This window comes from Pontibacter sp. T17 (assembly GCF_057219875.1).
On record NZ_JBXVVW010000002.1, the window covers coordinates 1,088,743 to 1,146,413 of the forward strand.

At 59.5% G+C, this 57,671-nt stretch carries 51 protein-coding genes (2 of these 51 only partly in view); 12 read left to right on the top strand and 39 right to left on the bottom strand.

Features of this window, described 5'->3' with window-relative positions; all coding sequences use genetic code 11:
* From AC2D8O_RS12805 to AC2D8O_RS12825, 5 genes are all read left to right on the top strand, one after another.
* Positions 1–393, top strand: the 3' portion of a protein-coding gene (locus tag AC2D8O_RS12805; protein ID WP_484679227.1) for a hypothetical protein. Its footprint begins 84 nt before the window's first position; the window shows 393 of its 477 coding nt (coding positions 85–477); its start codon lies beyond the left edge, outside the window; it ends in the stop codon at positions 391–393.
* 49 nt (positions 394–442) lie between these two features.
* On the top strand, positions 443–754 hold the full coding sequence (locus AC2D8O_RS12810; protein WP_484679228.1) for a hypothetical protein: 312 nt from the start codon (positions 443–445) through the stop codon (positions 752–754).
* 46 nt (positions 755–800) lie between these two features.
* Positions 801–1,109 (top strand): cell division protein ZapA, encoded by a 309-nt coding sequence (locus AC2D8O_RS12815; RefSeq protein WP_484679229.1) that lies wholly within the window; start codon positions 801–803, stop codon positions 1,107–1,109.
* A 64-nt stretch (positions 1,110–1,173) separates the two neighbouring features.
* Positions 1,174–2,736 carry a ribonuclease Y gene (rny, locus tag AC2D8O_RS12820; protein WP_484679230.1) on the top strand — a complete coding sequence of 521 codons (1,563 nt, stop codon included), beginning with the start codon at positions 1,174–1,176 and terminating at the stop codon, positions 2,734–2,736.
* 116 nt (positions 2,737–2,852) lie between these two features.
* Positions 2,853–3,278: a DUF3052 domain-containing protein gene (locus tag AC2D8O_RS12825; RefSeq protein WP_484679231.1), complete on the top strand. Its 426-nt coding sequence runs from the start codon at positions 2,853–2,855 to the stop codon at positions 3,276–3,278.
* A gap of 200 nt (positions 3,279–3,478) precedes the next feature.
* Here the strand turns inward: AC2D8O_RS12825 and AC2D8O_RS12830 are convergent, their stop codons facing one another.
* From AC2D8O_RS12830 to AC2D8O_RS12840, 3 genes are read right to left on the bottom strand one after another with little or no spacing between them, the layout of a single operon-like run.
* A complete protein-coding gene (locus AC2D8O_RS12830; RefSeq protein ID WP_484679232.1) occupies positions 3,479–4,885 on the bottom strand; it encodes a TolC family protein in 1,407 nt (468 codons plus the stop codon).
* Positions 4,885–8,010: an efflux RND transporter permease subunit gene (locus AC2D8O_RS12835; protein ID WP_484679233.1), complete on the bottom strand. Its 3,126-nt coding sequence runs from the start codon at positions 8,008–8,010 to the stop codon at positions 4,885–4,887. The genes AC2D8O_RS12830 and AC2D8O_RS12835 overlap by 1 nt, the downstream gene beginning before the upstream one ends.
* A gap of 51 nt (positions 8,011–8,061) precedes the next feature.
* On the bottom strand, positions 8,062–9,144 hold the full coding sequence (locus AC2D8O_RS12840) for an efflux RND transporter periplasmic adaptor subunit (protein WP_484679234.1): 1,083 nt from the start codon (positions 9,142–9,144) through the stop codon (positions 8,062–8,064).
* A gap of 192 nt (positions 9,145–9,336) precedes the next feature.
* On the opposite strand from AC2D8O_RS12840, the gene AC2D8O_RS12845 reads away from it, so the two are divergent.
* Positions 9,337–11,148 (top strand): ABC transporter ATP-binding protein, encoded by a 1,812-nt coding sequence (locus AC2D8O_RS12845; protein ID WP_484679235.1) that lies wholly within the window; start codon positions 9,337–9,339, stop codon positions 11,146–11,148.
* A 403-nt stretch (positions 11,149–11,551) separates the two neighbouring features.
* On the opposite strand, the gene AC2D8O_RS12850 is transcribed toward AC2D8O_RS12845, so the two are convergent.
* The 14 genes from AC2D8O_RS12850 to AC2D8O_RS12915 all read right to left on the bottom strand — a co-directional run bounded on the left by AC2D8O_RS12850 (position 11,552) and on the right by AC2D8O_RS12915 (position 27,895).
* The gene (locus tag AC2D8O_RS12850) at positions 11,552–12,325 is read right to left on the bottom strand and encodes a LytR/AlgR family response regulator transcription factor (protein ID WP_484679236.1); all 774 of its coding nucleotides are present in this window, start codon (positions 12,323–12,325) and stop codon (positions 11,552–11,554) included.
* Positions 12,313–13,386: a sensor histidine kinase gene (locus AC2D8O_RS12855; protein ID WP_484679237.1), complete on the bottom strand. Its 1,074-nt coding sequence runs from the start codon at positions 13,384–13,386 to the stop codon at positions 12,313–12,315. The genes AC2D8O_RS12850 and AC2D8O_RS12855 overlap by 13 nt, the downstream gene beginning before the upstream one ends.
* A complete protein-coding gene (locus tag AC2D8O_RS12860; protein ID WP_484679238.1) occupies positions 13,376–14,098 on the bottom strand; it encodes an ABC transporter ATP-binding protein in 723 nt (240 codons plus the stop codon). The genes AC2D8O_RS12855 and AC2D8O_RS12860 overlap by 11 nt, the downstream gene beginning before the upstream one ends.
* A 14-nt stretch (positions 14,099–14,112) precedes the next feature.
* Positions 14,113–15,381 carry an ABC transporter permease gene (locus AC2D8O_RS12865; RefSeq protein WP_484679239.1) on the bottom strand — a complete coding sequence of 423 codons (1,269 nt, stop codon included), beginning with the start codon at positions 15,379–15,381 and terminating at the stop codon, positions 14,113–14,115.
* Between the two features lie 3 nt (positions 15,382–15,384).
* Positions 15,385–16,473 carry an efflux RND transporter periplasmic adaptor subunit gene (locus AC2D8O_RS12870; RefSeq protein ID WP_484679240.1) on the bottom strand — a complete coding sequence of 363 codons (1,089 nt, stop codon included), beginning with the start codon at positions 16,471–16,473 and terminating at the stop codon, positions 15,385–15,387.
* A gap of 129 nt (positions 16,474–16,602) precedes the next feature.
* A complete protein-coding gene (locus AC2D8O_RS12875) occupies positions 16,603–17,298 on the bottom strand; it encodes an ABC transporter ATP-binding protein (protein WP_484679241.1) in 696 nt (231 codons plus the stop codon).
* 16 nt (positions 17,299–17,314) lie between these two features.
* Entirely contained in the window at positions 17,315–17,515 is a 201-nt protein-coding gene (locus tag AC2D8O_RS12880) for a hypothetical protein (RefSeq protein WP_484679242.1), read from the bottom strand.
* Between the two features lie 10 nt (positions 17,516–17,525).
* Positions 17,526–19,922 carry an ABC transporter permease gene (locus AC2D8O_RS12885; protein ID WP_484679243.1) on the bottom strand — a complete coding sequence of 799 codons (2,397 nt, stop codon included), beginning with the start codon at positions 19,920–19,922 and terminating at the stop codon, positions 17,526–17,528.
* A gap of 38 nt (positions 19,923–19,960) precedes the next feature.
* Positions 19,961–20,260 (bottom strand): hypothetical protein, encoded by a 300-nt coding sequence (locus AC2D8O_RS12890; RefSeq protein ID WP_484679244.1) that lies wholly within the window; start codon positions 20,258–20,260, stop codon positions 19,961–19,963.
* A 27-nt stretch (positions 20,261–20,287) separates the two neighbouring features.
* Positions 20,288–22,750 carry an ABC transporter permease gene (locus tag AC2D8O_RS12895; RefSeq protein ID WP_484679245.1) on the bottom strand — a complete coding sequence of 821 codons (2,463 nt, stop codon included), beginning with the start codon at positions 22,748–22,750 and terminating at the stop codon, positions 20,288–20,290.
* A 77-nt stretch (positions 22,751–22,827) separates the two neighbouring features.
* A complete protein-coding gene (locus AC2D8O_RS12900; protein WP_484679246.1) occupies positions 22,828–25,287 on the bottom strand; it encodes an ABC transporter permease in 2,460 nt (819 codons plus the stop codon).
* Between the two features lie 55 nt (positions 25,288–25,342).
* Positions 25,343–26,038 (bottom strand): ABC transporter ATP-binding protein, encoded by a 696-nt coding sequence (locus AC2D8O_RS12905; protein ID WP_484679247.1) that lies wholly within the window; start codon positions 26,036–26,038, stop codon positions 25,343–25,345.
* Between the two features lie 68 nt (positions 26,039–26,106).
* Positions 26,107–27,357: an efflux RND transporter periplasmic adaptor subunit gene (locus AC2D8O_RS12910; protein WP_484679248.1), complete on the bottom strand. Its 1,251-nt coding sequence runs from the start codon at positions 27,355–27,357 to the stop codon at positions 26,107–26,109.
* A gap of 157 nt (positions 27,358–27,514) precedes the next feature.
* Entirely contained in the window at positions 27,515–27,895 is a 381-nt protein-coding gene (locus tag AC2D8O_RS12915; protein WP_484679249.1) for a hypothetical protein, read from the bottom strand.
* A gap of 207 nt (positions 27,896–28,102) precedes the next feature.
* On the opposite strand from AC2D8O_RS12915, the gene AC2D8O_RS12920 reads away from it, so the two are divergent.
* From AC2D8O_RS12920 to AC2D8O_RS12930, 3 genes are all read left to right on the top strand, one after another.
* Positions 28,103–28,270, top strand: a complete 168-nt coding sequence (locus tag AC2D8O_RS12920) for a hypothetical protein (protein ID WP_484679250.1) — start codon at positions 28,103–28,105, stop codon at positions 28,268–28,270.
* A 181-nt stretch (positions 28,271–28,451) separates the two neighbouring features.
* The gene (locus AC2D8O_RS12925; RefSeq protein ID WP_484679251.1) at positions 28,452–29,885 is read left to right on the top strand and encodes a sigma-54-dependent transcriptional regulator; all 1,434 of its coding nucleotides are present in this window, start codon (positions 28,452–28,454) and stop codon (positions 29,883–29,885) included.
* Positions 29,875–31,269: a sensor histidine kinase gene (locus tag AC2D8O_RS12930; protein ID WP_484679252.1), complete on the top strand. Its 1,395-nt coding sequence runs from the start codon at positions 29,875–29,877 to the stop codon at positions 31,267–31,269. The genes AC2D8O_RS12925 and AC2D8O_RS12930 overlap by 11 nt, the downstream gene beginning before the upstream one ends.
* Positions 31,270–31,277: 8 nt before the next feature.
* Here AC2D8O_RS12930 and AC2D8O_RS12935 read toward each other — a convergent pair whose 3' ends face one another.
* Together AC2D8O_RS12935 and gldD are read right to left on the bottom strand one after the other, a co-directional pair.
* On the bottom strand, positions 31,278–32,222 hold the full coding sequence (locus AC2D8O_RS12935; protein WP_484679253.1) for an OmpA family protein: 945 nt from the start codon (positions 32,220–32,222) through the stop codon (positions 31,278–31,280).
* Between the two features lie 24 nt (positions 32,223–32,246).
* Complete coding sequence (gene gldD / locus AC2D8O_RS12940; RefSeq protein ID WP_484679254.1) at positions 32,247–32,813, bottom strand: gliding motility lipoprotein GldD; 567 nt, start codon at positions 32,811–32,813, stop codon at positions 32,247–32,249.
* Between the two features lie 93 nt (positions 32,814–32,906).
* Here gldD and AC2D8O_RS12945 point away from each other — a divergent pair, with 93 nt between their 5' ends.
* On the top strand, positions 32,907–36,521 hold the full coding sequence (locus AC2D8O_RS12945) for an ATP-binding protein (RefSeq protein WP_484679255.1): 3,615 nt from the start codon (positions 32,907–32,909) through the stop codon (positions 36,519–36,521).
* A 21-nt stretch (positions 36,522–36,542) separates the two neighbouring features.
* Here AC2D8O_RS12945 and AC2D8O_RS12950 read toward each other — a convergent pair whose 3' ends face one another.
* The 6 genes from AC2D8O_RS12950 to AC2D8O_RS12975 form a co-directional block, all read right to left on the bottom strand.
* Positions 36,543–36,935, bottom strand: coding sequence for a heavy-metal-associated domain-containing protein (locus AC2D8O_RS12950; protein WP_484679256.1), 393 nt, complete (start codon positions 36,933–36,935; stop codon positions 36,543–36,545).
* A 29-nt stretch (positions 36,936–36,964) separates the two neighbouring features.
* The gene (locus tag AC2D8O_RS12955) at positions 36,965–39,208 is read right to left on the bottom strand and encodes a TonB-dependent receptor (protein ID WP_484679257.1); all 2,244 of its coding nucleotides are present in this window, start codon (positions 39,206–39,208) and stop codon (positions 36,965–36,967) included.
* A 107-nt stretch (positions 39,209–39,315) separates the two neighbouring features.
* Positions 39,316–39,738 carry an HYC_CC_PP family protein gene (locus tag AC2D8O_RS12960; protein WP_484679258.1) on the bottom strand — a complete coding sequence of 141 codons (423 nt, stop codon included), beginning with the start codon at positions 39,736–39,738 and terminating at the stop codon, positions 39,316–39,318.
* A 59-nt stretch (positions 39,739–39,797) separates the two neighbouring features.
* On the bottom strand, positions 39,798–40,661 hold the full coding sequence (rlmB, locus tag AC2D8O_RS12965; protein WP_484679259.1) for a 23S rRNA (guanosine(2251)-2'-O)-methyltransferase RlmB: 864 nt from the start codon (positions 40,659–40,661) through the stop codon (positions 39,798–39,800).
* Positions 40,662–40,738: 77 nt separating this feature from the next.
* Positions 40,739–40,957: a type II toxin-antitoxin system antitoxin gene (locus tag AC2D8O_RS12970; protein ID WP_484679260.1), complete on the bottom strand. Its 219-nt coding sequence runs from the start codon at positions 40,955–40,957 to the stop codon at positions 40,739–40,741.
* A gap of 19 nt (positions 40,958–40,976) precedes the next feature.
* Complete coding sequence (locus AC2D8O_RS12975) at positions 40,977–41,855, bottom strand: SPFH domain-containing protein (protein WP_484679261.1); 879 nt, start codon at positions 41,853–41,855, stop codon at positions 40,977–40,979.
* Positions 41,856–42,050: 195 nt separating this feature from the next.
* On the opposite strand from AC2D8O_RS12975, the gene AC2D8O_RS12980 reads away from it, so the two are divergent.
* Complete coding sequence (locus AC2D8O_RS12980; RefSeq protein ID WP_484679262.1) at positions 42,051–45,302, top strand: SpoIIE family protein phosphatase; 3,252 nt, start codon at positions 42,051–42,053, stop codon at positions 45,300–45,302.
* A gap of 131 nt (positions 45,303–45,433) precedes the next feature.
* Complete coding sequence (locus AC2D8O_RS12985; protein ID WP_484679263.1) at positions 45,434–46,981, top strand: glycine--tRNA ligase; 1,548 nt, start codon at positions 45,434–45,436, stop codon at positions 46,979–46,981.
* 95 nt (positions 46,982–47,076) lie between these two features.
* Here the strand turns inward: AC2D8O_RS12985 and AC2D8O_RS12990 are convergent, their stop codons facing one another.
* From AC2D8O_RS12990 to AC2D8O_RS13055, 14 genes are all read right to left on the bottom strand, one after another.
* A complete protein-coding gene (locus tag AC2D8O_RS12990) occupies positions 47,077–47,964 on the bottom strand; it encodes a hypothetical protein (protein WP_484679264.1) in 888 nt (295 codons plus the stop codon).
* Between the two features lie 55 nt (positions 47,965–48,019).
* Complete coding sequence (locus AC2D8O_RS12995; protein WP_484679265.1) at positions 48,020–48,433, bottom strand: DUF983 domain-containing protein; 414 nt, start codon at positions 48,431–48,433, stop codon at positions 48,020–48,022.
* A 15-nt stretch (positions 48,434–48,448) separates the two neighbouring features.
* Positions 48,449–48,709, bottom strand: coding sequence for a hypothetical protein (locus AC2D8O_RS13000; RefSeq protein ID WP_484679266.1), 261 nt, complete (start codon positions 48,707–48,709; stop codon positions 48,449–48,451).
* Between the two features lie 3 nt (positions 48,710–48,712).
* Complete coding sequence (locus AC2D8O_RS13005) at positions 48,713–49,240, bottom strand: DUF420 domain-containing protein (RefSeq protein WP_484679267.1); 528 nt, start codon at positions 49,238–49,240, stop codon at positions 48,713–48,715.
* Positions 49,237–49,869, bottom strand: coding sequence for an RNA-binding protein (locus tag AC2D8O_RS13010; protein ID WP_484679268.1), 633 nt, complete (start codon positions 49,867–49,869; stop codon positions 49,237–49,239). Before AC2D8O_RS13010 ends, AC2D8O_RS13005 begins: the two co-directional genes overlap by 4 nt.
* Positions 49,870–49,882: 13 nt before the next feature.
* Complete coding sequence (locus AC2D8O_RS13015) at positions 49,883–50,200, bottom strand: cytochrome C oxidase subunit IV family protein (RefSeq protein WP_484679269.1); 318 nt, start codon at positions 50,198–50,200, stop codon at positions 49,883–49,885.
* 24 nt (positions 50,201–50,224) lie between these two features.
* A complete protein-coding gene (locus AC2D8O_RS13020; protein WP_484679270.1) occupies positions 50,225–50,929 on the bottom strand; it encodes a cytochrome c oxidase subunit 3 in 705 nt (234 codons plus the stop codon).
* Between the two features lie 9 nt (positions 50,930–50,938).
* Positions 50,939–51,511, bottom strand: coding sequence for a cytochrome c oxidase subunit 3 (locus AC2D8O_RS13025; RefSeq protein ID WP_484679271.1), 573 nt, complete (start codon positions 51,509–51,511; stop codon positions 50,939–50,941).
* 9 nt (positions 51,512–51,520) lie between these two features.
* Entirely contained in the window at positions 51,521–52,384 is an 864-nt protein-coding gene (cyoE, locus tag AC2D8O_RS13030) for a heme o synthase (RefSeq protein WP_484679272.1), read from the bottom strand.
* A 32-nt stretch (positions 52,385–52,416) separates the two neighbouring features.
* Positions 52,417–53,436: a COX15/CtaA family protein gene (locus AC2D8O_RS13035; RefSeq protein ID WP_484679273.1), complete on the bottom strand. Its 1,020-nt coding sequence runs from the start codon at positions 53,434–53,436 to the stop codon at positions 52,417–52,419.
* A gap of 12 nt (positions 53,437–53,448) precedes the next feature.
* Positions 53,449–55,389, bottom strand: coding sequence for a cytochrome c oxidase subunit I (locus tag AC2D8O_RS13040; RefSeq protein ID WP_484679274.1), 1,941 nt, complete (start codon positions 55,387–55,389; stop codon positions 53,449–53,451).
* A 30-nt stretch (positions 55,390–55,419) separates the two neighbouring features.
* Positions 55,420–56,697, bottom strand: a complete 1,278-nt coding sequence (locus AC2D8O_RS13045) for a cytochrome c oxidase subunit II (RefSeq protein ID WP_484679275.1) — start codon at positions 56,695–56,697, stop codon at positions 55,420–55,422.
* Positions 56,698–56,967: 270 nt separating this feature from the next.
* Positions 56,968–57,525, bottom strand: coding sequence for a NifU family protein (locus AC2D8O_RS13050; protein WP_484679276.1), 558 nt, complete (start codon positions 57,523–57,525; stop codon positions 56,968–56,970).
* An 18-nt stretch (positions 57,526–57,543) separates the two neighbouring features.
* Positions 57,544–57,671 carry the end of a patatin-like phospholipase family protein gene (locus AC2D8O_RS13055; RefSeq protein ID WP_484679277.1) on the bottom strand. It continues 2,224 nt past the right edge of the window, so the window shows 128 of its 2,352 coding nt (coding positions 2,225–2,352); its start codon lies beyond the right edge, outside the window; its stop codon occupies positions 57,544–57,546.

Sequence of the window (57,671 nt, forward strand, 5' to 3'; positions counted from 1 at the left end):
GGCAGTTTGGTTGCGCAAACCGTAAGCCTTTCCTATCCGAGCCCTTTACCGCCTCCCAACATATTGGAAGAATATGCCCGGATTGATCCGAGCATTGTAGAATGGTTGAAGAAGCGGGTCGAATTGGAGCAGGGCTCTTCAATAGAGAACGAGCGCGAGCAGCGCCGCATCTATGAGCAAGAGCTACTGCTTGATAATCAACGGAGTACGAGAGGGCAGTGGCTGGGATTTACGATTGCCGTGCTCGCACTTGCTTTGGTTGGTTTTGCTATTGGTATCAATACAGGTGCCGCTTGGCCCGCAACTGCTGTGGGAGCATTGGTGCTGCTGCTGATTGGCATGGCTGGCCGATTGCTTACCGTTCGGTCAAATCGCAAGCAGGGGCAAAACTGATTTCCTCCCCGTTTCGGCGTACCTTTGTCCCACACACACTGCAAGGGGCATGGCCGCCGATACTCCCCCACTCGACTATGAAGACGTACGCGCCGTCAGCGACCAGCTCGCCGACAAAGTTCGCGTGCTCAGTCAGTTGGCTGGCGCCCTCCAACAGGAAAACCGCCTCCTGCACCAGACCGTCACCACCCAGAAGCGCGAGCTCGCCGCACAGCAGCGCGAAATTCAGACGCTCCGCACTCAGCTGGAAAGTGCTAACTTAGAGCGCGCAACCGACGTCAGCCGGTCTGCCGAACTCAAATCCCATCTGGATCACCTGATCGCCCAAGTGGACGACTGCCTGGCCCAACTCGGCGAATAGCCGACCCCGCCCGGCGGAACTCCCATATAGACCCTCCTCCGCCGGTATGCCTGCCTCCCGCGACTTCAACCTCACCCTCCTCAACCGCACACTGTCCGTGCAGGTGAAGCCGGGCGAGGAAGCGACCCTCCAACGGGCCGCCACCGTGGTGCAGGAAAAGGTGGCCGCCTACAAGGCCTCCTACGGTGTCTCCGACGACGTGTACCTGCTGCTCATGTGCTGCCTCGATTTGGCGCTGGATGCACAGCAGGCCCTCGCGCAGCAGGGGAAGGACTTTGGCGAACTGGGCGAACAACTGAAGGCTACCCTGGCCCTCGCCGATTCGGCGCTGGCCAACCTCGGCCACCGCAGTTGACCACTGGCGATCCGCCTGTTCGGTAGTCCGGGTATGCTTCGGCGCACTCGATATACCCCACCCCATGGAAATCCTCATTTATCTTCTTGTCGGCATCGGGGGCCTCGTGCTGGGCCTGCTGATTGGCCGCTTCCTGCTCGCGCAGGTATATGGCAAGCTCGAAACCGCTGCCCGCGACCGTGCTGAAGCCATTGTCAAGGAAGCCGAAGCCGCCGCCGAAAACCTCAAGCAGAGCAAGCTCATTGAAGCCAAAGCCAAGTTTCAGGAGCTCAAGAGCAAGCACGAAGAAGAAACCAGCGAGCGAAACCGCACCCTCCGCAGCAACGAAGACCGCCTGAAGCAGAAGGAGAAGGAAGTGCAGCAGCGCGCCGACCAACTGAAGAAAGAACGCCAGGAGCTGGAGCAGCAACTGGACCAGATCAAGCAGCAGCAGGAGGCCGTGCGCATGCGCCATGATGAAGCCGAACGCCTGCGCAACCAGCAGGTAGAGCGCCTGGAGAAACTGGCCCAACTGACCGCCGCCGAAGCCCGCGAACTCCTCCTCGACAACCTGAAGGAGGAAGTACGCAGCATGGCCAACGCCCAGATGAAGGACGTGATAGACCAGGCCAAGGCGCAGGCCAACCGTGAAGCCAAACGCATTGTGCTTCAGAGCATTCAGCGGACGGCTGCCGAGCACGCCATTGAAAATACGGTGTCGGTGTTCCACCTGGAGAACGACGAGGTGAAGGGCCGCATCATCGGGCGAGAAGGCCGCAACATCCGCGCACTGGAAGCCGCTACTGGCTGCGAAATCATCGTGGACGACACACCCGAAGCCATCATCATCTCGGGCTTCGACCCCGTGCGTCGTGAAATTGCCCGTTTGAGCCTGCATCGCCTGGTTGGCGATGGCCGCATACACCCTGCCCGCATTGAGGAAGTGGTGACCAAGACCACCAAAGCCCTCAACGACGAGATTATGGAAGTGGGCGAGCGCACCTGTATAGACTTGGGCATCCACGGCCTGCACCCCGAACTGGTGCGTTACGTGGGCCGCATGAAATACCGCAGCTCCTACGGCCAGAACCTGCTGCAACACAGCCGCGAAGTGGCCAACCTCAGCGCCATCATGGCCGCGGAAATGGGCCTGAACCCCAAGCTGGCCCGCCGTGCCGGTCTGCTGCACGACATCGGCAAGGTGGCCGAGGAAAATCCCGAACTGCCCCACGCACTGCTGGGCATGGAGCTGGCCAAGAAGTTCAAGGAACACCCCGAAGTGTGCAACGCCATTGGTGCGCACCACGACGAAATCGAGATGACGAGTCTCATCAGCCCCATCATCCAAGCCTGCGACGCCATCAGCGGTGCACGCCCCGGGGCCCGTCGCGAAATCATCGACACGTACATCAAGCGCCTGAAGGACCTCGAGTCGCTGGCTCTGTCGTACCCCGGTGTGGAGAAGACGTTCGCCATTCAGGCGGGCCGCGAGCTTCGCGTCATCGTATCCAGCGACCGCGTGAACGACGAGCAGGCCGACGTGCTGGCCTTCGAAATCTCGAACCGCATCCAGAACGAGATGCAGTACCCTGGCCAGATCAAGGTGACGGTCATCCGCGAGAAGCGGGCCGTGAGCTTCGCCAAGTAACTGGCTTACACCCCTATACAGAACAGGAGAGGCCCCACCGGCTTCTCCTGTTTGCGTTTATTGGCTTGGCAGAAGCCCCCTACCCGCCTAGCTTACGTCCTCGTTCCCACTCCGTTATGTTTGCTACCGCTGGATACTCCGGTACGCCGCTTGCCAAAAAACTGGGGCTGAAGTCCGGCCTGCACTGCCTGTGGCTGCATACCCCCGCCGACCTGTGGGCGGCGCTGGGCGCACTGCCCGCCGACCTCACCGCCCACGACACCCCTCAGCCTGGAACGGCCTACGATTTTGTGCACCTCTTTGTCAATGAGGCCGCTACGCTGGAAGCGGAGGTACAGGCCGTGCTTCCGCAGTTGCGGAAAGACGGCATGCTGTGGCTGTCGTGGCCGAAGAAGGCCGCCCGCAAGGTGGTGCCGTCTGACATAGACGAGAACCTGCTGCGCACGGTGCTGCTGCCGCTGGGCATTGTGGATGTGAAGGTGTGCGCCATAACGGAGGTGTGGAGCGGCCTGAAGTTCGTGTGGCGCAAGGAGAACCGGTGAGCGGCATCCTCTCCCCAGTGAGCGGGACAACAGGAGTATAGATTTCTTCGGACGCTCGAAATGACGTGCAGGCGAGTGGCTTGCCGCCTTCCCTCCAACCGAGAGGGCTGTCTCAGACAGCCCACAGGTAGTGCCGATGCATCGGGAGACGTAGCGCTATCTGGATGACGAAGCCGTGAGCGTTCGATCCAGTGCCCATCCTAGCGGATGGGGCGGAGCAGGTCCTGATCCTGAAGCTTACCGCTGAGGCGGAGCAGTTCGACCTCGGCAAGCTTGGCCGCATACTGAGCTGTCAGGAGGCGGGTCTGTGCCTGAACGAAGGTCCGCTGTGCCTCGCGGAGCTCGAGCGGGGTGCTGGAGCCGATCTTGAAGCGGTCGAGGGCGACCTCGGCGTTCTGCTTTGCCACCGCAAGGTTTTCCACCTCAAGGGCCAGAATCTGCAGGTTGTTCTGGTAGTCAACGTAGGCACGGCGCAGGTCGCTCTGAAGACCCAGCAACCCCTGCTGGTATCGATACTCGGCAGTGGTGCGGGAAATCCGCGCGTTCTGCAGGTTCCGATTGACGTTGTTCCCATCGAAGAGGGTGTAAGCCAACGTAACACCCCCTTGCGGACCGATGGTCTGGATAAAGAGCGGATTCTGGTTGAAGCCCTGTGCCAGCGCACCTGAGTTCTGCTGGAAGAAGTTGTACCCAAGTGACGCCGTAAGAGTTGGGAGGCGGGCGGCCTTGGCTTCGCGAATCTGAAACTCGGCTTGAACACGGGCTTCCTCCAAGAGGCTGAGAGCAGAACTGCGGTTGAGGGCCATTTCCTCCAACTCATTGATTACAAGGGAGCTGTCAAGCGAGATGGTGGAATCGGCGATAACATAGGCGGTTTCAGGCGGCATCCCCATCTGCTCGTTGAGGGTGACGCGGGCACGCTGGAGAGTTCCGTTGATGCGGAGCAGGGCCGACTTATCGGCATTGAGGTCAACGGTGCTCTGGAGTGCCTCCAGGCCTGAGCCTGCACCAATTTCCTTACGGGCCACGGCGATGCGCGACCGTTCCTCGGAGATACTGAGGGCGGTACGGAGCAGCTTCTGCTGTTCCTGCTGCTGCACGATATCATAGTAGGCCCGGGTGACGTTGGCAATAACCGTCTCTACCGACTGCATCACCTGCACACTGCTGGCCTTGGCTACCGATTGCAGACGGTTGTAGAAAGCGCGGCGACGGAGACCGTCAAAGACCGTGTACTGGGCTGTGATGTTGGCGTTGTAGCCGTAGGAGCTGACGTTGTTAACGCGGTTGAGGACCTGCTCGCCATTGGCATCGGTGCGGGTTTGGAGACGTCGGTTCTGGAGGTTGAAGTTGACGCCGCCACCAGCGGTGACACGCGGGTAAAAGCCAACCGCACCGGGTTCGGCGCTGTTAAGGGCAATTTCCTCGGCAGTGCGTGCAATACGTATTTCGAAGTTCTGCTGCAGCGCCAGCACAATGGCCTGCTCCAGCGTAAGCCCCTGAAGGGAGGCCGAATCAGTGGCCTGGCTTTCGCTCTGGGCCTGGGCTACCCCACCGAACAACAGGGCCGCCAAAAGAACGGGGCGGAACAGGACAAACACTTTCATCAGACGGTGTGGTATTCGGTGGGGGTGGACACAGCAGTCGGCGTTGCATGGGTATCATGGCCATTGCTGCCGGAAGCGTGGGGTTTGGTTTCCTTTGAGAGGTAGGAGTAGATGGCCGGGATGACGTACAGCGTGAGGATGGTGGAGAAGATAACCCCACCCACTACAACAATGCCCATGCCGACGCGGCTTTCGGCGCCAGCCCCCAGCGCCAGTGCGATGGGCAGAAAGCCCAGGGCTGTGGCGAGGCTGGTCATGAGAATGGGACGGAAACGGCTGACAGCGGCATCTACAGCGGCCTGAGCGCGGGTGCGGCCTACCTCCTTGCGCTGGTTGGCAAACTCCACGATGAGGATACCGTTCTTGGTAACCAGACCGATGAGCATGATGACGCCAATCTGGCTGAAGATGTTGAGCGTCTGGTGGTAATACCAGAGGAAGAACAGCGCCCCGGCCAGCGCCAGCGGCACGGTGAAGAGGATAACGAAGGGATCGCGGATGGACTCGAACTGGGCCGCCAGCACGAGGTAAATCATGATGAGGGCCAGGAGGAAGGCGAAGATGAGGGAGTTGGACGACTCGGCGAAATCGCGGGAGGCGCCGGAGAGGTCGGTCTGGAAGCCGTCGGGAAGGACGCGGGCCTTGATTTCATCCATTGCCTTGATGCCGTCGCCAAGGGTGTAGCCGGGAGCGGGGTTGGCAGAGACGGTGGCCGACACAAAACGGTTGAAACGGTAAAGCTGTGGCGGAGAGGCTTTCTCGCGCAGACGGACAAGGTTGTCGAGCTGAATGAGGCGGCCATCCTGACTGCGGACATACATGGAGCTGAGGTCCAGAGGCTCGTTGCGGTTCTGGCGTTCGAGCTGGCCGATGATCTGGTACTGCTTGCCGTCGCGGATGAAGAAGCCATAGCGGGCCTCGGAGAGCGAAAGCTGAAGCGTGCGGGCAATGTCGATAACGGAGACGTTGAGCGAGCGGGCCTTGGCGCGGTCGATATCTACCTGAAGTTCCGGCTTGTTGAACTTAAGGTCAAGGTCAACGAAAGAGAAAGCGGGGTTCTGGCGCGCTTCTTCGAGGAAGCGGGGCAGGATGGCCGCCAGGCTGTCGAAGTTGTTGGCCTGAATAACATACTGGATGGGCAGGCCCCGGCCACCGCTGCCGATGGTTACAGGCTGCACAATGTAGGCGCGGGCCCCGGACATCTGTGCCAGAGCGGGTTGCAGCCTGGCGGCGATGGCCTGCTGGGTACGCAGACGCTGGTCGGGGTCCTTGAGGATGAGGTTGGCGAAGGCGGTGTTCTTGGCCGATGCCGAGCCGAAACCAGGGGCGGTAACGGTAATCATGGTCTGGATCTCGGGCACGGAGTCCTGCAGCATCTGGGTAAGGTCTACGACGTAGCGATCCATGAAGTCGTAGGAGGTACCCTCTGGTGCGGTGGCAAAGACACGGAAGTTGGATCGGTCTTCCTGAGGCGAGAGCTCGGAAGGGATGAGACCGAAGAGGAAGACGATCAAGAAGCCGCATATCCCCATGATGGGCCATGCCATCCAGCGACGACGCATGAAGGCCTCCAGCGAGCTGCGGTAGCCGGAGACGAGGCTTTCAAAGAACGGTTCTGTTTTTCGGTAGAACCAAGGCTGCACGGCCCGGTGCTTGAGCAGACGGGTAGACAGCATGGGTGTAAGCGTTAGGGCCACGAAAGCCGAGATGCCCACTGCCCCAGCCACCACTACGCCGAACTCGCGGAAGAGACGCCCTACCAGCCCCTGCAGAAAGATGATGGGCAGGAACACGGCCGCCAGTACGATGGTGGTGGCGATAACGGCCACATAGATTTCCTCTGTGCCCTTGCGGCCGGCCTCCATCGGCGACATGCCTTCCTCGATTTTGGCGTAGATGTTCTCCAACACCACGATGGCGTCGTCTACCACCAGACCGATGGAGAGCACGATGGCCAGCAGCGTGAGTACGTTGATGGAATAGTCCAGCAGGTACATGATGAAGAACGCGCCGACGAGCGACACCGGAATGGCGAGAACGGGAATGAGCGTAGAGCGCCAATCGCGGAGGAAGAGGAAGATGACGAGCACCACAAGCGCAAAAGCGATGTAGAGGGTCTCGATTACTTCCTCGATGGCAAGGTTGATATACTTGGTAGCGTCGAAAGTGACGAAGTACGTGACGCCTTTGGGGAGGTCGCGCTCGATCTGCTTGAGGCGCTCGTAGGCAAGGCGGGAAATCTCGATATTGTTGGCACCAGGCTGGGGTATAATGGCCACAGCTACGGCAGGCTGACCATCGCGGCGGAAGCTGGTGGTGAGGTTTTCGGCGTCGAGCTTGGCATAGCCTACGTCTTCGAGACGCACCACTTCATCGCCGACCTGGCGGACGACCAGACGGTTGAAGGCATCGGGGTCGGTGAGGCGACCAAGTGTACGAACGGAAAGCTCAACGGTGTTGCCTTCGATTTTGCCGCTGGGGAGTTCCACGTTCTCGCGCTGGATGGCCTGCTGGACATCGAGGGGGGTGAGGCGATAGGCGGCAAGTTTGGCGGGGTCGAGCCAGAGGCGCATGGAATAGCGCTTCTCGCCATAAATCTGAATGGAGCTGACACCCTGAATGGTTTGCAGGCGTTCCTTGAAAACCTCGGAAGCGAGGAAGGACAACTCCAGCTGGGTCATGGAGGGACTGATGACCGAGACAATCATGACCGCCTGGGCATTGGCGTCGGCCTTGGCTACCTGCGGGGGGTCCATGTCGGGCGGCAGGCGGCTGACGATACGGGACACACGGTCGCGGACGTCGTTGGCGGCGTTGTCGAGATTGACGTTGAGACCGAACTCTACGGTGATGGTGGAGCGGCCCTCGGCACTGACGCTGGAGATGGTGCGGATGCCGTCAATGCCGTTGATGGACTCTTCGAGGGGCTCGGTCACCTGGCTCTCCATTACGTCGGCGTTGGCGCCGGGATAGCTGGCAGAAACCGTGATGATGGGGGGGTCGACGGAAGGAAACTCACGTACGCCCAGGAAGCTGAAGCCGATGTATCCGAACAGGATAATGGCCACGCTCATCACCGTCGTCAGAATGGGACGGTTGATACTGGTGGAGGAAAGGCCGGCCATATGGGTTTGTCTGTCGGAGGGTTTGTCTGAAAAAGCGTGGCGCAGGGTGCGTCAGGGCGTAAGTCGCGGGTTGGGGAGCGTAACCTTGACATCGACGCCTGGGCGCAACTGAAGGATACCAGTTGTGAGAACGGTGTCGCCAGCACTGAGGCCCTTCTCAATTTCAATGCGTTCGGCCTGGCGGGTGCCAAGCTCTACCTTGCGGGCTTCAGCCTTGCCGCCCTTCACTACGTATATCTGCTGGCCGTCCTGGGTAGGGACGATGGCCTCGGAAGGCACGAGGAGGGCGTTGGAGTTGCGGCCAAACTCCAGTACGACGTCGGCGAAGGCGCCGGGGATTAGCTCGCCGCGGGGGTTGGCAGCACGGGCGCGCATGCGGAGCGAGCGGGTTTCGGGGTCGATCTTGGGCTCGATAGCGAAGACAGTAGCGATGAACTCGCGGCCGGGGGCCGAGCGTACCTGCAGCTTCACGCGGTCGCCATTTCGGACGCGCTCGGCATACTTTTCAGGAATGGAGAACTCCACCTTCACCTGATCAAGGTTCTGGAGGGTGGTGATGAAGGTGCCGGGGGAGAGATAGCTGCCGACGGCTACCTGACGCAGGCCGATGGTACCATCGAAGGGAGCACGGACCTGGGTTTTGGCAATCTGGGCGCGGATGAGGTCGATGTCGGCCTGGGCGGTGCGAAGGTCAGACGCGATGACGTCGTACTCCTGCTGGCTGATGGCCTGGCGCTCGAGCAGCACGCGCTGCCGATACTCCTGGGCCTCGATAAGTTTCTTGCGGTTTTCGGCCTTGGCGAGCGAAGCCTGCAATTCGGCGTCGTTAACCTGAAGCAGCAGTTGGCCCTTTTTCACACGACCGCCTTCTGCGAAAAAGAGGCCCACCACCTTGCCGCCTGCCTCTGAGGTGACGTTGACTTCGTCGTTGGCCAGAACGGTGCCGGTGGCCATGAGCTTGGCCACAAGCGCTTCAGGCTTGACGACGACGCCCTGGGCATAAACGGAGCCGGAGCCCGGACGGCCTGCTGCTGTTGCTGGGGCCTTGGTATCGGACTCACTGGCACGGCGCCAGATCAGCACCAAAATGATAAGGCCAGCCACAGCCCACAAGAGGATGGATTTGCGAGTCAAAGCAGAAGTGTAAAAAAATGACCGGGCCAAAGTTAGCCCTATGGGCTAGGGTGTAACGCCATCTGTTTTCATAATGTTCTCCAAAAAAACGTTAAAACATATGATTATGTTAACAATGTACTGGCAACCGACTGTGTAGCGTAGCTTTGTCATGCCGTCTTTCCGCTTACCTACCACTCCCCTGTCCTACTCGTGAGGTTGTTACTCCGCGCCCTTTGGCCTTATTTCGTCCGCTACCGCTGGTATCTGCTGGCTGGCTTTGCGTTCATCCTCATTTCCAACTGGTTCTCGATTTACCCGGCACAGGTGGTGCGGGATGCATTCAACCTGGTAGGCGACCTGATCAAGATGCAGGGCCTGGTGGCAGGTACGCCGCAGGGCGAAGTGCTGTCAGACCGGATTGGGCATGTGCTGTTTCTCTTCGGCGGCATTGTAGTGCTGGCAGCCATCCTGCGGGGTGTGTTCCTGTACCTCGTGCGGCAAACACTCATCGTGGTGTCGCGGCACATGGAGTATGACCAGAAGAATCAGCTGTTTGAGCACTACCAGCACTACAGCCTGAGCATTCTGCGGAAGCGACAGACGGGCGACCTGATGTCGCGCATTGGCGAGGACGTGGCGGCGGTGCGCATGTTCACCGGCCCCGGCATCATGTACACGCTCAACACCGTGACGCTGTTCATCATGGTGATGGCAACGATGCTGGTGGTAAACGCCGAACTGACCCTGTACGTACTGATGCCCATGCCCGTGCTGGCGCTGAGCATTTACGTGGTACACAACATCATCAACAAGCGGAGCGAGGAAGCCCAAGGGCAGCTGAGTGTAATTACCAGCCTGACACAGGAAGCCTACAGCGGCATCCGGCTGCTGCGCGCCTATGCCCGCGAGAAAGTAAGCGTAGGGCAGTTTGCCAGCGAAAGCGACACCTACCGCGACCGCGCCATGCGTCTGGCCCGTGTTGATGCCCTCTTCTATCCCACCATTCTGCTGCTGATAGGCCTGAGCACGGTGTTCACGGTGTGGATTGGCGGCGAGAAAGTGATCGCTGGCACGGTGTCGCTGGGCAACATCGCCGAGTTTATCCTGTACATCAACCTGCTGACATGGCCAGTGGCCAGCCTGGGCTGGATTACGAGCATGATCCAGAAAGGGGCGGCCAGCCAGAAGCGCATCAACGAACTGCTGGAACTGCGCAGCGAGCAGTTGTTCCCTGAAACCTCGCCCGACTTCGACACGGCGTCGGTGGCCTTCACCCATGTGAACTACACCTACCCCGACACCGGCATACAGGCACTGAAAGACGTAAGCTTTGATGTGGCGCCGGGTAGCGTGCTGGGCATAGTGGGCAGCACAGGCTGTGGCAAAACGACGCTGGCCAACCTGATGCTGCGCTTCATGGACGTGCCGCAGGGCGAAATCCGCATGGGCGGGCGGCTGATACAGGACTACTCGAAAGCCGGCCTGCGCCGCCACATCGGCTATGTGCCGCAGGATGGCTTCCTGTTCTCGGACACCATCTCAAACAACATTGCCTTTGGCAAGCCGAACGCCACACAGGACGAGATTGAAGCCGCTGCGAAGTTTGCCGGGGTGTACGACGACATCGTGCGCTTCCCCGAGGGCTTTGCGACCATCATTGGCGAACGGGGCGTAACGCTGAGCGGTGGCCAGAAACAGCGCGTGAGCATCGCCCGGGCCTACCTGAGCAAGCCCAATCTGCTGATACTGGATGACGCCTTGAGCGCAGTGGACACCCGCACGGAATCGCTGATCCTGGACAACCTGCGTGGCAAGCTGACGACCGACAGCTGGAAGCCAACGCTGGTGATCATCAGCCACCGGATGTCAGCGGTGGAGCATGCCGACCAGATACTGGTGATGGACAATGGCCGGATAGTGGAGCGCGGCACACACGCCGAGCTTATTGCCAGCGGCGGCGAATACGCCGAACTGGTGCAGAAGCAGCAGCTGGAATCGGAGTTTGCCGAGACGGAGAAGTAAAGGGGAGAAGACGGCCCGCGGTCAGTTTCGTATACATCTCCTGATGTATCGGGACTACCTGTAGGCGGCTTGCCGCCCGCTCTGCCAGATGTAACTGGGCGGCTCTGCGCCGCTCAAAAGTAGATTTCTCAGGAAGGCCACGCCAACCTTCGAAATGACGTGCCATTTATCTAACCCGTGCTGGCGTTCATGTGCTGGGGGACTTCTCCGCTGCGCTGACGCCCACTGCGAAGTGACAGCGGAGCGTTCAAACAACTTGCCCCTTTACGTCATTTCGAGCGCAGCGAGAAATCTACCTTTAGGCGGCTTGCCGCCTTCTCTGCCAACTGTATCTGGGCGGCTCTGCGCCGCTGCCCAAAGGTAGTCTAGATGTATTGGGAGTGATGCTTATACTCTGGTTACCTCAGCCTTCCATCCACTGGCGGAAGACGGGTGCCTTTTCGCGGGAGATGTCTACGGACGGCAGAGGGTCTTTGAGGCGGACGACGAGCTTGCCGTTGATGCCGCTTTTTACCGTGTCGATGGCGGAGAGGTGGAGGATAAACTGGCGGTTGGCGCGGAAGAAAACGTCCGGGTTCACCATGTGCTCCACTTCTTCAAGCGTGGGATAGTCGGTATAGTAGCGGTGGCCGTCGTGTGTGAGGACGTAGACGAGTTCGTCTTTGAGGAAGCAGGCAATCTGGTCGGCAGGGAGTGGCATGACACCGCCTTTGGCATGGACCATGAAGCGTTCGCGCCAGACGGGTTTGTCGCCGGCACGGAAGTCAGCAATGAGGGCAGCAAGTTGGGCTCGGCTGTCGGGGGTTGTCTGCTGACTGTGGCGGCGGTATTTGTCAAGCGCACGTACAAGTTCGGCGCTGTCAATGGGCTTGAGGAGGTAGTCTACGCTGTTGACCTTAAAGGCGCGGAGCGCATACTCGTGATAGGCGGTGGTGAAAATGACAGGGCACTGGATGAGCTCGGCTTCGAGGAGCTCGAAGGACACGCCGTCGGCCAGCTGGATGTCAGCAAAGACCAGGCTGGGCTGTGGGTTGTTGGCAAACCATGCACGGGCGTCGGCCACAGACTCGAGGGTAGTCTGTACGGCGATGTCGGGGGCATGGGCACGCAGGAGCTTGTGGAGGTCGCGGGCCACCAGCTGCTCGTCTTCAAGGATTACGGCGGTCAGGGCTGACATAGGGGTACTAGAACGGAAAACTGCGCCTCGGTCTGCTGTACAAGAACGGGGTGCTCGCTGTAAAAACTGTAAAGGGCCCGCATGTTGTCGAGGCCGGTGCGGTTGCTGGATTCTACTATCTGCTTGGCTTGCAGATTATTGGACACCCGAAGATAATGTCCTTCGGGTGAGGTATCGATATGAAGACGCAGCGGATTGCTCTCCGTCATACGGTTGTGCTTGATGGCGTTCTCGATGAGAATCTGGAGCGTGACGGGGGCAATGAGGCACTGTTGACTTTGGGGCGGAATGTCGAGGGTGATTTCGAGGGCGGGCCCAAAGCGTGTGCGCAGGAGGAAGAGGTAGTTGTGGATGAACTCAAGCTCGGTTGCGAGCGACACCAGCTGCTCGTCTTTGTGCTGAAGCACATAGCGGTAAACGCGCGAGAGCTGCTGGAGAAACTGGGAGGCCAGGGCCTGGTCTTCGTGAATGAGGCTGTTGAGCGAAGTGAGGCTGTTGAAGAGGAAGTGGGGGTTGAGCTGGTTGCGGAGGTTGTCGAAGCGGACGTTGGCGGCCTCGCGCTGGAGGCGCTCGTTCTTGACGAGGTCGCGCTGCCAGTTCTGAAAAAACTGTGCCCCCAGATACACCACATTGAGGGTGATGGCAAAGAGCACATCGGAGGTCATGATGAAGGTGAAGAGCAGCGGGTTGAGCCGGAGGGGCAGCAGGTGCTCGAACACCTGGAACATGGTAAGCTGGAAGAGAAGGATGCCGAGAATGGAGAGGGAGATCTGTACGACGACGCGGCGGCCTACGCCTTCCTCGAAGGGCAAAACGTCGTCGAGCCAGCGGATGAAGAAGCTGAAGATGAGCCAGAAGACGTAGCCCAGGACGAGGAGGAAGCAGAAGATGCTGAGGTGCCAGCTCCAGCTGCGCTCGGGGAACAGCAGCAGGCGGATGATGCCGGACACCACCGCAAAGGTGAGAATGAGGAGGTGCCCGGCATGGCGCACGACGAAGCCCAGGGCGGTATCGAGCGCCGAGGGAGTGGAACTGAGGAAGTGAAAACGCCTAACTGACACGTGCAGAAACGGGGTTGCGGGGTTTCTCGGGGAGGAGTGCGCCGTCGTGGAGTTCGAGGATGCGGTCGGCACCGGAGGCAAACTCCTCGTCGTGGGTGACGGTGATGATGGTTTGGCCGTAGCTGCCGGCGAGGTCCTTGAGGATGGTGAAGACGTTGCGGGAGTTGGCGCTGTCGAGGTTTCCGGTGGGCTCGTCGCCCATAATGATATCGGGATCGTTGATGAGGGCGCGGGCGATGGCGACCCGCTGCTGCTGGCCGCCGGAGAGCTTGTTGCTGGGCTTGAGGGCCTGGTCTTCGACACCGAGCAGCCGCAGCTTCTCCATAGCGCGGTGCTCGATTTCCTGCGGGGAATAGCGGCCCAGCTTGAGTGCCGGTAGCATAACGTTACGTAGGCTGGAGAACTCGGGCAGGAGGTAGTGGAACTGGAAAACGAAGCCGATGTGCTCGTTGCGGACGGCGGCCAGCTGCTCCTGCGATTGCCCGGTGATTTCGTGGCCTGCCAGCCAAAGGTGGCCGTCGTAGGCGGTGTCCATTGTGCTGAGAATGTAGAGCAGGGTACTTTTGCCACTGCCCGACTTACCCATGAGAGCGACGAATTCGCCGCGGTTCACCTGAAAAGAAATCTCTTTGAGCACCTGAAAGCGGGTGGGCTCGTCGAACCACTTGCTGATGCCGCGGGCTTCGAGAACGGGAACGGAGGCGTTGGGCATGGCGAAGGGGCTGCTTATTTGCCGCGGATGATTTCGACAGGGTCAATGGTGGCGGCTTTGCGCGATGGAAACCAGCCCGCCAGCGCCGTGGTTGACAAGCCGAAAACCAAGCCGAAAAGGTAATAGCGGATGTCCCAGGTGACAGGGAGGCTGTCGATCTGGAGGACGCTGTTAGACGAGAAAGGCACCAGCGACAGCAGGTAAGACAGCAGGGCGCCCAGCCCCACCCCGACGATGCCGCCCATGAGGCCGATGATGACTGCCTGCAAAAGAAAGATGCTGACGACATCGCGGCCCGAAAAGCCAGTGGCCTTGAGTATGGCAATGTCGCGCATTTTCTCGTAGACGGTCATGTTCATGATGTTGTAGATGCCGAAGCCGGCCACTACCAGCAGCGTGATGCTGACCACATAGGTGAGGATGTTGCGGAAGGTGAAGGAGACGAGGATGGAGCTGTTGGTGGTTTGCCAGTCTTCGGCGCGGAAGCCGAAGCGGCGCTGGTACTCCTGGGCTACAGCGGGTGCCTCAAGGGCGTTGTGGAGTTTGAGGTTGATATCGGTGATGTAGGAGCGGTCGCGGCGGAGCGCCTTCTGGACAGTGTGGAGCTGGGTGTAGCAGCGTGCGTCGTCGATGGCAGTAATCCCTGTCTGGAAAAGGCCAACGATTTTGACGGTAATCTGTACGCCTTCAGCAGTGGTTACTGACACGCGCTCGCCCATGTGAAGCCCCATTTTGCTGGCCAGGCCCACACCCATGAGAACGCCATCACTGGAGGTAAGAAGATTGTCGAGATTGCCCTCCACCATTTTGGAGGAGAGGTCGAAGAGGCGGTCTTCGGCGCGGATGTCTACTCCTGCGAGGTTGCCCGGGATGGGCTGACCGGTATTGTTGAAGAACACCTGACTGGAGACCAGTGGCGACGCCCCAAAGACGCGAGGATCGGCACGAATGGCCTCCAGCATACTGAGGCCGTCCTTAAGCTTGATCTGCTTGCGGGTTGGGCGGGGATGGCGCAGCAGGATGGTTGCCTGGCGGAATGAATCGACTTGGGAGAGGAGAGGCGCCTGTGCCAGGCGGGTGTCGTTGTAGACACGGATGTGGGGCGCGGCGCTGAGGAGCATGTCCTCAATGAGGTTGTTGACGCCCGTCATGAAGCTGATCATGAGGACGAACATGGCAATGCCGAAGGTGACCCCCAGCGCAGCCACGATAGTCTGTCGCTTGCGCGACACCAGATGGGTGCGGGCAATTGAGAGCAGCAGTGGCAGGTTGGAGCGGGCCATATGTCAGCGGACGATAACGTCGGTAGTGGAATCGACCCCGGCAAGGACCTCCACGAAGTCGAAGTTCTCCGAGCCCTTGCGAATGCGAACAGCTACGGGCTTTCCGTCGCGCAGAATGCGGACACTGTCGCCACCGAAGACTACAGCACGAGGCAGCAGCAGGGCATTGGCTTTGCGGCTGACGAGCAGGTTTGCCTCGACAGTGAGGCCAGCGTACTGGGCTGGCAGGGGGTCGCTAAGGAGGGCGTCGACGCGGAAGTTCTGCTCGGCCTGACGCAGCATGGGGTAGATTTTCTGGACGCGGGCGCGGAAGACAGTGTCGGGATAGGCATCGATCCGCATGAGTACCTCCTGCCCCTCGCGTACGCGGGTGATGTCGTTTTCATCTATGCTGAGGTGGGCCACAAGCTGGTCGGCACGGCCCAGGCGTGCGATGGCCTCGCCGCGGCGGACAAACTCGCCACGCTCTTTGAAGACTTCGTAGACCCGGCCATCCATGAGCGCACGGAGGGTGGCATATTCGGCGACAGTGCGTGTCAGCTGGCTCTGTGCCTGGGCGTTGTCGAGCTGTAGGGCGAGTTCGCGCCGGGTCTGACGGAGGCGGGCCTCCTGGGCGCGGAAATTGGCCAGGCTGGCATCATAGGCCACCTGGGCGCGGTCGAGATTGGCGGCGGTGGTAGCGCCCTCGGCCATGAGGTTGCGGAAGCGAAGGAGGTTTAGGCTATCGTTGACGTACTGGCTGCGGGCAGCTGCCAGCGCAGCTTCGCGCTCGCGGAGGAGGGGGGAATTGGCGGCAGCGTTGCTGCGGGCGAGGTCCAACTGTTCCTGGGAATTGCGCTGGCGCACACGCTGCTCGTCGGCGGTGAGGCCGAAGAGCGCCTGCCCGGCTTTCACGGGGTCGTTCTCGGCGACCCACAGCGAGGTGAGGTAGCCCTCGGCCTGGGCCTGAAGGAGGTACTCGTCGGCTGGGTGGAGGGTGCCCGCAGCATAGACAGCCTCTACCATTGGGCCGGAGCGGGGGCGCAGGGTTTCTGGGCCGCTGGAGCAGGCCGCCAGCACCAAAGCCAGAACGAACATTGGGGAAAAGCGCATACCGCAGGTTATCATCTTTCCCCAAATAAGAGGATTGTGCGGCGGGAAGCAATGGGCCTGGGCGCCAAACAGCCGAAGGCCCCGTCCAAGAGTAGGAACGGGGCCTTCAGGTGGCGGGGGCCGATTGGGTTATGCGGTCAGCGGACTCAGATTGGCGATGTCCTCAGTAACCTTGCCGTCATAGATGCGAACGATGCGGTTGCCATAGCGGGCATTTTCCTCACTATGGGTTACCTGAATGATGGTAACTCCGTCTTCACGATTGAGCTTCTGGAACAGGCGCATGATTTCGCGGCCCTGCTCAGAATGCAGGTTACCAGTTGGCTCGTCGGCGAGGAGCAGACTGGGCTTGCCGATGATGGCGCGGGCAATGCCCACCAGTTGCTGCTGGCCGCCGGAGAGCTGCTCGGGGAAGAGGTCCTTCTTGCCGACGATGCCAAAGCGGTCGAGGATATCGGCTACCATGGCTTCGCGCTCCTTGCTCTTGATGCCTTTGTAGAGCAGCGGGGTTTCTATGTTTTCGGCGACCGTGAGTTCGTCGATAAGATGATAGGCCTGAAAAACGAAGCCGATGTGCGACTTGTGAAAGTCGGTACGCTGGCTGTCCTTGAAGCGGTGCACGGCCTGGTCGCGGAAGAAATACTCGCCGGCATTGGGCTGCTCGAGTGCACCGATGATATTAAGCAGCGTGGACTTTCCCGCGCCGCTGGGGCCCATAATGCTGACAAACTGGCCCGCCTGCACATCCAGACTGCACCCCTGTAGTATGTAATGCTTCTGGAACTTGGATTCGTAGTATTTATCGATGTTGACGAGCTTGATCATGGGGAAGCGAAAGGCGTTAAGGGGCGTTATAAACGGCCGGCGGAGCAAAGACAGTTTCGGAGTCGCTGCCTTCGGGGCTGGACTCCCGCTCGGGCTCGGTAAAAGTTACAGAAAGAACCGCCAGCATCATCCCGATACTCAGGATGATGCCGAAGATGAGGGCGAAGTACAGCCAGCGGCTGGGGGCCGCTGCGTCGCTGGCGGGATCTTGCTTCATGGAGCGCAGCTTACTGTGTCTTCAAAGACTGCACTGGGTTGCGATTGGCTGCACGCCATGACTGCAAAATCACTACAGAAACTGTAAAAAAGAGCGAGAGGAGGAAAGAGCCGAGGAACCAGAGGGGGCTGATGGCAATGCGATAGGTGTAGCCCTCAAGCCAGTTGCTGAGCCCATACCAGGCCAGCGGCGTGGCAATGACAAAAGCAAGCGCAACCAGAACAGCAAACTCGCGCGAGAGAAGCTGCAGAATACTGGCGACCGAAGCGCCCAGCACCTTTCGCACACCAATTTCCTTGGAGCGCTGCTCGGTCATGTAAGCGGCCAGACCCACCAGCCCCAGTACAGCGATGAGAATGGCAATGACTGCAAAGGCCGTGACTACCGAGAACATCCGCTGTTCGCTCTTGTAAGCATTGGCGATGGCATCGTCCATGATGGTGTAGGAGTAGACGTGCTGGGGGTAGACCTTATCCCAGGCATTCTCCATGCGCTCAATGGTTTGGGCGAACTGCTGACTGTTGACCTTGACCGCGAGATTGTAAATGGCTTCGCCCCGGCCAATGAGCATATAGGGCTGGATTTCGCGCTTAAGGCCCTGGGTATGGAAGTCCTTCACTACCCCTACAATCTGGTGGGTACCGACATAGGTACTGTAAGACTTGCCGACGGCCTCTGCTGGTTGCTGATAGCCCATTTTGCGGGCAAAGGTTTCGTTGATGACGACGTTCATGGAGTCCTGCTGGGTATACCAGCGGCCTGCCGCGAGCTTGAGGCCGAAGACTTCGCCATAGTTAACATCGGCGGGCTTCCAGCAGATGGAGAAGGGCTCGTTTTCCTGCTTTCCAGGCTGGGTCCAGGACGTAGACCAGGTCATGTTGGAGAACGGTGGCGTAAGGCAAAGCGAGCTGGCGAGGACGCCGGGCTGCTGGTTGATTTCAGACTGGAGAGACTGCAAAGAGCGAAGGTTCTCGCTGGGCAGGTTGATGACCACAACGGCATCGGACTGAAAGCCGAGGTCGGTGTTGCGCATGTAGTCCATCTGGGCATGGATGATGAACACCCCAGCCACCAGCGCCTGTGTAACCACAAACTGGGTAACAATCATTGCCTTGCGCGCCGTCACACCCTTTTGCCGGCCACCCAGCATACTGGTTTTCATGCTGGCCAGTGCCGGAACCCGCCCCATGAGAATAGCGGGATACAGTGCAGAGAGGCCAGAACTGAGGAGCAGCAGCACCAGCAACATCGGCAGCACCCACCACAATTGGGTGTAGAATGGGGCTAACGACATGGCGAGCGTCTGGTTAATGTAGGGCACCATGAGTTCGGCCATTACGAGGGCGAAAAGGAGCCCAAAGCCTGTAAGAAGGGCGGTTTCGGTCCACACCTGAAGCATGAGCCAGCCCCGCGAGCCGCCGAGCACCTTACGGATAGCGATTTCCTGGCTGCGCTGCAGCACCCGTGCAGAGGCCATGTTGATGTAGTTGATGCAGGCAATGAGCAGAAGCACCAGCCCCAGCGAACCCAACACCCAGAGTTGAGTGGTGGACGCCTGGTTACCGATGTTGGTGCCAAAACGCTGATCGAAATGCTGGTCATAAAGGGTCTGCACCCCTATTGTGACCGTCTCTTTGGGGTCGAGGTCGGTATTGTGTTTCTTTAAGCTGGCAGCAACGGTATTGCGGAGATGGGCCAGTTCGGTGGGATTGGTTTCGTAGAGGAAGACCTGAAAGTCGTCGGCGAGGTTTCCCCACTGCTCGGGGTTTTTGCCAGTGAGCTCCTGCATCTGGTGCAGGTGCATGATGATACCGTAATTGAAGTGCGAGTTGGTGGGCTGGTCTTCATATACGCCTGTCACGATGAGGTCTACTTTGTCGTCCATCCGCAGGGTTTGGCCAAGTGCCGACTGACCGGGAAAGTATTTGTCGGCGTAGGACTTGGCCAGCACCACGCTGTTGACATTGTCCATCACCCGGCGGCCATCACCTTCAAGCCAGTTGAAATCGAAGAGATTGAAATACTCGGGCTCCACCTGAATGGCTGTGCGCTCTTCGCGAAACTTCTCGCGGAGGCTGCCCCGCTGGAAGGAGACAGTTACCCGGCCCAGGAAGTTGGTAGCAACAAAGGCGTCGATCTCGGGATAATCGAGGCGTAACGCCTTTACGGCAGGCATGGGAAAGGCCTCGGTGTAGAAGTCGCGACCATCACGGGCAGTAGTAAGGGTAAAGCGGTAGATGTCGTCATACTTCGACTGATGACGGTCGAACGAGAGGTTGTGGGCAATGATACTGGTTATGACCAGGCAGCACGCCAGACTGACTGCCAGCCCCAGTACATTGAGCAGGGAGTAACCCCTGTGACGAACCATGCCTCTGAAGGCTACGGTAAGAAGATTACGGAACATAGGTTGAGCGCGAGTGAGAAGAATGAAAACTTAGATCGTCAGGCAGAAGCACCCGGAGCAATGAGTTGCTCGTAGCGCTGCTGACGAACCCGCTGGAAGGTGATCTGAATGTACTGCTCGGTGGCAGTGCCAATCTGAAGAAGCTCGTATTCAGGATCGTAGCTTTCTACCACTTTGCGAATGCAGGATACGCGGTCGCCGTTGGGGTTGTCACACTGTTCCCAAGGGAATACCTCTACACGGTACTGGTAGTCTTTCTGCACACCGTTGACCTTGACGGTAATCTCGACGGTGTGCTCGGCCTCGATGTTAGGCAGTTGGATGGATACGGCAGCCATAACGTTACGGGATTGGGAAAGGGTAGATTATTCGGACCGCAGCGACTTGACTGGGTTGGAGACAGCCGCGCGGACAGATTGATAGCTGATGGTGATGAGCGCGATACCTATGGCCAAACCGCCTGCCAGGAGGAAGGTAACCGGGCTGAGGGCGATGCGATATTCGAAGCCCTGCAGCCAGTGATTCATGGAATACCAGGCGACAGGACAGGCGACCACGAAGGAGATAAGCACCAGCGCGGCAAAGTCTTTGGCGAAAAGACCAAAAATCTGTAGCTCAGACGCCCCGAGCACCTTGCGCACACCTACCTCTTTCTGACGCTTTGCAGCCATGTAGGTAGCGAGGCCAAAAAGCCCCAGCGTTGCGATGAGCACAGCCAGAACGCTGAAGAGCGTAAAGATGCGCCCCAACCGCATCTCGCTGGCGTATTGCTGAGCCACTTTGTCTGAAATGAACTGGTAGTGAAATGGGGCGGAATTGCCTGTTTGGAGCTTCCAACGGGCCTCAAGGGCGGCCAGGATCTCGCGGGCCTGAGACATGTCAACGCGCAGCGCCATGTAGGCGCGGGCCGAGGTCATGAAAATGCCCAAGGGATCGATACGGCGCTGCATCCCCTCGTAATGGAAATCTTTCACAACGCCGACGACGGTGTAACTGCGGGGCTTCTGACCATCGTCGGCCCCCAGTGCCTCGATCCGCTGGCCCACGGCGGCGTCGGGCTTCCAGCCAAACTGGAGTGCGGCGGTTTCGTTGAGGACGACGTTGTTGGAATCGGCAGGACGGGTCGGGTCAATGTCACGGCCAGCAACCAGTGCCAGGCCAAGCGCCTCGACGAGGTCGCCGTCAGAATTGCCACCAACGATGATGCGGGTGATGTCGGATTTATGCCCCACAGGAGCCATGCCACTGCGGCTGCGGGTAGGCATGCCGGGCACCAGGTTGGTCATAGACACTGCCTTGACACCTGGGATACGCAGGGCCTCCTGTTTAAAGGTATGGGCCTGACTTTCTTTCAGCACCCAGGTATCGTCTACCAACAGGATGGCCTCGCTCTCAAACCCAAGGTTGCGGGTGCGGGCAAACTCCAGTTGGTCGTAAACGACCAGTGTAGCAATGATGAGAACGGTTCCGAGGGCAAACTGAAACACCACCAGGCCGCTGCGCAGGAGGCTGCCACGGCGACTGGTCGTCTGGCGGCCACCTTTAATGACTTTGACAGGCAGGAAGGAGGCAAGATAGGCGCTGGGATAAATGCCTGCCAAGAAGCCCATGAGAAGTGCGCCGCCCACCAGCGACAGCAGAACCCAGGGGTTGAAGAGCATATCTGGAGTGAGGCGATAGCCGGACAGGGCAGACACGGCGGGAAGAGCAAACACCGCGAGTGTGAGACCCAACACTACGCCACCGATAGTGAGAAGGCCCGATTCAGAGAGGAACTGCCCCATAAGCTGACGGCGGTCGGAACCGAGCACCTTGCGGATGCCTACTTCCTTGGCGCGATCGGCGGCACGGGCAGTAGCCAGGTTGATAAAGTTGACGCAGGCGATAAGCAGAATGAAAACCCCTACCAGAATGAAGACATTGACATGGGTGCGGTCGCCGGGGCCGACGCCGTCGCGGCCAATAGCCCTATTGACACTGGCCTCCAGATGCAGGCTATGCAGGGGGTCGACATAGAACTCAAAGCCTTGACCTGTTTTCTGAAATTCCTGGTACGACACCCCGGCAACTTTCTGGACAATGGGGCCGAGATACTTGGAAATGATTTCAGGCTGGATGCGTTTCATGAAAGCGGCTCCATCTATCCCAGTGCGCAGCCGCAGATAGGTGTGAGAATTCATGTTGCCGAGCCAGCCGTAGCCATTGCCAGTTTTCATTTGCGCCGTGGAGGGCGTGAGGCCATAGAAATGGAAATGGCTGGTAGCGGGAGGATTGGCGACGATGCCGGTGACTTTGAGGTCGCGCTGATTGTCGAATCGGACAGTTTTGCCGACAGGCTCTTCGGTGCCAAAGAGTCGAAGGGCGCCCTCTTCTGTCAAAACGAGGCTGTTGGGGTCCAGGAGGACCGTGGCAGGGTTGCCCTTCAGCAGACGATAACCGAAAAACTGAAAGAAGTTGCTGTCTGCGAAGAAGACATCGGGCAGGGTAACGACACGTTCGGTGCCCGTAATGGCCAGAATGGTGTTGCCATTGCTGGTGATGTGCGAGACGGCCTCTACCTCTGAGTAGTCGCGGAGAAGATCCTCGCCCGTAGTGTAGGCAACCTCACTGTTGTTGAAGGCCTGCTCACCAAAGCGCCCCTTAGCGCCCATGCGGTAAATGCGGTCACCATTGGGGTGAAAGTCGTCGTAGGACAACTCTTGCTGTAGATAAATGCCAATGAGCAGGCAGCAGGCAATGCCCGCTGCCATGCCTACGAGGTTAAGCCCTGTAAAAAGCTTGTTGCGACCCAGACTCCGGAGCGAAACGGAAATGAAATGACGAAACATGAGAGGATGTGAGAAAGAGTGGGTGCAAGTGAGGTTCGTCAGGCGTCTGAGGCAGAGACGTTGTTACACAGGGGCAGTTATTCGGAGCGGAGCGATTTGACAGGATTGGAGACTGCCGCACGGATAGACTGGTAGCTGATGGTGAGGAGGGTAATGAACAGTGCCAGTGCCCCCGCCAGCAGGAAGGTAGCCGGGCTGAGCTCGATTCGGTATTTGTAGCCCTCGAGCCACTGCTGCATGAAATACCAGGCTACGGGGCAGGCAATGGCAAACGCCGCAACAACCAGCAGGGCAAAGTCTTTGGCGAAGAGGCCGAAGATCTGCCACTCAGAGGCGCCCAGCACCTTGCGGACACCAACTTCCTTCTGGCGCTTGGCAGCCATGTATGCTGCAAGCCCAAAGAGGCCCAGCGCCGCAATGAGTACCGCAAGCACGCTGAAAAGCGTGAAGATGCGGCCCAGGCGCACCTCGCCCAGGTATTGCTCGGCCAGCCGCTCGGAAACAAACTGATATGAGAATGGAGCAGCGTTGTTGGTTTTTTTCTTCCAGAGGGCAGAAAGGGCTGCGAGCACTTCGGGTGCCTGAGTCACATCTATCCGAATGGCCATGTAGGCCTTCTGGTTGTCGAGGTAGATACCGACAGGGCCAATGAGGTTCTGCATGCCCTGGTAGTGAAAGTTTTTAACTACGCCCACGACGGTCAGGTGGTCGGCGGGCGGCTCGCCGGGGCCCGAAGGCTGAGTTATCTGTTTACCCAGGGCCTCTTCAGGCTTCCAGCCAAACTGCTGCACTGCGGCCTCGTTGAGCACCACGCTGAAGGAATCGCTGGGTCTGGTATTGTCGAGGTCTCGGCCGTAGAGGATCTTGAGGTCGAGGGTACGAACGAGGTCGCCATCCGAGTGGCCCCCAGCGAGGATGCGGGTCACGTCGGGACGCCCGACGGGGGCCATACCATTGTTGTTGCGCGTTTCCATACCGGGCACCAGACCCGTCAACGCCGCCGCCTTGACGCCGGGAATGCGCAGCGCCTCCTGCTTGAAACTCTGAGCCTGCTGGCCCCGCAGCACCCAGGTATCGTTGACCACCAGCAGGCCCTCGCGGTTGAAGCCGAGATTCTGCGTACGGACATACTCGAGTTGATCATAGACCACCAGCGTGGCAATGATCATGATGGTGCCGAGGGCAAACTGAAAGACCACCAGACTGCTGCGCAGCAGACTGCCCCGCCGTCCAGTAGACTGGCTGCCACCCTTGATAACCTTGACAGGCAGAAAAGACGAGAGGTAGGCGCTAGGGTAAATGCCAGCCACAAACCCCATCACCAACGCTCCTATCACCAGCCCCGGCAGCACCACGGGCTGCATGAGCAGGGCAGGCGAGAGTTCGCGGCCAGCCACCTGCGACACGAAGGGCAATGCCAGCGTGGCCAGCACCAATGCCAGCACCACCCCCCCAAGGGTGAGCAGCGCCGACTCGGTCAGAAACTGGCCCATAAGCTGCTGGCGGTCAGAGCCGAGCACCTTACGGATGCCAACTTCCTTGGCACGGTCAGCAGCCCGGGCGGTGGCCAGGTTGATGAAGTTGACACAGGCGATGAGCAGAATGAACGCGCCCACCAGGAAGAAGACATTTACGTAGACACGGTCGCCCGAGCTGGAGCCATCGCGGCCAATGGCCCGGGAGGTGCTGGCGTCGAGATGAAGCGCGGCAATGGGTTCGAGACTGTAATTGAAGCCCTGCCCTTTCTTCAGCAGCTCGGAATAGGGAACTCCAAGGAACTTCTGAATCAGCGGACCGACATATTTCTCTACTACCTGCCCCTGAATACGAGGCATAAACCCAGCCGCGTCAGCACCTGGTCGCATGCGCAGATAGGTGTAGTAGTTCATATTGCCCAGCCAGCCATACTGTACATTGGCGAGCTGGTCGGCTGTGAAAGGCGTAAGGCCGTAGAAATGAAGGTGGCTGTTGGCTGGAGGGTTGGCTGCGATGCCAGTCACCTTCAGGTCGCGTATGTTGTCGAAACGGACCACCTTGCCGATGGGGTCTTCAGTGCCGAAGAGACGCGTTGCGGCTTCTTCGGTGAGGACGAGACTGTTGGGGTCGCGTAGGGCCGTTGCCGGATTGCCCCTCAGCAACCGATAGCCGAAGAACTGGAAGAAGTTGCTGTCGGCGTAATAGACATCCGGAATGGTAATCACCTGGTCCTGGCCGGGGATGGCGAGAATGGTGTTTCCGTTATGGGAAAAGCGAGAATAGGCTTCGACCTCTGAGTAGTCGCGGAGGAGGTCCTGGCCGGTAGCGAGGGCCACTTCACTGGTCTCGATGTCCTGATCGCCGAAACGGCCCTTCATGGCGATGCGATAGATGCGGTCGCCATCCGGGTGAAAGTCATCGAAGGACAACTCCTGTTGCAGGTAGAGCCCGATAATCAGACAACAGGCAATGCCCGCCGCCATGCCTACAAGGTTGAGCATGGTGAACAGGCGATTGCGTGCCAGGCTGCGGAGCGACACAGCCAGAAAGTGACGATACATAGGAGTGAGTGTGAAGTGAGTGGGCCGAAGAATGGGAATAGTCCCCCGATTTTACCTACACATAGAAGCGCTGCTTGATGTTTTCGGTGACGACCTGGCCGTCAAAGAGGTGCACGACGCGGTGTGCGTGTTCGCTCTGGGCGGGACTGTGCGTTACCATAACGATGGTGGTGCCGGCGGCGTTGAGTTCCTGCAGGAGCTTCATGACCTCCTCACCGTGGGCTGAGTCGAGGTTACCGGTCGGTTCATCCGCGAGGATGAGGTTGGGCTTGGCGATGATGGCACGGGCAATGGCGACACGCTGCTGCTGACCGCCGGAGAGCTGCTGTGGGAAGTGGCCACGGCGGTGCATCATGTTCATCTGCTCCAGGGCTTCTTCTACGCGCTTCTTACGCTCGGCGGCGCCCACCTTCAGGTACAGCAGGGGCAGCTCTACGTTTTCGAACACGGTGAGTTCGTCAATGAGATTGAAACTCTGGAAGACGAAGCCGATATTCTGCTTGCGGAGGTTGGCGCGCTGGCGCTCGGTGCGCTTGCTCACCTCTTCGTTCATGAACCAGAACTCGCCACTGCCGGGGTTGTCGAGCAGCCCCAGGATGTTCAGCAGGGTAGACTTGCCACAACCGGAAGGACCCATGATGGCGATGAACTCGCCTTTGTTCACTTCCATGTTGACGTTGTTCAGCGCAGTGGTTTCCACTTCATCGGTGGCGTATACTTTGCTGAGATTGACGGTTTTGATTACGTGCATGACGCTATAGAGATAAGGAGAGAGTGAGAGAAATGAGAGAGAGACGGTAGGACGGAAGTTGCGAGGGGTCAGTCGAAGATGAGCACTTCGTTGGTACCGAAGTTTTCGTAGGACGAAGTGATGACTCTGTCGCCAGGCTCCAAGCCGCTGAGAACCTCGAAGAACTCGGGATTTTTGCGGCCGAGGGTGACGGCCCGGCGAACGGCGCGCTTGTCGCCATCTTCGAGGACGAAAATCCAACTGCCACCGGTGTCTTTGTAGAAGCCGCCCATGGGCAGAAGCACAGCCTGCTCGGGGTTGCCCAGTTCCAGGCGGATGTGGAGGGTCTGGCCGCGGCGAAGGTTGGCGGGCAGCTTGCCGATGAAAAGCATATCTACCTCAAAGCGCCCCTCGGCAATGGTAGGGTACACCTTGGAGATTTCGAGGGTGTAGGTTTTGCCGTCGAACTCGAAGGTGCCACGCTGGCCGGGGTTGATGCGGGAGAGATAGAGTTCGTCGATGCGAACGCGGGCCTTGTAGGCGTCGAGGATGTCGACCTGGCCGAGACGCTGACCAGGGGTGATGTTCTGGCCGATGCGGAGGTCGGGGCTGGTAAACTGGCCTTTGAAGGGAGCGCGGATTTCGAGGTTTTCGCGGAGGCCACTGATTTTGTTCAGCTGCACGAGCATGTTGCGCGCCTGGCGGTCGAGCTGGGTGCCCTGTTCGAGACGGAGGAGCGAGTCGCGGCGATAGGCAGCATAGGTAATGTCGCGGCGGCGAACGTAATAGAGGTATTCCTCGGCCACAAGTTCATAGTCGCGCTTGGAGATGGCGCCAGAGGCAAAGAGTTCCTTGTAGCGCTCATACTGGGGCTTGAGGGTGGCAATCCGGTAATCTATTTCGGCCACCTGGTTGGCGAGGCTGAGGCTGTTGGTCTCGAGGTTAAGGCGGGTGTTGCGGATGTTGTTGATCTGCTCGGTGGTCTGGGTCTCGCGGGTGATGACGTCAAGCTCCATCTGGGGGTTTGCCAGCGCCACGAGGAGGTCGCCCTTCTGCACCATTGCGCCCGACTCGCGGTAGATTTTCTGGATCTGGCCGCCCTGAATCGCGTCGATGAAGATGGTCTGGATGGGCTCCACGGTGCCGGTCACCGGGATGAACTCAAGGAAGTCGCCTTTCTTGATTTCACTGACAGTGAGTTTATCGAGCTCTACATTGAGCCGGCTGCGCCTGTCGGCGAAAACAAGCACATATATCAGCAGCAGGGGCAGCACCACCGCACCGGCAATGAGGGCGATGCGGGTGGGAGTCCATTTCTTTTTCTGTATGACGCGGTCCATAAGGTTGGGGGCAGTGGAAGCCGGAAGTAAGAGTGAAGTGGCGAAAGGTGTGCCAGAGGCTGTGGAGTGAGTGACAGTCCTTCTGGCGGCAGAAGTGTTAATGGAGGCTGTCCGGCGACGAACAGTAGGTGTCCGCCAGCGAACAGCTCAGCGGCTGTCAGAGCGAAACGTTGTCTTCGCGGCGAAGGAGTGTCGAGAGGTCGGAAAGGCGGGCCAGATACAGGTATGCCTGGGTGCCATCGGCCAACTGCATATTCACTTGAATGCGGCCATCAACGGCGAGAGCCTGTACCGACTTGATGGTGACCGTACGGTTGGCCTCCGTGATGGGGATGATGTCGAAGCGGTGTTCGTCGGCGGTGGCTACATAGAGGTAGTCGATGGTGAGTTGCCACTCGCCAGCGAACCAGTTGCTCTCGGTCGACTCGGCGACGAGCGAGGTGCGGGTGGCGGTGGGGCTTTGGGCATCTACCGTGAGGCCAAGCAGAATGAGGGCAGCGGCCAGAAGGGGGGTGAGGGGGCGAAGGGCGCGTGACATATTGAGAGAGCGTTGAGTGTGAGTGAGTGAGTGAAAGAGTGTGTCTGTGCCAGCCGTTTGAGTGAGTGTGTGACTGGCACATCCCACCTTTGTCAACTGCCGTGCCAAACTGCAAAAAACGGGTCTATTTCGCCAGAGGAAGCATTTTGTGTTAACAGACTCGTTCGGTGGCGAACACCTGCTGTCCGGTATCGGACAGCCTGATGGATGGGCCTGCCCGAGTGCAAAAACAAAAAGCCCCAGGCTGTCCCGGGGCTCATTTCCGACTCGTTTTCCTGGCTTCTCTTCCTGCCTGCGCCCAGTGATGTCGGCTGGTTGCTGGCGGGTGTCGAAGCCTTCTCCGGCACGGCACTTGCCAACTTCCATGCCAGCTGACAAAACAGGCTGTTTGTGGCTGTGAATGCCGTTTTGCTCCGGCTGGCTTGTTCGCCACCGAACAGGCACTGTCCGATATCGGACAGCGATGTCTGGATTTTCGTTACCTTAACCTAGCCCTGCTGCGCCGCTACAGGCGATTTCAGCACTGATGCATTTCCCGGTACAATGTTTGCCCATCATGCCCCGCAAGGAACAAACCCCCGATGCCCCCGCTATGGCCCTGTCGAACGACCCCATCGGCAAAGTGCTGATGGTAGACGATGATGAAGACGTGTTGAAAGCCGCCCGTATGCTGCTTAAGCGGCACGTGCAACAGATGGACATCGAAAAGAATCCGAATGCCATCCCTACCCTGCTGAAGAATACGCATTATGACGTGATTCTGCTGGACATGAACTTCACGAAAGATGTGGCCAGCGGACATGAGGGCTTTGCCTGGCTGGAGCGCATACTGGAGATAGACCCTTCAGCGGTGGTGGTGCTGATCACAGCCTATGGCGACGTAGACATGGCCGTTCGGGCCATCAAGGCGGGGGCCACGGATTTCGTCATCAAGCCGTGGAACAACGAGAAGCTCATAGCCACGGTGTTCTCGGCGATGAAGCTGCGGCGGGCACAGAACCAGGTGGACGAACTGCGCAGCCGCCAGAGCCTGCTGGCCCAGGATCTGGACCAGATGTTTCAGGACATCGTAGGCAAAAGCAGTGGCATGCTGAAGGTGTTTGAAACCGTGCTGCGCGTAGCTGAAACCGATGCCAACGTACTGATACTGGGCGAGAACGGCACCGGCAAGGAGCTGATAGCGCGAGCGCTGCACCGACACTCGAAACGCGCGAAAGAAGTCTTTGTAGGCGTAGACCTGGGCTCAATAGCGGAAACGCTGTTCGAAAGCGAACTGTTTGGCCACCAGAAAGGCGCCTTCACCGATGCACGCGAAGACCGCGCAGGTCGCTTTGAAGTAGCCAACGGCGGCACCATCTTCCTCGATGAAATCGGCAACCTGAGCATGGCCCTACAGGGCAAACTGCTGACCGTGCTGCAAAGCCGCCAGGTAACGCGCATAGGCAGCAACAAGCCCAAAGGCATTGACATACGGCTGGTGTGTGCCACCAACAAAGATCCCTACGAGATGGTGAACCAGGGCAGCTTCCGGCAGGATTTGCTCTACCGCATCAACACCATCGAGATCAAACTGCCGCCGCTGCGCGAGCGTAAGGAAGACATACCCCTGCTGGCCAACCACTTCCTGGAGTCGTTTGCCCGGAAGTACAAGAAAACCACCCGCACCATCAGTCAGCCAGCCATGAACAAGCTGACGGGCTATGCCTGGCCGGGCAACATCCGCGAGCTGCAGCACACACTGGAGCGGGCCGTCATCCTGAGCGATGCCGCCTTATTACAGCCCGACGACATACTGCTGTCGGTCACCAACACCCAGCCGGGGGGGGAAGCCGGCAATGTGCAACTGGACAACTACAACCTGGAAGAGCTGGAGAAGGTGATGATCCGAAAGGTGCTGAACAAGCACAACGGCAACATCTCCAACGCTGCCCGCGAACTGGGCCTAACCCGCGCCTCGCTGTACCGACGCCTCGAAAAGCATGGCCTTTGATCATTTCCGCATCCGGCTGGCCGCACGCCTGACGGGCATTCTGCTGACGCTGCTGGTCATTGTGCTGTTGGCCGCCCTGTCTGACCAATACCTGGCAGTGGGGCTGCTGGCGTGCCTGCTGGTATTTCAGGTAGTGGCACTATATCGGCTGGTAGACACCACCAACCAGAAACTGAAGTTCTTTCTCGAAAGCATTCGCTACGGCGATTTCTCGATAAGTTTCACGCACGACAACCGCCTGGGTGGATCGTTCCGAGAGCTGAACGAGCAGTTCACGGCGGTGATCCGCGACTTCCAGAAAACCCGCGCCGAGAAAGAGGAGAACCTGCGCTATCTGGACACCGTGGTGCAGCACGTGAGCACGGGCCTTCTGGTGTTTGACCAGAACGGAAAGATAGAGCTGATCAACACCGCGGCGCGCAACCTGCTGGGTCAGACAGCCTACCGCAACATATCGGAGATAGAACGCAGCCACCCGGCGCTGGTGCAAGCGTTTAGGACGCTGCGCAGCGGCAGCAGCTCGCTGGAGCGAATTGGCGTGGAGGAAAATACCGAACGCCAGCTGAGCGTGCAGGCTGCCGAATTCTGGATGCGGGGCCGGGCACTGAAACTGGTGTCATTGCAGAACATCCAGGTAGAACTGGAGCAGAAAGAGCTGGAAGCCTGGCGCAACCTGGCCCGCGTGCTGCGCCACGAAATCATGAACAGCATCACCCCCATCAGCTCGCTGAGCGGCACCGTGCGCGAACTGATAGAGGAAGAAGCCACCCACACCGTGGCCAACGGCGTAGACCAGGTGGTGCTGACGCCCGAGACCTTCGAAGACCTGCGCGACAGCCTTGAGACCATCGAGAAGCGCAGCCAGGGGCTCATCCACTTTGTGGATGCCTACCGCAACTTCACCAGCATACCCACACCGAAGCTGCAACGCACTGAGATTCGGCGTCTGATACAGCAGATAGAACTGCTGCTGCGTGAGCAGGCCGAAAAACGTCAGGTGACCCTGCTGGTGACTGTAGACCCAGCCGACCTGCACATCCAGGCCGATCCCGATTTGATTGAGATGGTGCTGATCAACCTGGTGAAGAATGCAGTGGAAGCCTTTCCGGAAGCCGAACCGGGCACCGACCCCATGACGCGCCGCGTGGCATTGGTGGCCCGCCGCGAAGAAGGCCGGGTAGCCATTCATGTGGCCGACAACGGGCCGGGTATTATCCCCGAGGCACTGGAGCGCATCTTCATTCCGTTCTACACCACAAAGCGCGGGGGCTCGGGCATCGGGCTGTCGTGGTCGCGGCAGATCATGCACCAGCACGGCGGCTCGCTTACGGCGCAGTCGGAGCCCGACCAGCAGACGGTGTTCACGCTGCGGTTTGCCGCCTGAGCCCGGCGTTACTTCTTCCGCTTGGGGGCTGGCTTTCCCTTGATCTTAGCTGCTGGCTTTGAGGCTGGTTTAGCAGCAGGTTTGGCCTGCTGCGGTGATGGCTCGACCAGCGCAAAAAGTGCTTTAAGGTCAGGTGCGAGCACCAACTCGATGCGACGGTTGCGGGCCTTGCCTTCGGGGGTGTCGTTGCTGGCAACAGGCGCATAAGCACTGCGGCCTGCGGCGATGACCCGACTGCGCGATACCCCACCCTCGGTGGTCAGCAGGCGCACCACCTCAGTGGCCCGCAGCACGGAGAGGTCCCAGTTGTCCTGAATGGCACCAAGGTTGGTGACGGGCACGTTGTCGGTGTGGCCCTCCACGGTAACGTCGAGGTTGGGCTGGGTCTTGAGCACGGTGGCGAGTTCCAGCAGGGCGGCGCGGCCTTTGCGGTCCAGCTTGGTTTCGCCTGTTTCGAAAAGCAGTTGGTTGGGCAGCGACACATATACGCGGCCATTGCGCTCGGCTACGTCGAGGCCCGAGTCGCGGAAGCCTGTGAGCGCCTGTGCCACCTTCTGGCGCAGGGCCACAGCGGCCGAGTCACGGACGAAGATTTCGCGCTCCAGTCGGTCGCGGTCGGCCAGAAGCTGCTGGGTGGTTTCGCCGCTGTTGTTGGCCAGCTTGTCGTAGTTGTCTTTCAGCTGGCGGTAGCGGGCCTCGGCCTGGGCCACCATTTCCTCCATCTGCTGGTGCTCAGTATCCAGGCGCTTGATGTCGGCATTGCGGGCGCGCAACCCGGTACGCAGGGCAGTGGTGTCGGCCTGCAGTTCCGTCACCTGCTGGCGGGTGGCCTGCAGCGTGCGTTCCAGTGCCTCTGCCGTCGACACCTGTGCAAGATATTCCTTCTTGGACACACAGCTTCCGGCAACCATTCCGACAGCCAGTACACCCAGAAAAACAGTTGCAGTTCTCATGATTATCGTTGTGCTAACGGCGATTTACTTCCACTGGATTGACTTGGCCATGTGCAGCAGATCGGCCTTCATGTACTCGATTACCGGCGCCAGCGAGTCGTTCTTAAGCGCCGTGCGAAAGTAGAAAGACGTCATGACGGCGTTGGCGGAACTATCAGTAAAAAAGAACTGCGCCGACGTCGGAACCTCGCCATAAATCTGGAAATAGACACCGCCTCCGGTGCCGGAAACTATGCGCTCTTCCGTGATCTCGCTGGCCTTCTCAGTGTGCTTGTAAATAAGCCTGCGATAATCTTCATAGGCTGTAGAGGCGCCCTTCGGGCCTTTGGGTGCAAGGCCCCGACTGGTGATGTGCCAACGACAGCCGAGTGTCGGAAACTCGATATCGACATAACAGGAATCGATGCGGCCGGTGAGCACTTTACCGATGGCCGGATACTCAAAAGTGAAGGGGCAGTGTGGATCGCTGAAGCGGGTGTAGGTGTGCGCCGGAAGTTCCAGGCGGTGGAAGCCTCTGGGGCGCGGCCGTGTGTCGGCGGCAGAGCAGCCAGCCAGCAGGACCACTGCAAGCAGAAAAGATAAACCACGCATAGGCTTGCAAGTTAAGCTCCGTGCGTGTGTCAGCTGCCCAACTTCCGTTATATTTGTTTGCGTCATCCAGACCGAATTTCACACAACACACGCATGTTGTCTGGCTTTGCCATACCCTCAGTTTTTAAGGCCTCGGCCCGGGGTATCTGCACAGCCGCCTGTCTGGGTATTGCTGCACTGCTACCCCTGCCTGGGCATGCCCAGGACGACGATGCCAGCGAAACAGGCCTGCCGTTTGTCCAGAATTACTCGCCAAAGGTTTATCACGCCGAAACCCAGAACTGGGACATCGTGCAGGACCAGCGGGGTATTATCTACATCGGCAACAACGACGGCGTACTGGAGTACGACGGCAGCTTCTGGCGCCTTATCCCCACGGCCAACAAAACATCGGTTCGCTCGCTGAACATCGACCGTGGCGGGCGCATCTGGGTGGGTGCCAAGACAGAAATCGGCTATCTGAAGCCCGATGCCCAAGGCGTACTGCGCTATGTGAGCCTGATGCAGGCCGTGCCACAGGCCTTCCGCGACTTCCAGCGGGTGGAAAATGTGGTGCCACTGCACGACTCGGTGTTCTTCAGCTCTACTGCCGTATTGCTGGTGTGGGATGGCACAAAAATGACCGGCTTCAAGCCTGAGACGGAGTTTCGATTCACATACGCCAATCAGAATCAGGTGTATACGGTGCAGGATGAACTGGGCCTCTTTCACCTGGACCAAGGCCGAATGGTACTGCTGCCTGGCACCCGGCTCTTGGGCGAAAGCCGCGTGGTGGGCGTAGAGCATCTGGACAACGGTAATGTGCTGTTTGTGACCCGCAAGGCCGGGCTGCAAATCTGGGACGGAAAGCGACTGACCCCCTACCTGCCTGGGCTGCGGGCGTTTCTGGAAACCCATCGGGTATACTGTTCCACCCTGCTGCCCGATGGCAATCTGGCACTGGGCACCCTGTATGCCGGGGTAGTGATCCTCAACCGGCGGGGCGAAATAGTGCGGGTGCTGGACAAAAAACGTGGCCTGCACGACCAGACCATTCTCTTCCTGCGAACCGACCGCGAACGAGCCCTGTGGATCGGCACCAACAACGGCGTGTCGCGGGTGGAGCCCAGCGGCCGCCTCTCTTTTTTTAATGACCAATTGGGCTTGCCCGGCGACGTACGGGCTACGGCGCGCTTTGGTGGCCGCCTGTATGCCACCACCAGCCAAGGTCTGTTTGTGATGAAGCCCCCCACGGCACCCGGCCAGGTGGAGGGCGTGACAGGCCGCACCTTTGAGGCCGTGCCCGGCCTTGACATCGACTCGTGGGAAATGGCCGTGGCACCCACCCCCGGCAGTGCCAACCGTTCCAGCCTCGTTGTAACCTCCAGCGATGGCGCCTTTGTGGTGGACGCCCCCGGATTGCCTGCCCGCAAGGTACCCTGTGGCGGCCTGTTCACCCTGCATGTAAGCAACCGCTACCCCGGCATCGTGTACCTCGGCGGGGCCGATGGCGTGTTTGTGCTGAAAGCGCAAGGCACACAGGGCTATCAGCTGCTGGGCCGCCTGGAAGGCATAAACAAGGAGGTGCGCTCGATACAGGAAACGCCGGAAGGTTGGCTGTGGATGGGCTCGCAGTTTCAGGGCGTGGTGCGCGCCGATATGCGCCAGGCGTTTTCGCTGAAGCCGCCCGTGCGCGAGTTCACCACCGCCAATGGCCTCCCCACCAACAACCTCAACGTATTCCGTACCGTCTATGGCCAGACGCTCATTGCCACACAGGCCGGCGTGTACCGTATGGAGCAGGTGCCTGGGCAAAAAGCCGACAGCCTTCGCTTCGTACCCGACAACCGTTTCGACAGCATCTATGGCGGCCGCATGCGCCCCTGGATTCTGCACATGGCCCTGATGCCCGACAGCACCCTGCTGCTACACACCTACCCCATCCGACGTACACTGGCCGTGCGGCCCAACACCAAAGGCCAGATGGTATCGGGGGTGCTGCCGCTGCTGCGCATGCAAGGGCAGGATGTGTATGCTTTTGTACCCGAAGCCGACAGCGTGGTGTGGATGTGTGGCGCCGAGGGGCTGGTGCGCTTCGACAGCCGCCACGACCGCGCAGGCACGTTTACCTTCCTGCCGCTGATTCGGCGGGTGGTGATGGATGAAGACTCCACGCTGTTTGGCGGCACCTTCATGACGGCGGGTGGCACGGTGACGCCTTTCCAGCATGAGTTTCTGCAACCGCAGCTGCTCTCTGACCAGAACGCCCTGCGCTTTGAGTGCGCCGCCACCACCTTCGACGACGCCGCCGGCCTGGTGTACCAGTACTGGCTGGAGGGTTTCGACAACAAATGGAGCGACTGGACCACCAAGACCGACAAGCAGTACACCAACCTGCCGCATGGCACCTACACCTTTAAAGTGCGTGTGCGCAACAGCGCCGGGCTGGTGAGCGTGCCCAATAAATACACCTTCCACATAGCGCGGCCGTGGTACCTGACGTGGTGGGCCTGGGCGCTGTATGTGGTAGGGGCCATTGGCCTGATGTGGGGCGTGGTGCACCTGCGGTCGCGGCGGCTGGAGCAGGAAAACCGCAGGCTGGAAGCCATCGTGGGTGAACGCACTGCCGAATTGGCCCGCCAGAAGGGCGCACTGGAAGAAGCCAACCACGCCATTGCCACGCAGAACCAGGAAATCAGCCACCGGAACGAGGAGCTTGCCACCGCGCTGGAAGAACTGCGCGCCACCCAGAACCAACTGATCGTGACCGAACGCATGGCCGCCGTGGGCCGACTGGTAGACGGCGTGGCCCACCAGCTGAACACCCCGCTGGGTGCCATGAAGGCCTCGGCCCAGAACCTGGACAAACTGCTGACCGACATCCTTGGACCCTACCCCGTGTGGCTGGCCGACCTGCCCGCCGCCGACCGAGAGCAGTATCTGAGCCTGGCGGCACGGATGCTCTCGAACCGCGAGGAGCTGAGCACCAAGGAAGAACGCGCCCAGCGGCGCACAATGGCTGCCGCGCTGGAAGCCACTGGCCGCGCCCCGCTGGAAGTGGACGAACTGGCCCGCAAAACCGTGGAGGTGGGCCTCAGCCGCTACCCCGACGATGTCATTGCCCTGCTGCAGAAACCCTGGGGCACACAGGCCATCGAGTATATGCACAAACTGGGGCGCAGCGTGGTGTCCATCAGCACGATGTCGCTGTCGGCGGGCAAGGCTGAGAAAATCGTCTACACCCTGAAATCGTACAGCCGGATGGACGAAGGCGGCGTGCCTGTGCCGGTAGACATAGCTGATACCCTGAACGAAGCACTCATACTGAACGCCAACCCTATCCGGCAGCGGGTAGAACTCATACGCGACTTCCAGTCCTGTGCGCCTGTAATGGTAATGCACTCGGCGCTGGTGCAGGTGTGGAACAACCTCATCTCCAACTCGCTGATGGCCATGCCCAACGGTGGCATCCTGACGCTGAAACTGTGGCAGGAACACGACGAGGCCGTGGTGAGTATCAGCGACAGTGGCAGCGGCATTGCGCCCGAAATCGCAGACCGCGTGTTCGACCCCTTCTTCTCCACCCGCGACCAGGGCGAGGGCGTAGGGCTGGGGCTGGACCTCTGCCGCCGCATCGTCACGCAGTCGGGCGGTACCATCTATTTTGACAGCAAAACCGGCAGCACGACCTTTTGGGTCAGGCTGCCGGTTTTCACAACAACGCCATAAAGGGCGAAGTACCGGGCTGTATCAGCGACCCATGGGGCCGTCGGTATGGGCTGCTGCGGTCTTCTGGCAGCAGGGCTCCAGACGGTCGTGGGCCTTCTTGTCGGCGGGCACGTCGTCGGCGTCATAGCCTGTCAGCGACACCGCCTTGCGCAGCTTGGCAGGGTTGGTGCGGCTGGGGTCGTACCATACCGTGAGCACCTTGGTTTCCATGTTGAGCTCGGCCCGCGACACGCCGCGTTCGAACTTCATGGTCTTGTACAGGTTGGTGCGGCACATGCCACACTTGGCCGAGGTCTGAATGGCCAGGCTTGTGCCGCCTTCTGCCTGGGCAGCAGGAACGGTCTGGGCATTGGCTGTGGCGCCGAACAGCAGGCCAAAGGCCATGGCGCCGGCAGTAAGAAGGGAACGGAACATAGGTATTAAGAGAGTTGAAAGTTTGGTAATCAATTGGAAGCGGCGGGGCCGGGAATCATGAAACGGAAGCCTGCATAGACTACGCGGCCCATGACGGGGCCCCACACCAGCGAGCTGTCGAAGTATGGACCGTAGGGGTCTTTGGCCGCAACGAGCGGATCGAGCTGGCGGAAGTTGGTGAGGTTTTCGACGCCGACATACAGCTCGAACTTCTTGCTGAAGACGTGCGTCACCTGGGCGTTGAAAACCGTGTAGCTGGGTGCCTGCGCGCGCACACGGTACTCGGCGGGGTTGTTCAGCGTTTCGGGCAGGCGCTGCGGGCCATACCAGTGCATGGTGGCGTCGAACTTCCAGCGGCTGAGCTCATACGCCAGGTTGACGAGGCCGCGGTGCTGGGCGGTGAGGGGGCGCTGGCGCACTTCGCCGCCAATGGTGCTGCGTACGTCGTAGAACTTGTAGGCCATGCGGAGGTCCAGCCGGTGCAGCAGTTCGTATTCTACCGCCAGCTGCACGGCATGGGCAAACGACTTACCGTTGAGGTTGTAGAAAGCCACGGCGTTGGGGTCGCTGTCCATGTCGACAATCACCTGGTTCTCAAAGTCGCTGCGGTAGGCATCGAGGGTGAGGGTTCCGTAACGGCGGGCCAGGCGGAAGAGCTGGGTTACGTTGAAGCCGTAGTTCCAGGCTACCTCGGGGCGAAGGCCGGGTGCCACCGAAATAAGGCGGGAGCTGGCCAGAATGTTGGGGTTGTCGGCAAAGAGGTTGGCGACGCGCAGGCCCCGGCCACCGGCAATACGGAAGGTGGTGAGGTCGTTGGGGGCATAGCGGATGTGCAGGCGGGGCGTGAAGAAGCCACCGTAGAGGTTGTGCTGGTCGTAGCGCAGGCCTGCCATGAGGGTGAACCTGTCGCCTTCGGTCCAGGTGTACTCAAAGAACGCACCGGGCACCGACTCCTGGCGTTGCAGGCTGGTGAGGTCGAAGCGCTCACGGTACTGGTCGAACACGTAGCTGAGCCCCGTGCGCCACTGGTGGTTGGTGTTGCTGAAGATGGACTGGAAAATGAGGTTTGCATAGCCCCGGCGCTGGCGGCCGTCGTACTCGCGGATGCCGTACACGCCTGCCTGGTTGTGCAGGGTGGTGCCCAGTTGCAGACCAATGCTCTGGTAGGGCTTGGCGGGCCACACGTAGCCGTTCTTGGAGAAGGCTTCGAGGCGCTGGGTGCGGATGCGGATGCCATAGGCGTGGCCGGGCATGGAGGGCATGCCGTCCATCACGTACATCATCTGGCCGGCGCGGCGGTCTTCGTCCAGCACCTGTGCGCCAAACTCGCCCTGAAAGCCGCTGGGCAGACGATACTGCCAGTGGTTGGCGACGGTCAGAATCTTGGGGGCGGCCATGTCGGCAAAGCCGTCGCCGTTGTTGTCCATCACGTCGGCCTGGGTGCTGCCGTGGGTCATGAGCACGGTAGACCATTTGTCGGACAGCTTCTGGGCCAGGTTGAGGTTGGCTTCGTAGCGGCCGGTGTTGTTGGCGTACATGTTGAGGTGCAGACGCTCAAAGTCGGGCTTCTTCAGCGTCACGTTGATCTGGCCCGAGATCGACTCATAGCCCTGCACCACCGAACCCACGCCCTTGCTCACCTGAATAGACTGCACCCAAGGGCCGGGGATGTAGTTGAGGCCATAGGTGCGGCCCAGACCACTCATCAGCGGCACGTTCTCGGTGAGAATCTGCACGTAGCTGCCAGCCAGCCCCAGCATCTGCAACTGCTTGGCGCCCGTGGCACCGTCGCTGATGGAGACGTCTACCGAGGGGTTGGCCTCGAAGCTCTCGCCGAGGTTGCAGCAGGCGGCCTTGCCCAGCTCCTTGATGCCCATCATCTGGGTCTGGACGGGGTTGGCGCGGTCCAGCGTGGTGGCTTTGGCGCGGCCAGTAATCTGGACTTCCGAGAGTTCGCGGCCACGGCCTACCACAAAGCGGGGCGCAGGCGAACCGGGCATCCAGTGCAGGGTGTCGGGGCGCAGGCCCGCCACGCGGGCAACGAGGTTGAAGTGGTGCCCGGCCGACTCCATGCGGAACTTACCGAGGCTGTCGGTGAGAGTGCCCTGCCCGGTTTCGGGCAGAAAGACTTCGGCATAGGGCGCAGGCACTTCCTTGCCCTGGTCGTCGAGCATGTATACCTGACCCTGAATAACAACGGGGGTGTTCTGGGCCAGCGTGAAGAAGGGTAGCAGCAACAGGGCTGCACCTATGATGAAACGAAAGGAGTTCATGTGTGTGAGAATGGAACAGAGTGTGTGAGAAGCGGATGCGCGAAACGCACGCATCAGCGGGCCACCAAAAGCCTTGGGCTTTCAGGGGCGACACAGACTTTCCAGACTCAAATACGCAGCAGGGCAGACTGCAACAGGTAGGCACGGCCATCAGAAGGGCCAGCCAGGGGCGGTGGCGCCAGAACCTCGTCAGAGGTCAGGGCAACCGGTGCGGTGAGCGCGGCCACACGCAGAAACTCCCAATCGGTGGGCAACACCGCCGGGGGCATGGGCACACTCAGGGGCGAAGCGGTGGTGCGCTCAGCCAGGTCAAACGTAACGTGGGAATCGGTGCAGCAGCTGGCTTCGATGCTGGCCTCGGCAGTCATTTCGCTGCCTTTCAGCTCGCAACACTCCTTGCCGGGGTGCAGGGAGACTTCCGTCTCGCGGAAGAGGTTGCAGGTGTGCGCATAAACGGTAGCCTCCAGCGACGACAGCGCGAACACTGTCAACAGCAGGAAGGACAAGACACGTTTTGCGGTAACTCGCATGACCATATAACGTGAGGGGTATCTCGAAAGTATCCGCGTGGATAAATTCTTAACGCTCCTTATGCTTTTCTGCGGCGGCTCACCTCGTAGAGCAGCATTCCGGCGGCAATACCCACGTTGAGCGATGAAATTTTGCCCTTCATGGGAATACGTACCCGTTGGTCGCAGGCTTTGAGCACGGCGGGAGAGATGCCTTCGCCTTCGTCGCCCAGCAGGAGGCACAGGGGCGCTTCGGCGTTAATGACATCGGGGGTGTCGTCGGCCTTTTCGGTGCAGGCAATGACGTTGAGGCCTGCTGCCTGTAATTCGGCCACAGCGTGCTTGGCGCTCTCTACGCGGCAGACAGGCAGATGGGCCAGTGCTCCGGCGCTGGTTTTCATGGCATCGGCCCCCAGGCGTGCGCTGCCATGGCTGGGCAGCAGCAGGGCATGTGCACCCATGCACTCGGCGGTGCGGGCGATGGCGCCGATGTTGCGCACGTCGGTCACGCCGTCGAGCAGGAGCACCAGTGGTACCTCGCCACGCTCGAACACAGCGGCCAGCACGTCGTTGAGGTCCTGGTAGGTAACGGCGCTGACGAACGCCAGTATCCCCTGGTGGTTGCGGCCACGGGCCACTGACTCTATTTTCTCAATGGGCACAAACTGCACAGGCGCCCCGACTTCTTTCAGCTTCTGGCGCAGCTCCATCGACAGCTTGGCATCGTTGCCCTGTACCTCGGCTCCGCGGGCAATGAGTACGCGGTCAAACGGTTTGCCGGCTTCGAGGGCTTCCAGCACGGCGCGGATGCCAAACACGGCGTCGTCGCTGATGGCGGCGGGGCGCTGCCCACCCCCGCGCTGCTGCGGGGGGCGGCCCTGAAACGAGCGTTGGGGGCCACGGCCGTCTCGGCCTCTGTGATCGCGGTCGCTGGAATATGCCATGCGGCAAAGGTACTGCCAAACAGCACGCGGCAGCCTGTGAGGCCGCCGCGCTGTAAAGAAGAGAAACAAAAGAAAACTTAATCCTGTAGGGGAGGGGTATCAATCTGTGTCTCGGGCGGGTCGGAGATGGGTGCCGTACCCTTGGTTTTGGGCAGCCGCCCAGCCCCACGCAGGGCCTGCCGCAACACATACTCCACTTGCCCGTTTACGCTGCGCAGTTCGTCGGCCGCCCAGGCTTCCAGCGCCCGAAAGGTGTCGGTATCCAGCCGCAGCACAAAGTTTTTCTTCTCAGCCATGCCCCTACCCTCCTGTTGCTTAGTGGTGCAGGGTGCCTGCGTTTACTACGGGACTGGCCGCACGGTCTGAACAGAGCACCACCAGCAGGTTGCTCACCATGGCGGCTTTGCGCTCATCGTCCAGGTGCACCACGTCGCGCTCGCTCAGTTTGGTCAGCGCCATTTCCACCATGCTCACGGCGCCTTCCACAATCTGGCGGCGGGCAGCCACCACGGCGGTGGCCTGCTGGCGTTGCAGCATGGCACCTGCAATTTCAGGGGCGTAGGCCAGGTGGCTGATGCGGGCTTCCATTACGCTGAGCCCGGCAAAGTGCAGGCGTTCTTTCAGCTCTTTCTCCAGTTGATCGTTCACCTGTTCGGCGCCAGCGCGGAGGGTCACCTCGTGCTCATCGTCGCTCTCGATATTATCGTAGGCGTAGATACCAGCCATGTGGCGCAGGGCGGCCTCACTCTGGAGGGTCACGAAGCGGTGGTAGTCGTCTACCTCAAAGCTGGCACGAAAGGTATCTTCCACCTGCCACACGATGACGGCAGCAATCTCGATGGGGTTGCCCAGCCGGTCGTTCACCTTGAGGGTCTCGGTGTTGAGGTTACGGGCGCGCAGCGAAATCTTCTTCTTGTCGTAGAAGGGGTTGGTGAAGTAGAAGCCGTTTTCCTTCACCGTACCCTTGTAAGTACCGAAGAGAATGAGCACCCGGCTCTCGTTGGGTTCCACTACCATAAAGCCGCCCATCATGATGAGTGTGGGTATGATCATCACAAAGCCCGCGATGCGGGGAATCCCAGGATGCCTGACTGTTAGATACACAATGAGGGCGATGAGCAGGAACAGTACCCCCAGCATCAGCCCGCCGCTGGCAGGCTTTACGATACGTTCTTGAACAGGAGTGGTTTTCATTTTGAGACAGGTTTGATATTACAATGATATCACAAAGACATCTGCATTTCCAAATGGTTGCATAAAAAACCTACGTATCTCCGTAAACCTGTTAGCTTGCACCCGCTGACCTTTTCACTCACCGATCTGCCTATTCTGCCTGCTATGGTTCAGCGACTTAGAACCCTGAACAGTCTGTTCTGGAGGCTTGGCCTCATGCTTTTGTTTGTTTCAGCCGTCCCCATTCGTGGTCATTCACAATTAGGGGTACCCTATCTGAAGCAGTATGCTGCCCGCGACTATGGCGGCAGTGAAGCCAATTACAGCGCCGCACGCTCTGCCATGGGCCTGCTGTATGTGGCCAATGACCGCGGCGTATTACAGTATGACGGCCAGCGCTGGCTGTTGCTGTCTGTGCCTGCCGAAACCCAGCCCAAAGTGGTAGCCGCTGGCATTGACGGCCGCGTCTATGCCATTGCCGGAAACCAGCTGTTCGTGCTCACGGCCAGCACAGAAGGCAAACCTGCTTTTGTGCGCATTGCCATCGAAGGCTTCACCGACGGCAACCTGCCCGGCGAAACCAAAGGCACCTACACCCGTGCCGATGGCCTGTACATTGCCACTACCGCCGGCATGGTGGTGGCACACAAAGGAGCCGCCAAAAAGTGCGTAGTGAACAACACACCTGCCAAACGCATGGCGGCCCTCAGCACCATTGCCCACCTGCCGGGCCGTGGCCTGGTAGCAGTAGCCAACGGCGAGGTGCAACGCTGGATGGGCAACGCCATGCTGTCGGACCTGAACGTGGTAGGCATGGTGCCCATGCCTGGCAAGCAGATGCTTATTGCCACCGAGAAAACCCTGTTCCGCTTCAACGGCTGGACGCTGCAACCCTTCCTGCCCTACGAGGTAGAAGAGTATCTGGCCACCAACGTCATTTCGGCGGTGCAGGCCCTCACCCGCGACCTCTTCGCCATCTCTACCCTGCGGGGCGGCATCATCGTCATCAACGCCAAGGGCGAACAGCTGACGAAGATAGACCGCTCGGTAGGCCTCCAGAATGAAACCGTCTACAGCCTGCTGCGCGATGCCGAGGGCGGCCTGTGGCTGTGTCTGCAATCGGGCATCACCCGTGCCAACCTGCTGGCCCCCACTACGTTCTTCAACTCCAACGCCGGGCTTCAGGGCGCAGTCAACGACATGCTGCGCTACCAGGGCCGCCTGTACGCTGCAACAGAATTTGGCCTCTATGTACTGGACGAAACCAGCACGCCGGCGCAGTTTCGCCCTGTGGCGGGCATTGTAAAAGCCACGTTCAGCCTGGTGCCATCGGCCAAGCGCCTGTTTGCCGCCACTGCCACCGGTGTGTATGAAGTGGAAGGCGAGAACGCCAAGCCCGTCTGGAGCCGCCCCGTCACACAGATGGAGGCAAGCACCGTAGACCCCAACCTGTATTTTCTGGGCCTGCCCGATGGTGTGGCCACGCTGCGAATTGTGCCCTATACCCAGCGGCAGCGCGTGCAGCTGGGCACCCGCGTGAAGCGCTGGGAGTGGCGCACCCTGCAACTGGACTCTCTGTCGGTGCGGCGTGTGCCCGGCCCCCGTGCAGCCACCCTGCACCTCACCGCCGACCCCAAAGGCCGCGTGTGGGTAACCACCGCCGACAGCCTGCTGCTCATCGAGCCGGCCGACCCGCCCATCCGCAGGGCCTACACCGCCGCCGACGGCCTCGAAGCCGGCAAGCCCCCGCGCATCTGGCGTCTGGGTGGCCGCATCCTGGCCATTCAGTCAAAGGGCGTATATGAGCTGGACAACCGTGATGGCCGGTTCATCCGCGACGAAGAGCTCTCGCGCGACGGCCAGCAGATTCAGTTTCTGCACCAGGACAACTTCAACGACCGGCTGGTGCTGGCCGGTGGTGACCTGCGCTATGGCGCCTGGAACGCCGCCGCCAAATCCTACGCCTGGGACAGCACCGCCCTGCAGATCGAGGCCAGCACCAGTCTGCGCGCGGCCTACCGGCAGGACGCCACCCAATATTGGCTGGGCTTCGGCAACGGCATGATCCGCTTTGAGCCGCGCCGCAAGCAGATGCCGCCACCACCCTACCGCGTGATACTGCGCAGCGCACGCATCGACGGCGACTCGCTCGTCTACGGCGGCCTCTGGGCCGACAGCCTGAACCCTGCCGCCAGCGACAGCCTCTACGCCGAAAGCTTTTCCGTCTTGGGCCAACCTACCCGCGTTGCCCTGGCTTTTGCAGGCACACGGTTCGACGATAACGCGCGTCTGCAATACCAGTATGCCCTGCGCGAGGCTGGCTCGGACGACCCACTGAAGTGGAGCGCCCCCTCCACCACCCCCGAAGCCGAACTCACAGGCCTGGAACTGGGCGACTACGAACTGCATCTTCGCGCCCGTGACATTTCGGGCCGCTACAGTTCCCCCACGGTCTACGTCTTCCATCTGGTGCCCCACTGGTATCAGACGTGGTGGGCACGCCTGCTCTTCTTTGTACTGGGCGCTGGCGCAATTGCCGGCTTGGCCTATGCCAGTGCCTTGATATACAGCGCACGCCTGCGGGCCAAAAACCAGCGACTGGAAGCCATCATCACCGAGCGCACCCGCGAAATCGAAGACAAGAACAAGGCGCTGGAAGCCTATGCCGCCGAAATGGTGCGCCAGAAGCAGGAGATCGAGCGCAAAAACCGCGACATCACCGACAGCATTAACTACGCCAAGCGCATTCAGCAGGCCATGCTGCCCCGCAACGAGCAACTGAAGGCTGCGCTGGAAGAGTTCTTTATTCTCTACACGCCGCGCGACATCGTCTCGGGCGACTTCTACTGGTATGCCCAGCAGGGACACACACTGGTGCTGGCCGCTGGCGACTGTACCGGTCACGGTGTACCGGGCGCTCTGATGTCGATGATCGGCAGCTCGATCCTCAACCGTATCGTGAACGAACGGCTGGAGACAAACCCGGCCCGCATACTCGAGGAGCTGCACCAGGGGGTACGCGCCGCACTGAACCAGGACAGCGCCGGCAAAGACCAGATTGTGCGCGACGGCATGGACATCTGCATCGTCACCATCGACGTACTGGACAAGCGCCTGTGGGCGGCCTCGGCCAACCGCCCCATCTGGCGCATCGTCAACGGTGAACTCGAAGAGACCAAGGGCGACAAGATGCCCATTGGCGGCTCGGCGGTGCAACAGCGTTACTCGCTGCACGAGTTTGCCCTCAACCCCGGCGACACTTTCTACCTGTTCTCTGACGGCTACCCCGACCAGTTCGGTGGCGAACGCGGCCGCAAATTCCAGACCCGCCGTTTCCGCGAAACCCTGCTGGCCAATCAGCACCTGTCGCTGAAAGACCAGGCTGTGCTGCTGGAAGAAACCCTGAACACCTGGCGCGGCAGTCGCGATCAGGTGGACGACATCCTCGTAATCGGCGTGCGCTTCTAGTGTCGCCGCCTCAAGTAACCTTCCAACGGGCAGCTCCTCACCGGGCTGCCCGTTTCTGTTGGGGGGCGAGGGGCGGAAAGTTGACGCACGGGGGTACCCAAATGCCCGCCGCCCACTACCTTTGCACCGTCATGAACTACGCCGAGGTATTCCAGAAAGTCGTTTCCCACAGCAAGGAGCACGGGTTCATTTTCCAGAGCAGCGAAATCTACGACGGCCTGGGGGCCGTGTACGATTACGGCCCACTGGGTGCGCTGATGAAGCGCAATATCTCGGGCCTGTGGTGGCGCAGCATGGTGCAAATGCAGGAGAACATCGTTGGGCTGGACGCCGCTATCCTGATGCACCCGCAGGTATGGAAAGCCAGCGGCCACGTAGACGCCTTCAGCGACCCGCTGATTGACAACAAAGACTCCAAGCGCCGCTTCCGTGCCGACGTGCTGCTGGAAGAGTACATCGAGAAGCTGCTGGACAAGGCCCGCAAGGAGACCGAGAAGAAGTTCCGCAAGGAGGGCCGCGAAGACGTGCCCGCCGAGGAGTTTGCCCGCCGCATGGCTGGCGACCGTTCGGCCCAGAAAGCCGAAGAGGTGCGCAAGGGCCTGGCTGCCGCCATGACCGCTGGCGACATGGCCGCCCTCAAAACGCTGATAGAGCAGGCCGAGATAGCTGACCCCGACACCGGCAGCCGCAACTGGACCGACGTGCGCCAGTTCAACCTCATGTTCAAGACGCAGCTGGGCTCGGTAGCCGGCGATGCCGCCGACATCTACCTGCGCCCCGAAACAGCCCAGGGCATCTTCGTGAACTTCCTGAACGTGCAGAAGTCCATGCGGATGAAGATTCCCTTCGGCATCGCGCAGATCGGCAAGGCCTTCCGCAACGAGATTGTAGCGCGGCAGTTCATCTTCCGCATGCGCGAATTCGAGCAGATGGAGATGCAGTTCTTCGTGAAGCCGGGCACGCAGATGGAATGGTTTGAGCACTGGAAGGGCGTGCGCCAGAAGTGGCACCACGCACTGGGCATCCCCACCACCCGCACCCGCCTCAAGCTGCACGACAAGCTGGCCCACTACGCCGACGCCGCCGTAGACATTGAGTTCGAGTTCCCCTTCGGCTGGAAGGAACTGGAGGGCATCCACTCCCGCACCGATTTCGACCTCACACAGCACCAGAACCTCTCTGGCAAGAAGCTCCAGTACTTCGACCCCGAAGAAAAGACCAACTACACCCCCTATGTGGTGGAGACCTCGGTGGGGCTGGACCGCTCGTTCCTCATGCACCTGTGCAACGCCTTCCACGAAGAGCAGGCCCCTACGGCCGAGGAGGGCGAATCGGCACTGCGCACGGTTCTGCGCCTGAACCCGCACGTGGCCCCCATCAAAGCGGCCATTCTGCCACTGGTGAACAAAGACGGCCTGCCCGAAGCCGCCGAGAAGATTTACCACGACCTGAAGTACGACTTCCAGGTGGCGATGGAGGAGAAAGACTCCATCGGCCGCCGCTACCGCCGCAACGATGCCAAGGGCACGCCCTTCTGCATCACGGTGGACCAGGAAACGCTGAGCAGCGGCACCGTAACGGTACGCCACCGCGACAGCATGCAGCAGGAAAAGATCGCGGCTGACAAGCTGCGCCTGTGGATGCACGAACAGCTGGACGTGCGCCAGGTGCTGGGCTGAGATGCCTGCCTGCCTCAACCACACAAGGCCCACCTTTCGGTGGGCCTTGTCGCTTACTGACACTTTCCAGTGTCTTCTACACTACAGCTTATGGCTCAGCGGGCTATCCATTGCTGGACGGTGGCCGCAGGCGTGTTGTAATCTACCATGGGCAGGAGGTCGGGCATGCTGATGGCCAGACCCGCGGCAGGCTGCTCCAGCGTCACCCAGTCGATATGCAGTTGCAGGTCGGGGCGGCCCGTAGTGACGACGGTGCTGTTGAACTGGCGGGGGTTCTGTTGCAGCTGGGTGGTGGCATACCAGTCGGTGTAGGCGTTAAAGCCCACCTGTACGCGCCGGGGCAGGTCAGGGCGATAGAAACGCTCCAGCAGGGTCCATTCGGTTTGGCCTTCGTAGCGATAGAGCAGCACAAAAACCGGCCCTACACGGGTAATGCACAGTTCCATCCAGCCGGTTTTTGCGGGCCACAGCTTCAGTGCCGAACGGCTGTTGACGGTGGTCTTGGTTTCAAAGACCACCTGCTTCAGGGGTTCCGCGATGCCCGTGGTAAGGAAAAGCCAGTTCTCGGTACGGGGCTGCCATGCACTGGCGCCGCCAGCGGGAATCTCCCGCACCATCAGCCCTGCCAGCGACCAGACCTGCGTGGGGGCAATGGAGTCCTGCCCGGTGACCTTGATGCGGGCTGTAAGGCGAAAAGCACCCGCTACCTGACGTTGCAGAAACGCGCCATGATACTCAGCATACCAGCCTGAGGTATGTGGCGTAAGCGTAAGTATGCCGTCTTTCACCTGGGCCGCCTTGACGAAACTGGGCCAGCCTTCAGTGGCTGAGAAATCGGGCCAGCGGGCCAGTGAGGCTTCCGAAGCGAAGTCGTCGGAGAGGGAGTCTACCCGTTGCCATTGTATGGGAGACAGGCGCGACTGCGCAGCCGCACTCAGGGAAATGGCACAGAGGACAAGTACCCAGTGTAGAGTCTTTTTCATACAGGCAACCTAGCGTTCCTGTATGTGAAGTGCTGTAAAAGTATGTTAGGCTACGTTAAGCCGCCTTGCGGGCAGCGACGGGCGGCTGGTGGTAGCAGGCTGGGTCGAAGCTGACGTTGCCAAACAGATACAGCATCAGCACCCGGCTGTAACGCGTGAGCAGCGGCAGCAGCCCCACAATGAGCGACAGATACAGGCCCATGATGGCAAGCAGGTCCCAGTCGGTGAGCAGGCGCAGGGGCACTACCAGTGTGAGCAGCAGGCCCACGATAAAGCCATAGTTAATGTACATGGCTCCCCAGAAAAACCCCGTCTCGATTTCATAGTGCAGACCACAGTGGGGACAGTCGTCATGCATCTTCTGGAAACTGCCGAGGTTGTAGGGCCCCGTCAGGAACATACGGCCTTTGCGGCAGCGAGGGCATTTTTCAGTAAGCAGCGCAGTGAGTCCGCTGGGAGGATTGCTCATGTTGGTTGTGAGTTGTCAGTATCCAAAAGGCTGGTCGGAAATGGGCAGCTCGGTTTTGCGGTTGTTCCGATACCAAATGAACGCAATGCCACCTGCAATGACGTATGGGAATGCCAGCAGGAACAGAATGCCCGTGTTCAGACCGCGCCCGGCATTGCTCTGGCCGCTCTCAAGACCCGCCGAAACGTTGGCCTTGCACATGGGGCACTGTGCCTGCGCGCTGGCAGCACCCATCATCAACAGCAGCAGAAACCCAGCCATTCGAATCCGTTTCATGACTCAGTGACCGTAATAAGGGGCCATCATAAGATAAACGACCACACCGGTTACAGATACATACAGCCAGAGGGGAAAAGTCCAGCGCGCAATTTTTCGGTGGCGGACATAATCGCCCTGCAGGCCCCGGTATACTGTAAAGAGAATGGCGGGCAATATCAGTGCCGCCAGCACCACATGGGTAATGAGCAGGAAGAAATAAACGGCACGGATAGCCCCCTCGCCCCCGAAACGGGCCTGATCGGGAGACAGAAGGTGGTATACCACGTAATTGACCAGAAAGAGCCCCGACAGAATAAACGCCGTGAGCATGACCGCTTTGTGCTGGGCAATCTGCCTGCGGCGAATAAGTGTAAAGCCCAGCACGAGCAGCACGCTCACCGCACTGTTGATACAGGCGTTGACAAGCGGGAAGATACTGAGGTTGAGGCCGTGGCCTTCAATGGCAGGCATCTGCATCAGCAGAATGACCACCACTGGCACCAGCACGGAAATGGCAATAATCAGGGGGACGAAAATCCGGTCTTTCATTGCTGCACGAAGCGTGAATAGCGTCCCGAAGTAACCTGTTTCTGGCGGAATTCGTGCCGGAGCGCGCGTACGTCTTCCTTCAAGCGTTTGACTTGCCCGGCTGAAGCGGCGTCATACACGGCCCGAACGTGGAGGTCGGGGTCGACAAGTGCCATCGGAAGACGCAATCCAGGGTTGGTAAGCAGATACGCCCGGCGGAGAGCCGAGTCAGCTGGGGCCGCAAGGCGCAGCCCTGGCACGGAATCCGATTCAGCGGCCGATACAGTGCCCGCCAACACCAGGCGAATGTCCCCGGCCTTGCGCCAGGCATAGGCAAACTCGTGGGTGAGCTCTCCGACCAGTCCCTTGGCCGCGCCCTGCGTAACGGTATCGTCAGCGATAACCAGCAGCAGATGCATCCGGCCACGGAGGCTGTCGGCAAGCGGGGTGGGCACGGTGTAGTACAGGGTGTCGGCGCCCTGCAGGGTGCGTTCGCCCAGGATCGGCATGTTGACGAACTGCTGGTTGCTGCCACGCATCAGCAGCAGAACCAACACAGGCCCAAACAAAACCAGAAGGACGGCTGCTACGCGCAGCAGGCGTAGGCCGTCCTTTTGGGTTGTGGGCTCGCCAGTTTCAGGCGTTGCCATGGTATGTCAGTGCTCAGGAATGAAGCTGGGCGCCTTCGTACATCATGGCCATCACCAGCACAAAGATGAAGACAACAGGCACCACGATGGAGTAAATCAGATTGATCTTCTCAAACTTGAGGTGCATGAAATAGGCAATGATGTAGAATGCCTTGGCAATGGTCAGCAAAACGTATATCAGCACCTTCCAGGGCTTGTGAGGCAGCGCCTCATTGCTGATGGCGAGTGCAATGATGAACTCGACGATTGTGATGCCCAACAGAATCAGGAACGGACGCCAGATTTTGTTGAAAGTGTCACTCTTATGCTCGTGCGCGTGGGTATCAGCCATGGTGCGTAATGTCGTCAGGGGTGATTAAACGAGGTAGAAGCAGGTGAACACAAACACCCACACAAGGTCTACAAAGTGCCAGTAGAGACCTACTTTTTCAATCATCTCGTAGCCGGCAGACTGGAATTTGCCTTCGAGCGTACCCGCCAGAACGATGGCCAGAATCACAAGACCGGAGAATACGTGAAAGCCGTGGAAGCCTGTAATCACGAAGAAGAGAGCCGTGAAGGAAGTGGGGTTCGCCGCACCTACCGCGCCATTGGCATCGTAGGAGGTGAAGGGATTGTGCCACAGGGAGGCCCCTTCGTGGAACATATGGGTCCATTCCCATGCCTGGCAGCCCAGGAACATGGCCCCACCAATGATGGTGAGGAACAGGTACTTAACGATCTCCTTACGGTCGCCACGGTGGCCAGCCTCAACAGCCAGTACCATCGTTACCGAACTCATGATCAGGATGAAGGTCATGATGCCGACAAACACCAGCGGCGCGTTGCCGTGGTAGAAAGGCATAGACTTGAACACCTCTTCCGGCTTGGGCCAGAACACGTGGCTCACACGGATCATCCCGTAGGAGATGAGCAGTGCCGAGAACGTAAAGGCATCTGACACGAGGAAAAACCACATCATCAGTTTGCCGTAGCTTGCGCCAAAGGGGGCGTTGCCACCGTCCCAGATGCTGGTTTTGCCAGCCTCAGGCGCAGAAGATGCCGTACTTACGGTTGCCATGCGAGTATATCAGAGGTGATTGATGAGCAAAAATAGAAATAAATAGACCCAAAGGAAATCGAGGGCGTGCCAGAAAAGCGCTACCTGTTCCAGCGTGAAGGTATTCCTGGCGCTGATACGGTACCGTGCCGCCTGTATCAGCATGACTGCCAGCGCAATGACCCCAGCAATCAAGTGCACCCCGTGCAGGCCCATCAGCACATAAAGAAACGAGCCACTGGGGTTGCCCACAAAGTAGACCCCCTGCGCCACCAGTTGGCCAAAGCCGAGAAACTGGGTGGTAAGAAAGGCTATGCCCAGCGTAGCCGAGCCAGTAATCCAGCCCAACAGTGCCGAGTAACGATCTTGCCGCGCCGCACGCAAGCCCATGTGCAAGGCGCCAGAGCTGAGCAGGATGAGGCCGGTAGACAGCCAGAGAATAGCAGGCAGGTCATAAGGCCGCCAGTTCCCTTCGCCCTTGCGGACGATATATGCACTGGTGAGCCCAGCAAAGAGCATGACCATCGAGCCAATCCACAGCCACATCAGCAGCCGACTGGCTCGCCGCTTGGTGGCCAGTTCTTCACTGTAAGGGGTTGTCATATCCATTTCTTAGAAGTGTTTGTCGAGAAAAAGGCCCAGCAGCATGAGCGGGAGGTACAAAAACGAACCGAACATGAGCAGCAGGGCAGCGGCATTCGTGCGCTCTGTATATAACCGCCAGGCGAGGTAGAGAAATCCCGTGCTCTGCACCAGATTTGCCCACAGGGCCGCCTGTCCACTCATGCCCACCCAGTAGGGCAACCAGATAGCCGGAAGCAGCGCTGCCGCCGAAACGACAATCCAGATGGCGCTGGCTGTGTCTTTGCCCCCACGCGAGGGCAGCAGGTGGTAACCTGCCTTACGGTATTCGTCGTGAGCCAGCCAGGCGATGGCCCAGAAGTGTGGAAACTGCCAGATGAACTGAAGGAGGAACAGGATGCCCGCCTCGCGGCCCAGATGCCCAGTAGCCGCTGCGTAGCCAATAAGGGGCGGCATGGCCCCTGGGAAAGCACCGATAAACACCGCCCACGGACCAATCTTTTTAGCCGGAGTATATACAAAAGAGTACGCCACCAGCGACAGTCCGCCTAACAGCGTACACAGGGGGTTGGTGCCCAGCCACAACACCGCTATGCCCGCCACCCCCAGCACCACTGCGATAAGCAGCGCCTGCCGTGCCTGCATGCGGCCTGTAGGAAGCGGCCGCTCGGCGGTGCGCTTCATCTGAGCGTCCTGCCGGATTTCCAACAGTTGGTTCAGGGTATTGGAAGATGCCGTCACCAGCAGGCCCCCCAGCACCACCATGCCTGCCACATAACCATCGAGCGGGCCAGGCACACCAATCATGTAGCCCAGCAGAGCCGATGCCACCACCACCAGCGTGAGCCGGAGTTTGGCAAGTTGCAGTACGTCGCGGAAGGAGATGGGCCGCAAGGCGAAGAGAAACTAAAAACCGAATGAGAAACTCAAGGAGCAGTGGCCAGTACGGCAGCTTCTTCTGCCGAAGGTCGCAGCAGTTTGCGCTTGTATAATACCAGCAGCAGCAGAAACTGCACACCGAACAGCAGGAAAGCCAGGAACAGGTGAACGGGTTGTGCCACCGCTGGCAAACCCAGATATGCCAGTACCATACCTGCGGCAATGGTGGTGCCCAGTACGCCAACCAGCGCCCAGGCGATGTAACGCACACTGCTGTTGAGCCCTATCAGCGGCCAGATACGGTAAATGAGCCAGCCATTGACCAGCAGCAGCAGGCCCGAAAGCGATCGGTGCGCATAGAACAGTCCACCCGTAGACAGCAGCCAGTTGGTACGGCCCGCTTCTCCGGTGATGGCGGCACTGTGGTCTACCAATTCGCGCACCTGCGTGCCAATCACAATCTGTGCAATCAGCATGGCAAGACAGCCCGCAGACTGTGCCCGCAGTGGCGGCAGTGAAAGCCCGCCTGGGCGTTTCACGCGTTCAATCTGTGGCCAGGACACCGCATAGAGCACCAGCCCTACAATGGCCAGTGCACCCAGCATATGCAGCGTTACCATGCCCGGTGCCAGGTTGTGCGCCACTACTTTGGCCCCCAGCCAGCCGACAAACGCAACCCCGAGCAATGCAGCCAGGCTCACGTAGACGATACGACGGTCTGAGCGCCAATAGGTAAGCGACAGCAGAAATGTGACGAAAATAAAGACCCCTGTGAGCGCACCCAGCAGGCGGTTGATGTACTCTACCCAGGTATGAACTGCACTGAACTCAGCGATTTCACGGCCACCAACGGCAAAGCGCTCACGGTAGTCGGGAGGCAGCTGCGATACGTCTGTGGGGGGCACCCAGGTGCCGAAGCACTTGGGCCAGTCGGGGCAACCCATGCCCGAGCCAGTGGCTCGCACGATGCCGCCCGCCATGATCAGCAGGTATACAATAACAAGGGTGGCGATCCCGAATACACGGAATCGCCACACCTGTTTCTCGCTATACTCAAGGATTGACATTACGTAGGCCGGTTAGGCAACGTGAGCGTCATCCTGTTGGTCGTCTTTGCGGTGCACGGCCTCAGGGGTAGGGGTCGTGCTGGGGGCAGGGCTGTGGGCTCCACCTGTAGGTACTACCGGCGCAGGATCGTAGTCCTCATCCCAGTAGCGCTTACCACTGTTCAGGTCGGCATCAGATACCGTCTGGGGAACGAAGTCGGTAGGTGCACCAGGCGCACTATACTCGTAGGGCCAGCGGTACACAGCCGGGATTTCGCCAGGCCAGTTGCCGTGAATACCCTCTACAGGAGTGGTCCACTCCATGGTAGTAGCCTTCCATGGGTTGCGCTCAGACTTCTTGCCCGCGATAGCGCTGTAAACGAAATTGTAGAGGAAGATGAACTGAGCACCTACACCGATGATGGCGGCAATGGTGATGAAGACGTTGAGATCAACAAACACCTCGGCGAAGTTGAACTGCGTGAAAGCGTAGTAACGACGGGGTACACCAGCCAGGCCGATATAGTGCATCGGGAAGAACACGAGGTAGGCTGAAGCAAAAGTGAGCCAGAAGTGCCAGTAACCCAGCGTGTTGTTCATCTTGCGACCGAACATCTTGGGGAACCAGTGATACACCCCGGCAAACATGCCGAACATAGCCGCCGAACCCATTACCAGGTGGAAGTGGGCCACGACGAAGTAGGTGTTGTGCAGGTTGATGTCCAGCGCGGCATTACCGAGCCAGATACCTGTCAGACCACCCGAGATGAACAGTGACACCAGGCCGATGGCGAACATAGCACCCGGCGTGAACTGGATGTTACCGCGCCACAGCGTAGCCAGGTAGTTGAAGGTCTTTACCGCAGAGGGAACCGCGATGATAAGCGTAGCAATCACGAAGGCAGTGCCCAGGAAGGGGTTCATGCCCGAAACGAACATGTGGTGACCCCATACAATGAACGACAGGCCTGTGATGCCCAGCAGAGAGCCGATCATGGCGCGGTAGCCAAAGATGGGCTTGCGGGCGCTGGTGGCAATCACCTCGGAGGTGATACCCAGAGCAGGCATCAGGATGATGTATACTTCGGGGTGGCCCAGGAACCAGAACAGGTGCTGGAACAGAACGGGGCTGCCGCCCTGATTGGCCAGCTGCTCGCCCTTCAGTACGATGTCAGACAGGTAGAAGCTGGTGCCGAAGCTGCGGTCAAAGATGAGCAGAATGGCAGCAGCGAACAGTACAGGGAAGCTGAGAACACCCAGTACTGCCGTAAGGAAGAATGCCCAGATGGTAAGGGGCATGTTGGTCATCTTCATGCCCTTGGTGCGCATGTTCAGCACCGTGGCAATGTAGTTGAGCGAACCCATCAGCGAACTGGCGATGAACAGCGACATCGACACCAGCCAGAGGGTCATACCCAGACCCGAACCCGACATGGCTTTGGGCAGGGCCGACAGCGGAGGATACACCGTCCAGCCAGCGCCTGCAGGACCGGTTTCTACGAAGATGGACACCAGCATTACTACCGAGCTGAGGAAGAACAGCCAGTAGCTGAGCATGTTGAGGAAAGGCGACGCCATATCGCGTGCACCAATCTGCAACGGAATAAGCAGGTTGCTGAACGTACCGCTCAAGCCAGCCGTGAGCACAAAGAACACCATGATGGTGCCGTGAATGGTCACGAGCGACATGTAGAAGGTTGGATCCAGGATGCCATCCTTGCCCCACTTGCCCAGAATAAACTCCAGACCGGGGATAGGGGTATCAGGCCAGGCCAGCTGAAGACGGAAAAGCACCGACAGAAGGCCGCCTACGAAACCCATCACAATACCTGTGATGAGGAACTGGCGGGCAATCATTTTGTGGTCCTGGCTGAAGATATACTTCGTCAGGAACGTCTCCTTGTGGTGCTCGTGGCCGTGCGCGTCATGCACCTCGTGTGCGTGGGCGGTGGCAGTGCTGTGTTGTACCGACATGACGGAAGCGTATTGAGACGGTTGAGGCTGTTAGCGGCTGGCGGTCTTGTTGTTCTGGGGGGCAGCGGGAGCGGCTGGAGTAACGGCCTGCTGTTCAGCAGCCAGCTGTTCCTCCTGTGCTTTCTTGTACTTGCTGGCATACCAGCTGGGCTGCTGCTGCAACCAAGCCTGGTATTCATCGGGCGTTACCACCTTGATAACCAGACGCATGTTCCAGTGGGCTTCGCCACAGAGCTGCGAACAGGCCATTTCATATTCGAAATCGGGATTGCCCAGACGGTCGCGCATTTCGGCAGTAGTAATCGTAGGGGTCAGCGTGAACTCGGTGGGCATGCCGGGTACAGCATACAGCTGCTGCCGGAACTGCGGCATGTATACACCATGCAGTACGTCCTTGGCACGAATCTTCACCAGAACTGCACGTCCTTTGGGGATTACGAGTTCCTTTACGTCGGCTACGATGTCGTCGTGTGCATCGGCATCGGTGGGGTCAATACCTACTGCGTTGATACCCTTGATAAGCTTGTAGTTGGCGCGGCCCAGTTTATTGTCTACGCCTGCGTAGCGCACATTCCACTGGAACTGCTCGCCTACTACTTCCACCACTACAGGATTCTGTTCCTTGATGGCTTCTACGTCTTTGATTTTGTTCCAGACGCTTACACCGTCCAGCACCAGGTAGGCCAGCACCACGGCAGGAATCAGTGTCCACACCAGCTCCAGTCGGGTGTTGTCGTGGTAGTAGATGGCGGTGCGGCCGGGGCGGCTGCGATAGATATACGTGAAGAGGAAAAGCAGCGTCTGCGTGATGACAAACACGATACCCGTAATGATAATCGTGTTGCGCAGCATCCGGTCTATCTCCATGCCGTGCTCAGAAGCAGCGGAACCCATCAGGACATACTTGGCGTGGAGATTGAACTCCCACACCAGCCCTACGGCACCTGCCAGGAAGAACAGCAGGAACAGACGCGGATTGAGAGCGTTGGTATTGAACCGTGCCAGGGGGTTGAAGCCCGTGAGCTCGGCAACCTTGCTCATCATGATGGCAACCAATACCACACACAGGGTGATGAGGCCCGCGGCAGCAAAGAACAGTTTCACCAGCCCGTTGCCCTCCTTGGCGGGTTCGCCCAGTTGAACGTCGGCATACTGTTCGGCAGCGGCAGCTGCCTGCTTACCCAGCTTTAGCGAGTCCGCTATGGCTTGGGCGTAGCTGTCTCCGGCGCTGAAATACAGAAAGCCGAAGCACAGTACGGCCGCCAATAACAGGCGGAAAATGGTACGATGTTTCCCCGTGTTGGTCATAAATGACGGTGATTGCAATGCGCAGCGAAGTTAGCAATTCATGCGGAAAGACACAGGCTTTGGCCTTTCTTGGTCCGCATTTGCTTTCAACTGTGCAAAAATGAGCGCACACGGGCGACCATCCAAACACAGCGTATCAGCGGCCAACAGGCTTCTGGCCTTTCTTCCATTCCTATTCTACAACAGCAAAACAACGGTTTTTGCTCAACCCAAACACTGATTCGTCACATGCCGACACGCATTTGTACTGCGTATAAATAATGCGAAGCGTCAGATTGGGCGCACGGAGTGCAGGTCGGGGTGTCGCTGTTTCAGGGGTTCGAGCACACCCCGCTCCAGCGTCAGCGATAGATAGGGACAGCCCGTACAGGCGCCTCGGGTACGCACGGAAATCTCGCCCTCGGCAAAGCGCTCGAAGAAAATGCCACCGCCGTCCTGCTGGGTGGCGGGCAGAATCTTGGTGCGGAACCACTCGGCCACGGGATGCTCGTCGCCTGTGGGCGTCAGGCCCGTCGGGAAGGGCGACTCGGTGGCGTTGCGCAGCACAGTCAGCAGCTGGGGCCGCAGGGCTGCCAGCTCGTGCGGCTCGGGTTCGGCAGCAAAGCGTACCGAGATAAAGCCCCCTGCCACATACACGCTTTCCACGCCCGGGTGGGCAAACAGCACCTCGCATACCGGATGCCCGGCGGGGTAGTCGGCCCGCAGATACTCCACCCAGCCCTCGGGCATCAGTTCCAGGCTGGACACAAACTTGAAGGCCCGCGGATTAGGCGTGGCCTGTACAATCAGTTCGATGGGGTTGTGCATGGGCGTGTATTGTGGTGCCATAACGGCGCCGCAAAACTACTAATTCCCTTTGCCCTGCTTACGTGGCTCGATGGGTCGGGCTTCTTCCACTTTCCGTTGCAGCCGCAGCAGTTCTACCAGCGACAGTTCGTGCTGGGCGGGCCGCAGCAGTTTGCGCAGCGCCTCCA

Excerpts from the sequence above, each read along its gene's own strand:
- AC2D8O_RS12810 (WP_484679228.1), top strand. The coding sequence starts at position 443 with ATGGCCGCCGATACTCCCCCACTCGACTATGAAGACGTACGCGCCGTC.
- AC2D8O_RS12815 (WP_484679229.1), top strand. The coding sequence starts at position 801 with ATGCCTGCCTCCCGCGACTTCAACCTCACCCTCCTCAACCGCACACTG.
- rny (WP_484679230.1), top strand. The coding sequence starts at position 1,174 with ATGGAAATCCTCATTTATCTTCTTGTCGGCATCGGGGGCCTCGTGCTG.
- AC2D8O_RS12825 (WP_484679231.1), top strand. The coding sequence starts at position 2,853 with ATGTTTGCTACCGCTGGATACTCCGGTACGCCGCTTGCCAAAAAACTG.
- AC2D8O_RS12830 (WP_484679232.1), bottom strand. The coding sequence starts at position 4,885 with ATGAAAGTGTTTGTCCTGTTCCGCCCCGTTCTTTTGGCGGCCCTGTTG.
- AC2D8O_RS12835 (WP_484679233.1), bottom strand. The coding sequence starts at position 8,010 with ATGGCCGGCCTTTCCTCCACCAGTATCAACCGTCCCATTCTGACGACG.
- AC2D8O_RS12850 (WP_484679236.1), bottom strand. The coding sequence starts at position 12,325 with ATGTCAGCCCTGACCGCCGTAATCCTTGAAGACGAGCAGCTGGTGGCC.
- AC2D8O_RS12860 (WP_484679238.1), bottom strand. The coding sequence starts at position 14,098 with ATGCCCAACGCCTCCGTTCCCGTTCTCGAAGCCCGCGGCATCAGCAAG.
- AC2D8O_RS12865 (WP_484679239.1), bottom strand. The coding sequence starts at position 15,381 with ATGGCCCGCTCCAACCTGCCACTGCTGCTCTCAATTGCCCGCACCCAT.
- AC2D8O_RS12870 (WP_484679240.1), bottom strand. The coding sequence starts at position 16,473 with ATGCGCTTTTCCCCAATGTTCGTTCTGGCTTTGGTGCTGGCGGCCTGC.
- AC2D8O_RS12875 (WP_484679241.1), bottom strand. The coding sequence starts at position 17,298 with ATGATCAAGCTCGTCAACATCGATAAATACTACGAATCCAAGTTCCAG.
- AC2D8O_RS12880 (WP_484679242.1), bottom strand. The coding sequence starts at position 17,515 with ATGAAGCAAGATCCCGCCAGCGACGCAGCGGCCCCCAGCCGCTGGCTG.
- AC2D8O_RS12885 (WP_484679243.1), bottom strand. The coding sequence starts at position 19,922 with ATGTTCCGTAATCTTCTTACCGTAGCCTTCAGAGGCATGGTTCGTCAC.
- AC2D8O_RS12890 (WP_484679244.1), bottom strand. The coding sequence starts at position 20,260 with ATGGCTGCCGTATCCATCCAACTGCCTAACATCGAGGCCGAGCACACC.
- AC2D8O_RS12895 (WP_484679245.1), bottom strand. The coding sequence starts at position 22,750 with ATGTTTCGTCATTTCATTTCCGTTTCGCTCCGGAGTCTGGGTCGCAAC.
- AC2D8O_RS12900 (WP_484679246.1), bottom strand. The coding sequence starts at position 25,287 with ATGTATCGTCACTTTCTGGCTGTGTCGCTCCGCAGCCTGGCACGCAAT.
- AC2D8O_RS12905 (WP_484679247.1), bottom strand. The coding sequence starts at position 26,038 with ATGCACGTAATCAAAACCGTCAATCTCAGCAAAGTATACGCCACCGAT.
- AC2D8O_RS12910 (WP_484679248.1), bottom strand. The coding sequence starts at position 27,357 with ATGGACCGCGTCATACAGAAAAAGAAATGGACTCCCACCCGCATCGCC.
- AC2D8O_RS12915 (WP_484679249.1), bottom strand. The coding sequence starts at position 27,895 with ATGTCACGCGCCCTTCGCCCCCTCACCCCCCTTCTGGCCGCTGCCCTC.
- AC2D8O_RS12920 (WP_484679250.1), top strand. The coding sequence starts at position 28,103 with ATGGGCCTGCCCGAGTGCAAAAACAAAAAGCCCCAGGCTGTCCCGGGG.
- AC2D8O_RS12925 (WP_484679251.1), top strand. The coding sequence starts at position 28,452 with ATGCCCCGCAAGGAACAAACCCCCGATGCCCCCGCTATGGCCCTGTCG.
- AC2D8O_RS12930 (WP_484679252.1), top strand. The coding sequence starts at position 29,875 with ATGGCCTTTGATCATTTCCGCATCCGGCTGGCCGCACGCCTGACGGGC.
- AC2D8O_RS12935 (WP_484679253.1), bottom strand. The coding sequence starts at position 32,222 with ATGAGAACTGCAACTGTTTTTCTGGGTGTACTGGCTGTCGGAATGGTT.
- gldD (WP_484679254.1), bottom strand. The coding sequence starts at position 32,813 with ATGCGTGGTTTATCTTTTCTGCTTGCAGTGGTCCTGCTGGCTGGCTGC.
- AC2D8O_RS12945 (WP_484679255.1), top strand. The coding sequence starts at position 32,907 with ATGTTGTCTGGCTTTGCCATACCCTCAGTTTTTAAGGCCTCGGCCCGG.
- AC2D8O_RS12950 (WP_484679256.1), bottom strand. The coding sequence starts at position 36,935 with ATGTTCCGTTCCCTTCTTACTGCCGGCGCCATGGCCTTTGGCCTGCTG.
- AC2D8O_RS12955 (WP_484679257.1), bottom strand. The coding sequence starts at position 39,208 with ATGAACTCCTTTCGTTTCATCATAGGTGCAGCCCTGTTGCTGCTACCC.
- AC2D8O_RS12960 (WP_484679258.1), bottom strand. The coding sequence starts at position 39,738 with ATGCGAGTTACCGCAAAACGTGTCTTGTCCTTCCTGCTGTTGACAGTG.
- rlmB (WP_484679259.1), bottom strand. The coding sequence starts at position 40,661 with ATGGCATATTCCAGCGACCGCGATCACAGAGGCCGAGACGGCCGTGGC.
- AC2D8O_RS12970 (WP_484679260.1), bottom strand. The coding sequence starts at position 40,957 with ATGGCTGAGAAGAAAAACTTTGTGCTGCGGCTGGATACCGACACCTTT.
- AC2D8O_RS12975 (WP_484679261.1), bottom strand. The coding sequence starts at position 41,855 with ATGAAAACCACTCCTGTTCAAGAACGTATCGTAAAGCCTGCCAGCGGC.
- AC2D8O_RS12980 (WP_484679262.1), top strand. The coding sequence starts at position 42,051 with ATGCTTTTGTTTGTTTCAGCCGTCCCCATTCGTGGTCATTCACAATTA.
- AC2D8O_RS12985 (WP_484679263.1), top strand. The coding sequence starts at position 45,434 with ATGAACTACGCCGAGGTATTCCAGAAAGTCGTTTCCCACAGCAAGGAG.
- AC2D8O_RS12990 (WP_484679264.1), bottom strand. The coding sequence starts at position 47,964 with ATGAAAAAGACTCTACACTGGGTACTTGTCCTCTGTGCCATTTCCCTG.
- AC2D8O_RS12995 (WP_484679265.1), bottom strand. The coding sequence starts at position 48,433 with ATGAGCAATCCTCCCAGCGGACTCACTGCGCTGCTTACTGAAAAATGC.
- AC2D8O_RS13000 (WP_484679266.1), bottom strand. The coding sequence starts at position 48,709 with ATGAAACGGATTCGAATGGCTGGGTTTCTGCTGCTGTTGATGATGGGT.
- AC2D8O_RS13005 (WP_484679267.1), bottom strand. The coding sequence starts at position 49,240 with ATGAAAGACCGGATTTTCGTCCCCCTGATTATTGCCATTTCCGTGCTG.
- AC2D8O_RS13010 (WP_484679268.1), bottom strand. The coding sequence starts at position 49,869 with ATGGCAACGCCTGAAACTGGCGAGCCCACAACCCAAAAGGACGGCCTA.
- AC2D8O_RS13015 (WP_484679269.1), bottom strand. The coding sequence starts at position 50,200 with ATGGCTGATACCCACGCGCACGAGCATAAGAGTGACACTTTCAACAAA.
- AC2D8O_RS13020 (WP_484679270.1), bottom strand. The coding sequence starts at position 50,929 with ATGGCAACCGTAAGTACGGCATCTTCTGCGCCTGAGGCTGGCAAAACC.
- AC2D8O_RS13025 (WP_484679271.1), bottom strand. The coding sequence starts at position 51,511 with ATGACAACCCCTTACAGTGAAGAACTGGCCACCAAGCGGCGAGCCAGT.
- AC2D8O_RS13035 (WP_484679273.1), bottom strand. The coding sequence starts at position 53,436 with ATGTCAATCCTTGAGTATAGCGAGAAACAGGTGTGGCGATTCCGTGTA.
- AC2D8O_RS13040 (WP_484679274.1), bottom strand. The coding sequence starts at position 55,389 with ATGTCGGTACAACACAGCACTGCCACCGCCCACGCACACGAGGTGCAT.
- AC2D8O_RS13045 (WP_484679275.1), bottom strand. The coding sequence starts at position 56,697 with ATGACCAACACGGGGAAACATCGTACCATTTTCCGCCTGTTATTGGCG.
- AC2D8O_RS13050 (WP_484679276.1), bottom strand. The coding sequence starts at position 57,525 with ATGGCACCACAATACACGCCCATGCACAACCCCATCGAACTGATTGTA.